This window comes from Pseudomonas gessardii (assembly GCF_001983165.1).
GTDB classification, from domain to species: Bacteria; Pseudomonadota; Gammaproteobacteria; order Pseudomonadales; family Pseudomonadaceae; genus Aquipseudomonas; species Aquipseudomonas gessardii.
The window spans coordinates 1-57671 of record NZ_MNPU01000003.1 but is presented as its reverse complement, the minus strand read 5'-3'; the positions used below and the strand labels follow the sequence as shown (position 1 = coordinate 57671).

The window sequence follows — 57671 nt, the reverse complement described above, 5'->3', positions numbered from 1 at the left end:
GGGCACGACGTGCCGGGCCAGGTGCGGTCTCGACCTGAACAAGGGTGTCTTCGGGGTGAATCAGCGTCGGGCCATTACCCAGTTGCTCAAGCGCCAGAAGCGCCAAGTCATCTGCTTTGGGCAAGGTCATGGTCAGGGCGTCGGCAATGTTCAGTTTGACCATGGCATCGCGCATGGTGGGTGTGTCGACAGTGCCGATGACCAAATTGAGCACGTCGACGCCACGGTCTTTCCACTCCGCCCATAACGATTCGCCGAGGTTCAGCGCAAACCCTTTGGTGGCGGTGTACATCGCCAGTTTGCGAATACCCCCCAATGCAGCCTGGGAACCCACCAACAGCAAGCCGCCCTGCCCGCGCTCCAGCATCGCGGCACCAAAGGCATGGCTGCATTGCATCACGGTCAAGCAATTGAGGCGCAGCAACGCGCCCCAGTCCTCGGTCGAGGTATCGAGGAAGCGCGTGATGTAGGGATCGCCACCCGCGTTGTAGATAAACAGACCAACTTGACGTTCACCGACAGCCGCGAGCAATCGCTCACAGGCATCGGGCTGAGAAAGGTCCTGGATTACCACCAGCACTTCGATGGCGTAACGTTGCTCCAATTCGCCTTTCAATTGCGCCAGGGCGTCGCCACGGCGCGCCACCAGGACGCAGTTGAGGCTACGCTCGGCGAGGGCACGGGCAAACGCCGCGCCCACACCATGGGAGGCACCGGCAATCACCGCCCACGGACCATACCGATGCAGGAAGGCATTATCAGGAACAGACATAAACACTCCGAATACGAAGGCCCGGCGACCAGCCACCGGGCGAGAAAGGTTTCACCCTGTCAGGCCACGGGTGGCAGGTCGATGTGGCGGGCGGAGGCGCCAATGGCGGTGCTGCCGTAGACCAGGACGCGCCGCTCGATGTGCGCCATGAACAGGCGCAGCAAAGGCCCGTCGTATTCAGGCCCGGCGCTTTTGACAAAGGCTTCCAGCGCTGCATCAATCTCGCTGTAGTCACTGAAGGTGCGGTCCAGCAGGACTTGCGCCTCCTGTTGTTCCAGCTCGCGCAAGTGCAATTCCATGGCATCGCCACGGCCCAGGTACTCCACCAGTTTGCTCACGGCGCGCAGCTTGGTTTTCTGGAAGTCACTGCCGACTTCCACCTGCGCCAGGGCATCGGCGAGCATGGTCAGCAACTGGGCATTCGGGCCGCTGCTGACCATGTCCAGTTTCGGCGTTTGCAGAGGCACACCCATGGCTTCGGCCAGCGCATGCACCACCACCCGGCGCAGGGCGATGTCAAACTCGGTGTAGGTGTCATGTGGGTCGCCCGGTTGTGGCGTGGCCACCGACGCCGAGAACTGCATCGTGCTGACGGTGGCAAACAGTGCCGTGTGGTAACGCACCACATCGGGCTCCGCCGGTTCGCCGGTTACTTGCTGGTAGTAGCGATACAGGGCGGCGAAGCTGTCCCCGAGCGGCTCGTAATTGTCACGCATGCGCGCCGACGCCAGGTCGGCCAAGGGATCGCCGATCATGGCAAATTCGAAATCGTAGAGACCCTGTACCTGTCCGCTCTCGAACAGATATTGCCCTGAATCGTACTGCACGAAAGCAGGCCGGATACGGTGCTGCGGCACATTGCGGCGCAACCAGCCGAGGGCGAATTCAACCAGCGGCTGAGGCCTGGTTTTATTGCGTGCATACAGCGGGTAGTAAGCTTCCAGACCTGCGAGGGTAATGTCCTCGGCACTGGTCGGCAGGTGAATGCCCTGCTCAATGAAGGGTTGCAACGGCAATTGGTGCATGCGCGCCATGGCGTCGACCCACTGGCGTGCGACAGCATGGCGCTCGGCATCACTGATCGCCGTGCTGATATCACGACTGCCCGGCACTAACTCCATCACGATGGCTTGCGGGTCTTCGCAGAAGCCGTAGATACGCGGCACCGGCACACCTTGCTGGCCGAGCAAGGTGAGAATATCCGCCTCCCGGCGCAGATCCGGGAATGGGCTGACATCACCACCTCGCTCGCCACGAATATGCAATTGAAGGGTTTCGCCATCGCGTTGCAGTTCAAGGTTCCACGCCGGACGCCAGCGCAGCAGGCGTTGCATGGCCGTGATGTTTCCGCCCAGCAGCCCTTCGACAAAGGTGCGCAGCTTTTCTTCGACCGGATCAACAGTCGTATTTATTGTTGTTGGCATACGGGGTCTTCCTCAGGCGCTGATGTCCAGCGCCGCTCTCAATGGGTGCTGGTGCTACCAGCGTTCGGCCCGCCTACCTGCTCCAGCGGCACGCCCTTTTTCTTCGCCAGGTCGGCGGTGTCCAGGTACTCGCGCCAGGCACAGATCAGTCCGTGTTCGTCCAGCTCATACACCGCCACCATCGAGTGCGGCATGGGGACGCCGTTGCTGACGCAGTAATCGTCGCGTTCGGTCATCACCACGCGCTCCGAAGAGACGATGTGGCGCGTGGTGCAACGGTTATGCGTGACATAACTCATCTGTCGCTCTATCTCCCGGCGTAACGCATCGCGCCCCCGGATCACGGGACCACCGGGCACCCACAGTTGCCAGACGGCGTCGTCGGCGAAGGTGGCCATGATGCGTTCGATATCGGGGCGGCTGCCGTCGCTGCCATCGCCCCAGGCGGCCAGCATGTCGAGGATGAAGCGTTCCTGTTCGAGTGCCATGAAACGGGCTCCAGTGCAGTGAATGGATCGGGATCAGACCGAGGTTTGAGGCAGCAGGAAGTTGCGCACCACCGGCACCATCGGTGTGCCGCAACTCATACCGCCGTCCACGCGCATCAGCGTCCCGTTGACATAGGCGGCGTCGTCGCTGGCGAGGAAAGCGGCCATGGCGGCGATGTCTTCCGGCTCGCCCAGTTGCGGTACGTTTTGCAGGTCGAGAAAGGCCGACTTCATCGCCTCGTTGGCCCAACTTTCCATGGCTGGCGTGCGAATCACTCCCGGCAGGATGCCGTTGCAACGAATGCCGCGTTTGCCAAAGGTGGCGGCAATGCTTTGCACGTACCAGTTGAGCGCGGCCTTGGAGGCGCCGTAGCTGAACTGAGAAATTTCGCCGGCAATCGAGCTGGTGGACGAGGTGAACAGAATCGAACCGCTGCCCTGGGCGAGCATGTGCGGCAAGGCGTATTTGCACGCCAACACGCCACCCAACACGTTGACCCGCATGCAGTTGTGGAACAGCTCGGTGTTGAAGTTGATGAAGTCGATATCGCGGGTGGTGGCCGGGTTTCTGTACACGGCGTTATTGAACAACACGTCGATACGACCGAAGGTCTCGACAGTCTGCTCGACCATCTCCCGCAAGGCGCCTTCCTCACCAACATCCACTTGCATGGCCATTGCCTTGGCACCTATTTCAGCTGCCACGGCCTGCGCCGATTCGGCGAAAAGGTCGGTGACCACTACCGTGGCGCCCTCCCGGGCAAAACGCAGTGCCGAGGCGCGGCCGATGCCACTGCCGGCGCCTGTGATGACGCAGACCTTGCCGTCTAAACGTTGCACAATCTCGCTCATAAAAGGGTCTCGGGACGGATAAAAAAATCGGCGCCTGTGACAAGCGCCGAAAAGGAGCATGAGGTCAGCGGGTCTGGCCACCGGCAATGGTCTGCGGATTGGCTTCACGCTCGGCGACCGGTTCCTGGCGGTAGCGCGTCGGGCCGTTGCCGAACATGCCGTACTGGTCACGGGTGAAGTCGTACAACGAGTAGGAATCCTGTTGCGGGTTATTGGGAATGCCATACGCCTCGATGTTGTATTGCGAGCCGGTACGGAACAGCGCGCCGCTGTCGTCCCAGGCGTCGTAGACCGCAGCACCAAAGGTGTCCTCGTCGATGTAGTAGCGACGTTTTTTCTGCGCGTGGCGGACGCCGTCCTTGCGGGTCGCTTCCACCACCCAGACACGGTGCAGCTCCCAGCGTTCACAGGCGGGGTTGATGTGTTTGGGCATGAGTTTCTTGTCCATGTCGCAACCCCACTTCAGCGTGTAGTTGCTGTAGGGAATGAACATTTCCTTCTTGCCCACCAGCTTCCAGTCGAAACGGTCCATCTTTCCGGAGAACAGGAAGATTTCGTCGTAGAACGCGACCCCGCCGAACGCCGAGTTGGGGGTGTCGTAGTTGAATTCCGGAGCCTTGCGCACGCGGCGCTGGCCGGTGCTGTAGCTCCAGGCATATCGAGAGTCAGCGACCGGGTCGAGGTAATCCCAATACCCGGATGCCTGCCCGGCCGTACGGGCCGGCGCAACGATGCGCGACCATATACGTTGGGCGATTTTCGGATCACGCCCGGGAACGTCCATCTGGTAGAAGGGTTTTTCGCCGGTGGACCGGTTGGTATTGGTCAACGTCGCATGACCCTCATTGACGACATAGGCACTGTGGTTCCAGTCCCAGCCATTCACACCCTGGTAGTTCAGGATGTAGTTCCACATCAGTTCCCGGCCATCTCGCGGCAGTGGGAACGGCAGACCGCCCCGGCAGCCTTCGCTGATCGACAGACCGTCGTTCTCGGTCTTGCAGTCCTTGCGGCCAGCATTGCGCTGGGTGGCAGCAAGAAAATTCGCCGGAAAGGTTGCTGTCCGGTGGGTGGGGTACACCTCAAGGTAATAGGTGTCGGGGTTCTGCTTGAGCAATTGCAGTTGTCCGGCTGCCAGTTGGTCGGCGTACTGATCGGCGTTGGCTGCGGTAATGCGCAAGCGTGGCTTTTCATCGGCAAACGGGTTGGGCCAGTTGCCGTCGCCTGGGACCAGCCCGGCCGGGACTTTTAAACCACCGTCGTAGGCCGGAATGGTGCCAGCGGCATTGCCCGCGACAATCGCCCCGAACGGCGTGAGTCTGCCGCCCAGATCGGCTGCGGTAGAGGTGTCATCAGCGACTGTCGCCCCCGTCAGAGCAATGGCCACCAGGCCTATCGCATAAGAATTGACCGTCATTACGTTCTCCATTCAGATGGGTGATCGCCGAGTCCGGTGATCACTGCAGTGCAGTTCAGGGCGGTTCAGAACGCGGTACTGACCGTCAGCGAGACCCAATTGCGGTCGGTCAGGCCAACGTCGCCGGTTCCCCCGACGACTGTTTTGCCGACACCGGCAATATCGCCATATTTGCGTTCGCTGCCGTACCCGATGTACGACAGGGTCACGTCAGTACGCTCGTCGTAGGTGCCCTTGACCCCGGCTTTCCAGGTGTATTTGCCTTCGTTGCCCCCGCCCGTTGCGGCATTGCCGCTGACGCCGTAATCCACGCTCATCGGGGTGGAAATGTTCCAGCCGGGGAACACCCCCAGCCATTGCGGTGCAAAGCTCACGGCCAGGCCGACATAATTTTTGGTGGCGCAGCCGTAGTGCTTGTCCTGCCCCTCCGGGCAGCCGCCATAGCCCTCGCCTTTGAACAGTTCCTCGTGCTTGGTCACCCGTTGCACATGACTGAACGCCATTTCGGTGATCAGGCTGCCGGTGTCGAAGTAATCAGTGCGCGGCAGCAACCACAGGCCGTTGACCACCATGTGCCAGGTGTCACCGCGAGCGCCCTGGTTGTCGGCAGTGCTGATGTTGCTGGAGACCAACGAGGTGTTCTGGCGATACGACAGGTCTACGCCAAGGGAGCCGCCACCCAGCACCGGACCTGCGGAGTAACCCAGGCCATAGAGCTTGACGTTCTCGGCGTACACGTAACGGGCGAAAGTCGGCGCCACTTGCAGGCCCCACGGGTTGTAGTCATCGAATTCGCGATAGAACGCGCTGACCTCCGAATGCAGGAAGTCGAAGCTATAGGTGCCCATCACGCCCCAGTTGCCCCTGTCCTTGGGTTTGACCGGGTCAATCAACGGCCGCGAAACACCGCTGAACAACGGCAAACGGTCCGGCCCTTCCAGGGCGACGTCGGCGGAAGCCAGATAGGTACCGCCTTCAGGTGCGCGCGTGGTGTCCCATTCGAAGAAGTATTGCGCTGCCAGCGACAACTTGTCGGTGACCTGAGCCTGGGTTGAAATCTGCGTCAACGGCAGGAAGATTTCACGGGTCTCGGTTCCTGGGTTGCTTACCGCTTTGCGCCCATCCAACGGTGCTTGCGAGTAGGACACCGCATGCCCGGCAATCAGCAGGCCGTTGCCCCAGTACACGGTATGCCGGCCGGCACGCACGCTGACCGGAATCTCGCCGAGATCGAAGCGGGTAAACGCAAAGGCGTCCAGTAACTCGCCGCTAGGGCCACGGTGATAGCGCTTGGTGAAGCTGGAGTATTTACCGTTGTTGTAGCTCGGCGTGCTCGTACCGGGAAACGCACCGGGGTAGTAGACATTGCCGGGGCTGGTTTCGACGTCGGTGTTTTCGTAAGCCTGGTCGTACCAGCCCGCGCCGCTGATGCGAAAACCGTTGTACTGCTTGTACGCGACCTCCATTTCGCTCATCACATCGACCCGATTGGTCACCACATCGCCCCGATCAAACTTGGCGTCGGACTCGTCGTAGCTGGCGTTATTGGCCAACGCGGAGTCGCGCCCCTCGGCCCGTATGCCCAGGTTGTAACGCACGGTGTTGTCCCAGCGCGCGGTCCAGTCCGGATTGCCGGTATCAAACTCGGCGGCCTGCACAGCGCCAACAGTCAAGGCACACCCGGTCACGCTGAACCAGACAGCCAGGCTTAACGGCTTTAGCTTTGCGTCGATCATCAACACTCCCATTACTTTTTTATTGTTGTTGGCAGCCGAAGCGTTGGGCCGTCTGGACCGCACCAATGAGCGCTGATCCGTGGGCTTTCGGTATGGACTGAAGTAGACGGGACGGGGAGGTTTGAGACAACGATTGGGAGTATTGCTGAAATGCATTTTGGTATTGGTCAAATACTCCCGACCTATACTCAAAGGCCCTGGATTGTGCTTTTTTGAGTACAGGAGGTGACCATGAAATCGGGAACCCAGACAGCGGCACTCCTAGCCGCTGCGATAATCGTCGGCTGTACGAATTCATCAAGCCAGACAGTGACTGTTCCCTTGAACGCTACACCACGCAACGGCGGTCAGATCGCCAATACAACGCTGGCCGTTCAGGGCAATGAGACAGCGTTTTCCTTTGTCGTCAGTGGAGTTCCAAGCGGCACTCTTCGGCCCTTGAATCTCTACACGTTTATCAACAAAGGCAGCTGCGAGCGGCCCGGGTCTGTCGCCTATGCAATGAATGACCGGATCAATACCAATCGCATTTCTGCAACGCGCGGCTGGACCTATTCACGAAGTGCGCCAGTGGCGCTGTCAGAGCTGCTTTCTGGTGGATATTACTTAGTGGTAAGGACCACACCGGCCGATGGCAACGTGGATATTTTCTGTGGGGATATCAAGCCAGAAACAAGGTGAAAATGACACCAGACCGGTAACCGGCTTTATCTACAACAGCGTGAAGAACAGTGTGCATACCGGTATTTGAATAACCGATACCGCCCCATTGTTTTTGTGATTTTACGATGGCAAAACCGCTCCCTAGACTCCAGCCAATAACTAGGCAACGCCGCTCTCCTGGCGCCGCCATGACAATAAAGCCTGGAGGATGAACATGAGTGTGCCCCCATCTCTGGATGACAAATACGTCCAGCACACTGGAAAAATCTTGCTCACCGGCATTCAGGCGCTGGTGCGTCTGCCACTGATGCAGCGCCAACGCGATCTGGCCAATGGTCTGAACACCGCCGGGTTTATTTCCGGATACCGTGGCTCGCCGCTGGGTGGTTTTGACCAGGCATTGTGGAAGGCGCGCGACTACCTCAAGGAACACCACACGGTGTTCCATCCAGGCATGAACGAAGACCTCGCTGCTACCTCAATCTGGGGTACGCAACAGGTCAATCTCTTCGAAGGCGCCACCTACGATGGCGTGTTTGGCATGTGGTACGGCAAGGGGCCGGGCGTCGACCGCTGCGGCGATGTGTTCCGCCACGCCAACGCCGCCGGCACCTCGCAATTTGGCGGTGTGCTGGCCATTGCCGGAGATGACCATGGCGCGCGCTCCTCCTCACTACCGCACCAGACCGAGCACATTTTCAAAGCGGTGATGATGCCGGTGCTGGCGCCATCGGGGGTGCAGGAATACCTCGACTACGGCATGCATGGCTGGGCCATGTCGCGCTATTCCGGCTGCTGGGTCGCCCTCAAAGCGGTGGCCGACACCGTAGAGAGCGCGGCCGTCGTCGACATCGACATTCATCGCGTACAACCGATCATTCCCGATATCCCGCTGCCCGAAGGTGGCTTGAATATCCGTTGGCCAGACCCGCCCCTGGCACAGGAACAGCGCCTGCTGGAACACAAGCTATATGCTGCCCTCGCCTATGCCCGGGCCAACCGCCTCGACCGTGTCGTGATGGACTCAGCGAAAGCGCGCATCGGCATCATCACGTCAGGCAAATCGTACCTCGACGTTTGCCAGGCACTGAAAATCCTCGGCATCGACGAAACACTCGCCCAGCAGATTGGCCTGCGGGTCTACAAGGTCGGCATGGTTTGGCCGCTGGAGGCTGAAGGCGTCCGGCAGTTTGCCGAGGGCCTGGAAGAAATCGTGGTGGTGGAAGAAAAACGCCACATGATCGAATACCAGTTGAAAGAAGAACTCTACAACTGGCGCGAGGACGTACGCCCGCGCATCGTCGGCAAGTTTGACGACAAGGGTGAGTGGAGCCTGCCGCACACGGGTTGGTTGCTACCAGCCATCAACGACCTGACCCCGGCGATGATCGCCCGTGCGCTGGCCAAGCGTATTCTGCGTCTGCACCAAAGTGGCCCGCTGCAAGTGCGCCTGGCCGTGCTGGATGCGCAACTGGCTAGCAAAGACCAATTCAGTAACCTGATGGAACGCGTGCCCCACTACTGTTCCGGTTGCCCGCATAATACATCGACCAAAGTCCCGCAGGGCAGTCGCGCACTGGCGGGCATTGGCTGCCATTACATGGCCGCCTGGATCTACCCGCAAACCCAGACTTTCAGTCAGATGGGCGGCGAAGGCGTGACGTGGATCGGCCAGGCACCGTTCACCACTACTCAACATGTGTTCGCCAACCTCGGTGACGGAACCTATTTCCACTCCGGCATTCTCGCGATTCGGGCTGCCATCGCGGCCAAGGTGCAGATCACCTACAAGATTCTCTACAACGACGCCGTGGCCATGACCGGCGGCCAACCGGTGGACGGCAGCCTCAGCGTGGCGCAAATCAGCCGGCAACTCGTTGCCGAAGGCGTGCAGCGTGTGGTGGTGGTCAGCGAAGATGTCGAGAAATATCAGCACATCCATGAACTGGCAGACGGCGTGCCGGTGCTGCGTCGCGACCAGATGGACGAAGTGCAGGAACAGCTGCGCCAGTTCCAAGGCGTATCCGCAATCATCTATGACCAGACCTGCGCTGCGGAAAAACGTCGGCGTCGCAAGCGCGGCAAGTTCCCGGACCCGGCACGCCGGGTTGTGATCAACGAAGCGGTGTGTGAAGGCTGTGGCGATTGCAGCAGCAAATCCAACTGCATGTCGGTGGTGGCGGTGGAAACCGAGTTCGGCCGCAAACGGGAAATCGACCAGTCCTCGTGCAACAAAGATTTCACCTGCCTTAACGGCTTTTGCCCGAGTTTCGTCACGGTCGAAGGGGGCTCGTTGCGCAAACCCAAAGCGCTGGCAGCCAAAGCGGATGAATTATGGGCATTGCCCACGCCATCAACCGTTACGCTGGATGAGCCCTACAGCATTCTGGTGACCGGCGTGGGTGGCACCGGCGTGGTGACCATCGGCGCCTTGCTAGGAATGGCAGCGTTTATCGAAGGCAAAGGCACGCTCAATCTGGACATGGCCGGCATGGCGCAAAAAGGCGGCGCGGTGTGGTCGCACATCCGCATTGCCGCGCACCAGGATCAATTGTTCGCACCCCGTATTGCCGAAGGTGAAGCAGCCTTGCTGTTAGGCTGCGATCTGGTGGTCAGTGCCAATACCGAAACCTTGTCCAAGCTGCGTCAAGGCGTTACCCATGCGCTGATCAACAGTGAAGAAACCATCACCAGCGCATTCGTGCGGACCTTCGCCCAACAGGCGGAAAGCGGAGATTTGCTGAAGCACCCGGACCCGAAATTCCACACCCACAACATGTCGGCACAAATCGCCGAAGCGGTTGGCCATGCCCAGGCGGACTTTGTCGACGCGAGCAAAATCGCCACGGCATTGACGGGCGATTCGATTGCCACCAACACCTTCATGCTCGGCTACGCCTACCAGAAAGGCTGGTTACCGGTGGGCGAAGCCGCGCTGCTGCAGGCTATCGAACTGAATGGCACTGCGGTGCCCTTCAACCTCGCCGCCTTTGCCTGGGGCCGGCGCAGTGCCGAAGACTTGCCACGGGTCTTGCGCAAACTGGAAGCAGGTAAAGTGCAGAACACAGATCGCTTGCTGTCGCAAAGCCTGGAAGAAACACTGGCACGACGCATGGCATTTCTCACGGCGTACCAGAATAAGGCTTATGCCCAACGTTACCGGCAACGAGTCGAGCAATTCATGAAAGCGGAAACGGCGCTGCTCGGGCAACCGGGCAAACTGTCGGCAAGCGTCGCCCGTTATTACTTCAAAGTGCTGGCCATCAAGGATGAATACGAAGTGGCACGCCTGTTTACCGATGGCCAGTTCCTGGAAAAAATCCAGGCTGGCTTCGAGGGCGACTACCGCCTGCGTTTCCACCTGGCGCCACCGCTGCTGAATGATAACGGCAGCGGCCGTGAGCCGAAAAAGCGCAGCTTCGGCCCGTGGATGCTGCAAGGCTTCAAGCTGCTGGCTAGGTTCCGGTTCCTGCGCAACACCTGGGCCGATCCGTTTGGCCACACTCACGAACGCAAGGTGGAACGTGACTGGCTGGCCAATTATGAACGTGTCCTCGACGAAGTCTTGATGGATTTGACCGCCGACAACCTGACCCTGGCCCAGGACCTGGCACAGCTGCCAGACAGCGTGCGCGGTTATGGCCCGGTCAAGGAGCGCTACCTCGTTCACGCCCAACAGCGTCAGGCGCAATTGCTTGAACGGTGGCGCGATGGCTCGAACGCGCAGTTCCACGATGCCAGTCAGGCCGGCAGCAAAATAGCCGTTACCCAACTGTAAGCCCGAGTGTGGCAGGCGTCGGTTGCCTGAAAAGGCACCACGCCGTATCCACCGAAAACTGGAGCACAGCATGCATGAAGTCGTGATAGTCGCCGCCACCCGCACCGCCATCGGTACCTTCCAAGGCGCATTGGCCACCACCAGTGCCGTGGAATTGGGCAGCGTGGTGGTCCAGGCGTTGCTGAAAAAAACCGGGATTGACGTCGACCTGGTCGATGAGTTGATTTTCGGCCAGGTGCTCACGGCCGGGTGTGGGCAAAACCCGGCACGCCAAGTGGCGCTGAAAGCAGGCCTGCCCCATAGCGTATCGGCCATGACCCTGAACAAGCTCTGCGGCTCCGGGTTGAAATCCGTGATGCTGGCGGCTCAGGCGATTCGCTGTGGCGATGCCGAGGTGGTGATTGCCGGCGGCATGGAAAACATGAGCTTGGCTCCCTACACGCTGGCCAAAGCGCGCACCGGCTTGCGCATGGGTAACGCGCAACTGGCCGACTCGCTGCTGCAGGACGGCCTGATCGACGCCTTCCACGACTACCACATGGGCATCACTGCGGAAAATCTGGTCGACGCTCACAGCCTGACCCGTAAGCAGCAGGACGCTTATGCCCTGCGTTCGCAGCAACTTGCCAGCGCAGCCATTGAGGCCGGCCGTTTTGTCGCGGAGATCACCCCGGTGCCGATTGCGCAGCGCAAAGGCGAGCCGCTGCTGTTTGCCGTGGATGAGCAACCTCGCGCGCAAACCACTGCTGTCAGCCTGGCCGGGCTCAAACCAGCCTTCAGAAAAGACGGCAGCGTCACCGCCGGCAACGCCTCGACAATCAATGACGGCGCCGCTGCAGTGCTGTTGATGAGCGAAGACAAGGCCAGGGAGTTGGGCTTGCCCGTTCTGGCAAAGATCAAGGCGGGTGCGTGTACTGGCGTAGACCCGGCGATCATGGGCATCGGGCCGGTGTCGGCAAGTCGCAAGTGTCTGGCAAAAGCCGGTTGGAGCCTGGCTGAACTCGATCTCATCGAGGCCAACGAAGCGTTCGCTGCCCAGTCGTTGGCGGTGGGTAAAGAGCTGGGTTGGGATTTTGACAAAGTGAACGTCAACGGCGGCGCCATTGCCCTCGGTCACCCGATTGGCGCTTCGGGTTGTCGTGTGCTGGTCACGCTGCTGCACGAAATGTTCAAGCGCGACGCGAAAAAAGGCCTGGCGACCTTATGCATTGGCGGCGGCCAGGGCGTCGCCCTGTTGCTGGAACGTCCATGATTGGCGCCCGCCCCGCAACGGCCGCCGGCCCTCAGCCGCGCTGGCATGGGCAGCCGGATGGCGATGTCGGAACCCACGAATTGCTGTACCACACGGCGCTCAGATTATTTGCCGAGCATGGATTCGAAAGTGTCAGCCTGCGCCAATTGGCAGCCGCAATGCATTTGCAGCCGGGATCGCTGTACAACCACATTGAAAGCAAGCAGGCGCTGCTGTTCGAACTGATCGAGACGCATGAAAGCGATCTTCTGGCGTTACTGCAAACCAAGGTCGCGCGTCATGCTGAGGGTCGGCTGCAACTGCAACGTTTTGTACGTGTGCACCTGCAGTTCAACAGCTTGCACGATCAGCGCCACACGCTGACGCGCATGGAATTTCGCAGCCTCAGCCTGGAGCAGCGCGAACGCGTCGAGCAACTGCGCGACACCCGCACCCGGGACCTGGAAAACATCCTCAGCCGTTGTGGATTGCCGGCCGGCCAGCGCGCACCGATGGCGCTGGGCATGCAAGCATTGCTCGATGGCGTGGTAGCCGGTTACCCGCAGGATGCGCGGCCTCCTCTGGAAAGTCTGACGAGTCTGTTTACCAGCATGGTGCTGACCGGTTTGAGCAGGCCGCTGGCTTAGCTGCTCCCCTTACATCACTAACAATAAGGTCGATCGATGAACGAAGAAATGACGAAAAATTATCGGGAAATTCTCCAGCACGTCGGTGAAGACCCACAGCGTGAAGGCCTGCTCAAGACTCCGGAACGTGCAGCGAAAGCCATGCGTTATCTTTGCCATGGCTACCGGCAAACGCTGGAAGAGATCGTCAACGGAGCACTGTTCGAGTCGGATAACGATGAGATGGTCATCGTTCGTGAAATCGAATTGTATTCGCTGTGTGAACATCATCTCTTGCCATTTATTGGCAAGGCTCATGTTGCCTACATACCGACAGGCAAAGTGCTCGGATTGTCGAAGGTCGCGCGAATTATCGACATGTTTGCCCGCCGCCTGCAGATCCAGGAAAACCTCACCCGGCAGATTGCCGATGCAATCGCCCAGGTCACCAATGCCGCCGGGGTGGCCGTGGTGATCGAGGCGAAACACATGTGCATGATGATGCGAGGTGTGGAGAAGCAGAACTCGGTGATGAGTACTTCAGTGATGCTTGGCGCCTTCCGCGAGTCGTACAACACCCGTCAGGAATTTTTGCAGCTGATCCGCAGCCGCTAGGCGAGGCGCCAGGCGCCCCACCTTCAACTCAACTGAGCATCAGCATCCCGCCGTCAATCATCAGCGTCTGCCCGGTGACAAATCGAGAACCTTCTCCGGCAAGAAATACCAGCACTGGCGCCAGATCCCGGGCCGGTTCACCCAGTTGTCCGCCGATGGGCACTTGCCCTGCCATGTACGCATCGTGCTGCTGCAGTTGTTCGGCGCTCATGCTCGCGCGAGTCGCCTCGTACATCGGCGTCCACATCGCCGGGGCGATAGCGTTGACGGTAATGCCCAATGGGCCCCACTCCCGCGCCACCGTGCGCGTCCACGCCAGCACGGCCCCCTTGCTGGCCGCGTAATGGGCTTTGCCGGGCTGTCCGATGACGCCTGCCCCAGAGGCGAAGTTGATGATCCGCCCACCGCTGCCCTTCAGCAGCTCATAGGCCGCGCGGTTGGTCAGGAATGTGCCACGGGTATTCACCGCAAAGACTTTTTCCCACTCGTCCAGCGTGATGCTGTCGGCACTGGCATTCGGCGCGATACCCGCAGCATGTACCAGCACATCCAGACCATTGAGCCGTTCGTTGGCCCAGGCGAAAGCGGCGTCCACGGATTGGCTGTCAGCGATATCGCAGACTCGTGTATGCGCCCACCCGCCACCGTCCCCCGTCATCGAGGCGGCTTCGCCCAGGTCGAGGCTGACGACATAGGCTCCCTCCTCCACAAATGCTTTGACCACTGCCGCGCCAATACCCCTGGCGCCCCCCGTGACGATGATGCGTTTACCGGCCAGCTGCATGGGCTGTTCCTCTGATATCAGACTGTTTGATCGATGCGCTGCAACGCCGTAGCGAACAGACGCAACGCTGAGGCGTGGTGTTTTTCACCCGAGACCATCGAGGCTTTGCCCGCACACGCACGGGCGTAACTGACTTCGAGAAAGATGCCGAGCTTGAAGCCGGCCAACACCAGGTACCAGGTGAAGTCCGCCAACGAGCGCGAGCTGCCGGCGCGGTAATGGGCGACCAGTTCGTCGCTGCTGCAAAAGCCTTCCCAGGGGCGAACTTCAATGGTGCCGGCACCACGACCATCAGCACCGGGCCAGGTGACTACCAGCCAGGCAAGGTCGAGCAACGGATCGCCGATGGTCGCCAGCTCCCAATCGACAACTGCGGCCAGTTCCGCGCTGTCGTGGCGAAACATGACGTTGGACAAGTGAAAGTCACCATGCTGGATACCGGTCTGGAACTGCGTCGGGTAATGCTCGCTCAACCAGTTGGCCAACCGGGCAAGTCCCGGCAGACCGCTCGCGCCCGGCCAACCGGGGTAGTCTTTGACGCTGTCCAGTTGCGCCAGCCAACGTGAGACCTGGCGTTGATGAAAACCTTCGGGCCGCCCAAAATCCCCCAGGCCCACCGCCTGATAGTCGATTTCTCCCAGACGCAATAACGCGTCCACCATGGCCAGCCCCATACGTCGGCGCATTGCTGGCTGCTGCGCGTGCGGCGTCGGCAAACCTGCCGCGCAGTTGGGATTGAAGCCCTGTACTGGTTCCATCAAATAGAAACTGGCGCCCAGAACGTCTTGGTCGGCGCAGTCGGCTATCAGGCCGGCATGGGGCACCGGCGATCCGGCCAACGCTTTGAGCAACCGTGCTTCACGGGCAATGGTTTTACTGCCGACTTCGCGCAACTCCCTGGAAGGCCGACGCAATACGAATTCGCGCGTGCCACGCCGAAAGCGCAGCAACAGATTCTGAGTGCCTCCGGTTAATCGCAGTGGGGCCTCGATGGAGCCACTTTCCAGACCCTTTGAGTCCATCCATAGAGCCAGGCGCTCGAGTTCGACCAGATCCTGCCAGTCGTTCATGCGTCGTACTCGCCCAGACTGGCCAATGCATCGGCGTATTTTTCCCGGGCTCGGGCCGCCGCGGTGGGCCGGTGGTAATCGGGGAACAGTTCGTCGCAGGGTTGATAATCGCGTAGCAGTTGTTTGGCGACCGTGATTTTGTGCACTTCGGTGGGCCCGTCGGCCAGCCCCATCTGGAAGGAGCGGACGATGTACCCGGTAAACGGCATTTCTTCGCTTACCCCTAACGAGCCATGTACATGCAGGGCGCGCGCGGCGATGTCATGCAGCACCTTGGGCATGGCGGCTTTCACCGCAGCGATGTCTTTGCGTACCCGTTTGTAGTCCTGATACTGGTCGATGCGCCATGCCGTGCGCATGACCAGCAAACGAAATTGTTCGAGCTCGATCCACGAGTCGGCAATTTTTTCCTGGACCATCTGCTTGTCCGCCAGGCGGCTGCCCTGGGTACTACGCGACAGGGATCGTTCACAGAGTGCATCCAGGGCTTTCTGCGCTTGGCCAATCACCCGCATCGCATGGTGCACGCGGCCGCCACCCAGTCGTACCTGGGCCACGACAAACGCCTGACCGGGCGCGCCGAGCATGTCGCCAGCAGGCACTCGCACCTTGTCGAACGACAGGTAGGCATGGGTTGCGGCCGGGTCATCGGCGATACCGACGTTGCGGATAATGCTCACCCCCGGAGCATCGGCGGCAACAATAAACATCGACATGCCTTCATACACCGACACGTTTTTATCGGTGACCGCCATCACGATATAGAACGCGGCGTAGCGGGCATTGGAGGCAAACCATTTTTCGCCGCTCAGCAGCCAGTCATCACCCTCACGCACCGCTTCGGTGGTGAACACCGCAGGGTCCGCGCCGCCTTGGGGTTCGGTCATGGCGAAGCAGGACACGATATCGCCGTCGAGCAAGGGTTGCAGGTAGCGCTGCTTCTGCGCCGGCGTGCCGTAATGGGCGAGGATTTCACCGTTACCGGAGTCCGGTGCCTGACAACCAAACACAATCGGTCCGAACAGCGAGCGGCCGAGAATTTCATTGATCAACGCAAGGCGCACCTGGCCATACCCTGCCCCGCCCAGTTCCGGGCCCAGGTGACAAGCCCACAAGTTGCGCGCCTTCACCTGCGCTTGCAACGGTTTGACCAGTTGCTTGAACAGCGGGTCGTGGATATTCCACGGGCTGCCCAACACGTGGTCGAGAGGCTCGACTTCCTCACGCACGAACTGCTCGATCCAATCCAGTTCCACTTGAATCTCGGGGTCGGTCTGAAAGTCCCAGGCCATGGTGTTTCTCCTAGCAAATAGCGATCAGGCCAGCAGCATGCCGCCGTCGACCAATAGGGTTTGGCCGAGCACATAGCTGGCCAGCGGCGAGGCGAGAAACAGAGCCACATTAGCCATGTCCTGAGGCGTGCCGAGGCGCCCTTGAGGAATGGCGCGCAGCGCACCTTCCAGGCGTTTCGGGTTGCTGGTGGTCACCCGTGTCAGCTTGGTTTCCACCAGCCCCGGGGCAATGCCATTCACCCGGATACCATCACGAGCCCAGGCTTCGGCCAAGGTGCGAGTCAGCCCGAAAGCGCCGGTTTTCGAGGCGTTGTAGGCAGGGTTGCCACGGGTAGAATGGAACGCTGCTGCCGAACTGACCGTGATCATCGAACCCTTGGCTTCCATCAGCAGCGGGTGAAATTTCTGCGCGCAGACCATCAGGCTGGTGAGGTTGATGTCGAGCACGCGCTTGAAGCCCTCAGCGAGGAATTCCTGACGGTCGTAGAGCACCGTGCCTTGCGCTTGCACCAACACATCCAGACGGGTGAATGGCACACAGACCGCTTCGATCAACGCTGCATCCGCGACGTCGACCTGCGCGTAATGCAAGCCTTCAAGGTTAGAGTCGGGTGAGTCGTGATAGGCCGCCGCCGAGGCACGCGTACCCCAGACATGCACTTCGGCACCGCGCTGGCGAAAGTTCTGCGCAATGCCATTGCCGATGCCACTGGACCCGCCGACTACCAGCACGGTTTTACCGCTGAAATCCAACTCGTACATGGGTATTCCTTGTGCTTGTCGAAAAATGCTGCCGGGCAATAGGCCCACCGTTACAGCGCCACCAGGCCAGCCGAGGCCAATCGTTCGAGCTCGCTGCCGGTAAAGCCGAGGCCTTCCAGAACTTGCCGGGTATGTTGGCCGAGGGCGGGCGGTGGGCGCTGCAGCGATAACGGCAAGTTGCCGAAATCCCAGAACGCGCCGATCTGTTGCAAGTCGCCGTAAACAGCATGTGAGTAATGCGCGTGCAGACCCGCGGCGGCGTGTTCGGGGCTGTCGAGAAAGGCATCCATCTGCGCCTCCAGGACGGCCTGCGCAGGAACTTGCACTTCAGCCAATGCTGCGAGCGCCGCTTGCCGGGTAAGACCTGCAAACCAGGTTTCGGGCTGATCACCCATGAGCGCCTTGAAACGCTGCACCTCATCCGGTTGCAGCGCTGCCACCACCAGCCAGGCATCGCTACATAGATACAAACGGTGTGCGTCACTCACACCAGTCTGTTGCGCATCCATATGTTCGATTGGGGTCAGGCTGCCGTCTTCAAGCACCACCGCTTCGCTCATCGATAGCAACGTAGCGCCCAACAATGACGAGCTGACCATTTGCCCGACGCCACTGCGGTTGCGCTCGTACAATCCCAGCAGCAAGGCATAGAGCGAGGATAAACCGGCAAAGAAATCGCCCACGCCAAAACGCAGCCACATCGGCGCCTGCCCCTCCCCGCCCTGCTCCCTCTCCCAGCCGCAGGAAGCCTGCATCAATTGGTCAAAACCCGGCCAATCCGCGCGCGGTCCGGTCGGTCCGTAGGCACTGACATGGCAATACACCAGCTGCGGGTTGAGCACTTTGAGGCTCTCGTAGTCGACCTTGAGTTTGCGTGCGGCCGGCAGCCGCATGTTGTGGTGAACAACATCGGCCCAACGGGCCAACGCTTCTACGGCGGGCTCGGTTTGCTGATCGCCCAACTGCAGCGCTACCCCCAACTTGCCACGCTGGGTGCCGCTGAAAATCCGCTCCAGGCGGCGCATGGCATCGCCTTTGGGCGCTTCGACTTTAATGACTTCGGCGCCGAGGTCCGCCAGAAGCATGCAAGCAAACGGCCCGGCCAGGTAGGCGCCCAGATCCAGTACTTTCAGACCGTGCAGCGGAGGCAAGGGCGCCGGGCTCGACCTGGGCACTTGCGAAGGGATCACAGCATCGGCGCCTGACAGTCCGGCGTTCCCCTCACCTGCCAGAGGTGCGCTACCGCCAACTCGTGCGGGTGGCTGCACCTGCCAGGCAGGGCCTGGTTGCAGGGTCTTGCCCAATTGCACATCGTCGACTTCAACCACATAACCATTCAGGCGTGCTTGCTCGTCGAAGTAGATATCGCCAAAGGGAGCGGCAATTTGCGCGGCCACGTCGTGCTGCCAGAAATGCTCGACCCAGTCCTGTGCCGGCCGTGTGGCAATGATCGCCTTGTTGGCGCCGAAGTTTGGCGCCACATGGCTCGATGGCCACAGCGCGTTCAAGCGAGCCACTTCGGTTTCGCCGAGCTCACTGAGTGCCGCGGCCATCCACGGGGATTTGTCCGGCGAATAATGCACATGCAACCAGCGGCCATCAGCGCATTGGTGCAACGGAATAGGAATGTGTTTATCCAGGCCTTTGGCAAAGGCCTGCGTCGGCGTTTGCGCGCGGTTCCAATGCATGGTCATTGGCACCAAGGCTGCCTGAGCCAAACTCGTATGAGCGATACCGCCGCAGCCGTCACGTTCGCGTGCAAGCAACCGCGCCATCACCCCAACCACGCACAACCAGCTGGCCAGCCAATTGGCAAAGGGCATGCGCACGAATACCGGGCCGGGGCGATGCGCCGGTTGCTCGTCCAACAGGCCAAGGCGCGCCAGGATCAAAGTTTCCCAGGGGATGGCATTCGCCAGTGCATGCCGTTGGGGCCAGCCGCTAATTGCCGAGATAATCAAGCGAGGAAAGTCTGCAGCGAGTTGCGCGTCGGCCAGACCATGGGCCTGCGCTACCGAAGGTGTGAAGTCGTGTAGCAGCACATCGGCGCTCGCGAGCAGAGAGTTTAGTTGCTGACGATCTTGGGGATTTTCCAGACTGAGGATGACACTGCGCTTGCCACGGTTAAGCACAGCAAACAGCGCCTGTTTCTCTCTGGCGGGGTTGGCGGGTGGCTCGATCATCACCACTTCGGCACCCGCTTCGCAAAGATGCATGCCAGCGGCAGAGCCGGCAATGCCGGAACACAGACTGATGACGCGAATTCCTTCGAGGATTGCCTGGCTCATTCAGCACCTGTCTTCTTCTGCGCTTAGCGTTTTGCAGCAGAGCTGCAGAACGAATCCATGGCGTTACCCTAAGCGATCAATGATAAATTCCATAGATAGATTAGTATTCCGAATATAGAATCATAAGCAGGAATATGAACAGCAAATAACAATTCGTCTAAATATCACTAAAAGCCGATCAGGGGCGTTGCGATGATCCTGCGCATGGACCACTTCACCATCGTCACCAACCAACTGGAGGCGACACGGGATTTCTACGTGGAGGTACTGGGTCTGGTCGACGGGCCACGCCCGCCCTTCCCGGTTCCCGGCTTCTGGCTGTACGCCCGGCAACAGCCCGTACTGCATGTGGTGGGCGTATCACAAATGCCGGAGCCGCGACGTGGCGTGCTCGACCATATGGCGTTTCATGCCCAGGGCTTGCAGAAAATGTGGACGCACCTGGATGAGCACGGCGTGCGATTCAAGGTGATCCGTGCTCCCGGCGCCGATCGCACGTGGCAGCTGTTCATGCAGGACCCCAATGGGGTTGAAGTGGAGTTGGATTTCGACGCCAGCGAAGTGCTGCCCGCCGACTGGAAGGAACGCCGGGGAAGCTAAATCAATCCAGCATAACTGCCGCCGTCGATCTGCAAATTTTGCCCGGTGATATAGCCGGCTTGCGCCGAACAGAGAAATGCGCAGGCGGCTGCCAATTCGCTCGGCTGGCCAAATCGTCGCGCCGCTATCGGCTTGAGCATTTCCACCCGTGCTTGCTCAAAACTGAGCTGGCGAAGCCCCGCCAGCTGCTCGGTCATAAAGCGCAGACGGTCCGTCTCAATGCGCTCCGGCAGCAGATTGTTGATCGTTACATTGTCCCGTGCCACTTCGACCGACAGAGCTTTGCAAAAAGCGGTCAGCCCGGCACGTGCAGCGGTGGACAAACCCAACGGCAAACGCGGTGACTTGACCATCGCCGAGGTGATATTGACGATGCGGCCGAAACCTCGCGCCCGCATACCGCCGATCACAGCCTGGATAAGCAGAATGCCTGAGAGCATGTTGGCCTCAATGGCCGCCATCCAGGCCGCGTGATCCCAATCCTCCAGACGACCCGGCTCTGGGCCGCCGTTGTTGGTCACCAGAATGTCGACTACCGGGCACGCGGCCAACAATGTCGCACGCCCGGCAGAGGTGGACAGATCCGCCACCACCGTGCGGGGCAGCCGGCCAGTGCCGAGAAAAATGTCCTGCGCGGTTTGCGCCAGGGTCTCGGCATTGCGGCCGTTGATCAGTATCTCGCAACCCTCCTGCGCCAATGCCAGCGCACAGGCTTTGCCAAGCCCTCGTGAAGACGCGCATACCACCGCCATGCGCCCGCCAATGCCCAGATCCATAGCCGTACTCCTTGCGTGATGGGGTCAGTCTTTCATGCCCAACAACGTGCTGATATCGCGTCCGGGTTCAGCATCGCTGCCGTAGGCGAACTGACCGGCGCGCTGGCGTTCGACCAGTTGTTCCATCTGGTAGCGATAACGAGTACCTGGGGTATCGAAACGCGAATGCAGGTCACGTCGCTCATCGGTCTCGAAATAGCGCTGATTTTGCGGACGCACCACCGAGTTGTCCTGGGGCTGGATGATGTAGTTGATGCGCGGCATCACGTAGCGAAACGGTGACGGTGCAGCGGTGGTATTGAACGTGACGTCACAGCGCGAGCGATGCTTGCCCACCGGCAAGAACGGTTGCAAGTTAGGAACGTCATAACCGGGACGAAATCGCGGGTAGGAGATGCACACATTACTGCGCAAATGGATGTGCAGCACCGCGCGAAAATCCTGGTACTTGGCGCGCACCCCGCCGACCCAACGCATGATCGGCGCCACTGATTTTTGTGCGACTGTACGGGTGCGGGTCACCGTTTCAGAGGTCCATTGCACCTCGACCTCGTCCGACTCGCTGATGCCGTCGCCGATGGTATTGGCATGCAGGAAATCGGCGTGGGTCAGGTCAATCAGGTTTTCTACAGAGAGCGCAGAGGTCGCATCGAATCGCACGGTGCGCTGGGTGTAGCCAGGAAGACTGCCGTCTTGCGGCAGGAACGGGATATGCGGCAGCAGCAATGTATCGGCGGCATCCGGGTTGCCGTACCAGACCCAAATGTAGCCGTAACGCTCGACCAGCGGATAAAACCCGCTGCCGCCAGTGAATGCCGTCAGCACGCACGTATTTTCACGCAGACGATAGGGATGGAATTCAGCTGCTCTCGGCTGCCCGTTTTCCCGCCACAGGTAATAGGGTTGGGCATGAATGATTCGACGAATTGGCTGGGCACTGAGGTCGCGACTATGGGAGACCGGAAACCAGGTGTCACGCAGGTCATAGTTGATCGGTGTCCAGTCACCCCGCACTTTGCGCGACGGAGTATCGGTAGAGGAAGGCACGGAATGCATGGTGAGTTCTCCTGTGCTCAGACGATCGCGCTTGCGGGAATCAGATGCGGTCGGCGAAAGGCACGCAGGTCGCGGGATGGGGCTTGCAGCAGGGCCGCGACGGCTACGCCGTCAATCAAGTGGTTCACCCGGAACGGCGACCTGCTGAATGCACGGGCAATACGCCAACGCAACGGTGCCTTGGCCGGCACGTGCTCAGTCACGAATCCTCGCCAGCACAGGCTGGTGGTGCCACGGCGGTTGGCCCCGGTTGCGATCATCAGGGTAACGAGCGGCATTTCTTCTTCGTTGAGCAAATCCACCCGAATACTGCCGCCGCTCAGGGGTACTGCGGTGCGCACAATCAAGGGGTAGTCCACCACAAACTGCGATGGCAGAAATTGTGTGGACCATACCGCACCGCGCTCCAGAACCACGCGGCCCTGCTCTCTGCGTAGATCGCCAAGGAAGAAATCGGTGAGGCGCACATGGGTAAAGCCGAGCAAGCATTCCGGGCCGTCGAGCATCGCCGCCAGATACTGGTCGTGACTCATGTTGACGACGGTGGAACCGGTAAATTCGCGACCGCTTGGCCGGTAATCGCTGCTGGGGAGCTCCCCTTGCGATGCGCCCTCACCCAACCACACATGGACGAAGCCATTGGCTTCGCTCACCTGAAAGGCCCGCACGGCATAGCGTGGCGGTACGCGCTCATCATCATTAAGGTTGGGAATTTTTGTACAACCGCCACTGGCACCATCGAAGGTCCAGCCGTGGTAACCACATTGCAAACCAGACTCGACAACTCGTCCCAGAGCCAACGGCACCCGCCGATGTGGACAACGGTCTTCCAGAGCAAAAGCCTGCCCGGCTGCGTTGCGGAACAGGACCAGTTCCTCGCCACCAAAGGCCACGGCCAATGGCTTTTGATCATTCACAGCCTCGGAAAGCGCCATGGCCCACCAGCCAGGGGTCGTCATCGGTTTGCCTCATTGTTGTTGTGTTTTTGGGCTTTTGTTTGCAATGCAATCAACGCTAACGGTAGCGGCACAATGCTGTGATGGCAACCATAAGTAAACATTTTAATGATTTATGTTCATACTCATAAAAACCTATCTAGAACCCAGAAATACTCCGAACACTGCTCAACAAAACGGATTATCAGCCAAATAAATCGCTGAATATGAACATTCTTAACTTTAATGCCCATTTTTCCTTGAAAAGGATCAGCAGAAAACCTATAAGCCTGATCACCATGAGCATGCTCATTCACTTCAGGTGCGTTGACGATGACCCAATCCATCCTCGGCTTTGTCCTCCATGACGTTGCCCGTTTGATGCGTAAACGCTTCGAACAATGGGCCCGCGCAGCCGGTCTCACGCGCTCTCAATGGCAAGTTCTGGCCAAACTGTCCACGCATGAAGGCATTCACCAGAAGGGTCTGGCCGACTTGCTTGAAATCGAGTCGGTCACGCTGGTGCGCTTGCTGGACAAAATGCAGGAGCGCGGTCTGATCGAACGTCGCAACCACGCCACCGATCGCCGTTTTTCCCTGTTATTTCTCACTCCGGATGCCCATCCGCTGCTGCAATTCATGCGCACCATTGGCGAGCAGACTCGAGTGGAAACCATGGCCGACTTTTCCGTTCAGGAGCACGATCAATTGCTGCAGTACCTCGAACGCATGCGTGAACACTTGCTGACGGCTTGCAGCCAGCCGGTGGATGAGCCCACTAACTGCGCGGCAGACGAGGTGACGCATGGCTGAGTCCACATTGCAGCGTCATGCGGTGCAGGCAGAAGCCCGTCCACTCGACCCACTGGCGAAACCTGAAGCGCAGGCGCCTGAAGCTCCCACCCTTGATCGTCATGGGCCAGAATCCTCCGGCGCTCCACGGCAACGCTGGCGCGTCGGCCTGTTTTTGCTGGCGCCGATTGTCGTCGTGGCCTGTGGCGCCTGGTATGTGTTGGGTGGCCAAGTGGTCAGTACCGACAACGCCTACGTTCAGGCCGAACGGGTGGGCGTTTCGACCGATGTGGCCGGGATCGTGGCGGCCATTGAGGTCAGTGACAACCAAGTCGTGAGCAAGGGCCAAGTGTTATTTCGCTTGAAGCCAGAACCCTTTGAAATCGCCTTGGCCAGTGCCAGCGCGCAACTGGAAGGCGCGCGCAACCAGATCCTTTACCTCAAGGCCAGCTACAACCAGTCACTGGCCGAAATCGCCCAGGCTGAAGCCAGGCTGCCCTACTACCAGACCAATTTCCAACGGCTGGAAAAACTTGTCAGCGTTGCCGCCGTCTCCAAGACAATCTACGACGACGCCCATCAGGACCTCGACAATACCCGCCAGCAGGTTTTGGTAGCCAAGTCCCAGGCTGCTGCGGCATTAGCCCAACTGGGAGGACGGCTGGACAGGCCTCTCGAGCAACATCCCTCCTACTTACAAGCACAAGCAGCGCTCAATGAAGCCGAACGCAACCTGCGTAACTCGGTGGTGACCGCCCCGTTCGACGGCGTGGTGACCAACGTGGACTCGTTGCAAGTGGGCGCCTACCTGCAACCCCCACAATCAGGCTTTAGCCTGGTGTCCAGCGAACACCTATGGGTGGCTGCCTCGCCGAAAGAAACCGAGCTGACCAACGCTCACGTCGGCCAGGACGCAACCATTGAGGTAGACACTTATCCCGGCGTGACCTGGCACGGCACCGTGGAAAGCATCAGCCCGGCTTCCAGCTCCAGCTTTTCGCTACTGCCGGCACAGAACACCACGGGCAATTGGGTGAAGGTTGTGCAGCGTATTCCGGTGAAGATCCGTATCGACGATGCCGTAGGCAAACCCGCGCTGCGCCACGGCATGAGTGCCTTGGTAGAGATCGATACCGGAACCGCCCGTGGTCTGCCGAAACCGCTGGCCAACCTGCTCGCCCGCCATCATGAGTGAAGTAACTGGGCCGCTGCCACCTTCGCCGCTACGAGTACTGATTACGCTGTGTGTGGTGCTGGCAGTGGTCATGCAAGCCTTGGACACCACCATCGCCAACGTCGCCCTACCCTATATGCAGGGCAGTGTGTCGGCCAGTGCCGACCAGATTAACTGGGTACTGACTTCCTACATCGTCGCCACCGCCATCATGACGCCGCCCTCGGCATTCCTTGCCCGACGCTTCGGTCGCAAGCGCGTATTGCTGTGGTCGATCTTCGGTTTTGTATTGGCGTCGGTGCTCTGTGGCATTGCCCGGTCCCTGGAAGAAATCATCCTGTTCCGTTTACTGCAAGGGCTGGCAGGGGCAGCATTGGTGCCGTTATCGCAAGGCATTCTGCTGGATATTTACCCGCAGAAAGACCGTGGCTCGGCAGTGGCCTTGTTCGGCGTGTCGGTGATGGTTGGTCCGGTGCTGGGTCCGATGATCGGCGGCTGGCTAACAGAACACCTCAGCTGGCGCTGGGTGTTCTTCATCAACTTGCCTATCGGATTGCTGGCCTTTGTCGGCATGATGCGCTTCATTCAGGAAACCCCGGCCGACAGAACCGCCCGTTTGGACTGGCTAGGCTTTGGCTCGCTCAGCGTGGCGATCCTGTCGATTCAATTGTTCCTCGACCGCGGTGAACAGCTGGGCTGGTTCGATTCAGGAGAAATCATCCTGGAGGCGCTGGTGGCCGCCATCGCTTCGTACATTTTCATCGTCCACACCTTCACCCACGACAAGCCCTTTATCAGTCTGAAACTGTTCAAGGACCGCAATTACTCGGTGGCGGTCGTGTTTATCTTCATCATCGGCATTACCTATTTAGCGTCATTGGCGCTGATGACACCCTACCTGCAAACCCTGATTGGTCACCCGGTGCTCACCGCCGGCATGGTCATGGGGCCACGCGGACTGGGGACCATGCTTAGCATGTTCCTTGCCGGGAAGATCATCGGCAAAGTGGATATTCGCTGGATACTGTTTTGCGGTTTGTTGCTGTCCGCCTGGTCGATGTACATGATGACCGGCTGGACGCCGGCAGTGTCCATCAACACCATCGTGTACGTCGGCTTTATTCAGGGCGCGAGCCTGGGTCTGTTGTTCGTCCCACTGACCACCATCGCCTTTACCACCCTAGCGCCGCATTTGCGTGGCGAAGCCACTGGTCTGTACAACCTGTCACGCAATGTCGGCTCAAGCGTTGGCATCTCGATCGTTACGGTGCTGCTGGCTCAAAACACTCAGATCAATCATGCCGAAATCGGCGCATACGTTACGCCGTTCAACCGCCTGTTCGATGCCTGGCCTGTAAACAACCAACTCAATCCATTAACCGCCGGCGGGCGTGCGGCGCTGGATGGCATGATCACTGTGCAGGCCAGCTGGGTGGCCTACCTGGATGACTTCAAGCTGCTGATGTGGTTATCCATTGGAGTCATACCCCTGCTGCTGATATTCAGGACACCGAAGTCTCAAGCAAATCAGGCCTCGTAGCGAAAACGTCCCACTGCTACATTCAGCTCATCGGACAGTTCGCGCAAAGACACCACAGCTCCGGACACCTGATGAGTGATCGCATCGCCCTCGCCGGCCATGCGTGCGATGTGCTCGACGTTGGCAACGATGCCCCGCCCACCCTCGTTCTGCACGCTCACCGCATCGGCAATCCGGTCCACCCCACGCGTGGAGTCGCCGACCAGTTCCGCTGCCTGTTGCAGGGTACTTTCCAACTCACTCAGCAGTCGGCCGCTGTCGTCCAATGCCACCGTGCCGGCGCGCAGGGCTTCGTCGACCACCTCGGACTGGCTCTCGAGCTTTACCGTCAACTGGTTGATCGAGTTGGCTGCCAGCGCAGAGCGTTGTGCCAGATTACGCACTTCGTCCGCCACCACGCTGAAGCCGCGTCCACTCTCGCCAGCCCGTGCCGCCTCGATCGCCGCATTGAGCGCCAGCATGCTGGTCTGCGCGGAAAGGTCCTTGACCTGACCGATGCTGGCGGTGATCGCAGTAGTGCTTTCGACAAAATCGCCCACCGAGCCACGGATGGCGGAGAATGCATGGCGCACGCTGTCGATTTTCTCGAGCAGTCGCGACAAGGCCAAGTGTCCATCCTGCGCACCGCGCAAACTGGCTTCGGCGCAGCTGCGCAGGCTTTCAGCATGACTGGAGATTGCCGCAATCCCGTCGCTCATCTGCTCGATGGTCATCGACACCGCGCCCACCGCACCGGCCTGCGCCGTAGAGCTTTGCGCCACACGCGCCGAAGCGCCCACCAGCTCCTCTGCCGAGGCGCCGACCGATGCCGCGACTCCGGCTACCTTGCGCATTGCCTGCTGGAAGCTATCAATGAGTTCGTTGAATGCCTGAGCCGTGTGGGCAATCTCGTCTCGACCCATGACCCGCACGCGTCGGGTCAGGTCGCCATCGCGCAACTCGATCGAAGCCCTCTCGATTTCCCGAATGGGCCGGATGATTTGCGCACGCAACAAAAGACTGACTAACACAGCCAGTAAGCTGCCACCCAGCAGCACCGCGACGAGCATCCGTGAGACCTGCTGTTGTGTTGCGCCCGCCTCAGCGAAGGCGCCAGAGGTCAGCTCGGCTTGTAGGCCCAACAGCCGGTTGAATTGACCTTGCAGGCCATTGTTGTCGGCACGCACCCGACCCAGCAGCGAGGCAGCCTGTATCTGGTCACTCAAAGCAGTGCGCTTGAATTCGGCAAGCCCCTCGCCGACCACTGCGGCCTGCTCCTGCACCGCTTGATAGAGCGCTCTCTCCTCTTCGCCCAGGCGAGTTTCACGAGCCACCTTGTCCAGCCCGGCACGCATGTCGTCAACACTGGCCTGCATATCTTCAAGATATGACTCAAGGTCTTCCGCGGAAGCTTGCCCACTGGATTCAAGGATGCGCGCGCCTGTGGCATATGCGCCGACCATCGCCGCCTGCGAGGCGGCCGAGGTTTCTAACACTTGCCGATATTGCTGGAAACGCAACTGGTCGATTTCCTCGATTACCGCTTGTTGCTTAGCCAGCCCGCGGTAGGCCAGACCCGAGACAACCAGTAGAGCGAGCACAAATAACCCGGGCAGCACGAGGAGCTTGGCGCCGATTGAGAAGCCTTTCAGAAATGACATGTTGGTTACCGTTTTTGTTTTTATAGGGCGTGACTAGGCAGGCAATTTATCCTGCATTATTCTTTATACAGTATTTAATTCTATTATCAGAACAATATTAAAAGTTTGATGTCCCGCCATCGTGCCTTGCCTCCGCCCTGCAACTAACGCCTGGCGTAACCAAAGCCAGCCAACCAGCACTGGAACGAACAGGCCCAGGTAAGCAGCGGCATTGCAAAGACCAAGGTCAGGTTCGATACCGCCCCCCACAGAATCGCCAGTGCCTTGATTAATTCCGCCGCCAGTACCGATGAATGCCGCAGCCCTGCGGCTTCATCGAGCCTGCGGCGACCTGCTCAGCCGTAAGCGAACGTCCATGTGAGGCTTCCAGCAAGTGCTTACCTATTCAGGCGAGGGAAAGTTTTTCAATGAAGGCCGGGAATTCCGCTAAATGCGGAGTCACCGGGCAAGCAGGGAGGAACCCGCACCCTGTAGTGGTCAACTAATTCCGGACACCTCGATAGGTGATTTTGACGCCATCGCCCGTTCGTAAACGGTCGGTGGCAGATATCCCAGTTTCGAGTGCAGCCGTTCGTTGTTGTAAACCCAACGATGTACTCAGTGATGTCGCGTATCGCCTCGGCATGGTTGGCGTAATCACGTCGCCATACCCGCTCCATTTTCAAGCTCAGAAAGAAGCGCTCCATCACTGCGTATCCCAGCAGTTACCTTTACGGCTCATGCTTTGCTGCATGTCACTTCTTGCCAGTAGCGCTCTGTAGCTCGCACTCGCGTACTGGCTGCCGCGATCCGAGTGGGCGATCAAGCCGGGTGGCGGTTGACGTTGAGCAACCGCCAGCTGCATTGCACTGCACACCAGTTCAGCGGGCATGTTCGGCGCCATTGACCTGCCCACTACCTTGCGTGAGAACAAGTCCAGCACCACAGCCAGATACAACCAGCCACTGCGGGTTCGGATGTAGGTAATGTCTGCTACCCAGGCCTTGTTCGCCGCCTCGGGTTCAAATTGGCGGTTCAATACATTTTCAGCAATCGGCAGGTCATGTTTGCTGTCGGTGGTGTGCACAAATTTACGCTTCCAGGCCGAACGCAGGCCGTTGACGCGCATCATGCGGCGAATCTTGTAAATGCCTACTTGCATACCCTTTGCGCGTAACGCTTTACGCAATGGGCGACTGCCATAACAGCCGCCACTTTCAGCAAACGACGCCTTGAGTTGCAGAGCAACGGGGCAGATCGATGCAGGAGCCCCAGCGCGCTTGTTGGCCTCGTAGAAGCCGGATCGACTAACCCCCAACAAACGGCACACATACGCCACCGAACAAGCCTTCTGTTGCAGCTGGCGAACCAAGCGGTACGTTACTTCAGCTCGCGGGCAAAGAAGGCGGTGGCTTTTTTTAATACATCGTTATCCATCTTGAGCTGACGGTTTTCTTGCTCCAACTGGCGAATACGCTGTTGCTCAGAGGTCAGCGGCTTGCCGATCCCGGCTTGCCCCAACTTCTCGGCCTCATACTGTTGTACCCAGCGTCGAACGGCCGTATCACCAATATCAAGATCACGACAAACCTGTGAAACACTCAGGCCCTGGTCCTTGATCATCTTTACAACTTCCAGCTTGAAGCTGTCGTCGAATACTTTGCGTTTGTCGGTCATGGAGAACTCCTCAATAGGTGTATTTTCCACCTATCGGGGTGTCCGGGGAAATTAGACCACTACACCCTTCACGTAACGAAAAAATCGACGCTGCCTGGTGTCCCCAATTGCACCACTACTACGCCAACGAGCGTGACATAGACTGCAGCGCATTGTTCAGAACACCCATCCCGCACTGGTCAAGTGGTTGCAAAAGATCGCAAGCGAAACGACCAGGCCGGCCATGCAGGCCTCGCTTCACTCAGGTCCGGTTGTGCGCCCGGAGCCCCCTCCAAGCTCTGCTTCACCCAGCCGCCTGCTCACACCCAAGGAGCGAGCAGTCTTGCAACTGCTCGCTCGCAACCTGTCGAACAAGCAGATTGCCCAGGCGTTGAATGTCGCTGGAGAAACCGTGAAATGGCACTTGAAAAACCTCTTTGGAAAATTCCAGGCGAGTACTCGCAAGCATGTCGTGGATCGCACCTACATGTTGGGTATTCTCGAGTTGACTGGCTAACGCCAGGCCTTTGGCCCCTTTCTTCCAATCCCCGCTCTCACAGCCCCCCTGTCTCAATCCACGCCTCCCCCTGACAACGGGGGTGGCCGGCTGTCCTTGACGCAATAGTCTTAGTTCCAGGTTGAGGTTCCGCTCCTGAATCGGGTTAGCCCGGTTGGTATAGCGATGTGTAATTGAAACAAGAGACTTGCCGGCGCGTGCCGGCTATCCACGCACCAATGGTGTCCCGCTACCACATGGACGCGAGCTGTTCCGATGGTGTTGCCGCTGACCGAAAACTGCCCCAGTAAAGGCTGATCAGTTTTCAATCAGCGCCAACGCTATGAGCGACTGAGGTAGCAATAGCCCACGATCAGCACGCAGATGAACAGATTAAGATCAATTGACGGACGACATATTTGGCCATTGGCGCGCAGGGTTGGTAAGAGCGCAAGGCTATAGCAGCTTCCAGGTATAACTGAGAACGACGCGATACTCGTCAATATCAGTTCTGTAATTAGACCGCGCTACGGCATCGCGAAGCCTGATACCCAATCCCTTGACAGGCCCGCTCTGGAAAACATAAGACATATCGATATCGCGTTCGCTATCCTTACCCTCATAGCCGCGCCCTGTCTCAACATTGTTCCCCACAACGTATCTAGTCGAAAATAGGAGGCCCGGTACACCCGCCGCAGCGAAGTCATAGTCGTAACGCACCTGATAAGACACTTCGTTTTGTGATGAGAAGTCATAAGTAGGTAGTTCATTGGCCAAGGGCGCTATATTGGCGAACACCCGGGGGAACGCGGTGTTACCGTACATTCTTTGGTACCCTACGGTCACAGCATGCCCGGACCTTGCCACCCCAAGGGTGCCATACAAAGCCCGATTATCGACCGCCCCTATTAAATGATCACCATCTTCCACAGCATCATACTGTGCCAACGTACCGGTCACCGACCAACGCCCTACTAACTGCTTATGCTTAATGCCAACATAACTCTGTCGGTAAATGTCCTCCAGTTGGGCGTACCAACCACTGACAGTGGTACGTGACTCATTAAAACTATAGTCACCGCCCATATAATTGAAGGCATCACTGGACGCTGTGCGTTGCGGAATATAGCCCAACATCGCGATCAACTTTTCGTCACCGGCTTCATTTCGTAGACTAGTCGATTTGATTCGCCCGCCTTGAAGGGTCAGCCCAGTAAGTTCGCTGCTCGAAAAGGAGGCCCCCTGATAGGAAGGTGGAAGCAAACGAATATCGCTGAAGGGCAAGACGGGAATGTCTGGTTGAAGTTCACCCAGCCTCAGTTCGGTTTTAGAAAACCTGGCTTTTAAGGTTGGCCCTACGCGACTGTAATCGTCGGCAGGAGCCCCGCTATCCTTAATAGGCAGCAAGCCCGTCCCTACCCGTCCAGGGCCACTATCAAGCTTGAGGCCCAGAGTGGCAATCGCATCAATACCAAAGCCGACCGCGCCTGGGGTATAACCTGATTTGAAATTAAGAATGAAGCCTTGAGCCCACTCTTCTGCCTTGGGTTTCTCGGCCCCGCGAATATCTAAATAGTTACGTTGAAAGTAGTAGTTTCTGGCCTGAAGTGTAGCGGTCGAATCTTTGAAAAAATCGGATTCCTCAGCCCATGCCAAGCCTGGCGTACAAAAACACAGTAACGCCGGCCACACGAGCGGGCCGCAATTTTTGTAGTACATGATTTCACCCTTTTTATTTTTATAGAATGATCATTGCGTACAGCAGAAAGCGACGATCAACCCGGCAACGTGAGCACGTTGAATAATTGACCGTCACTGGGAGTTCTAAATTATCGCGTCATATAACCAGGTGAGACCGGCATATGCTTGTTCAGGGGTGCGTGCGGCGAGCATACCGTTACGCAGTTCGGCTGCCACTCCTTCGGCATGGTAGAACTCTCCATGAACACGTGCCATCACCTGGCAACGGCCAGTGCGAAGGTATCGGCGAGCCTGATATGCCTTAAAAGCTGACTCAAAATCACCCTGACACTTTTCGATTTCCTGTGCGAGTACGACGCCATCTTCCATCGCCATACACGCCCCTTGTGCAAGGTATTGCAACATGGGGTGCGCGGCATCGCCCAGAAGCGTGGTACGTCCCTCACTCCAGTTTTTCACGGGTTCACGATCGCACAATACCCACATCCGCCAGCTTTCAATTTTGGACAGGAGCGTTTGTACGGTGTCACACGTGCCGGCAAACCGACGGCGTAATTCTTCAGGGTCTCCCTCGGTGTTCCAGCCCTCTACATAGCGGTCGCTGTGGAAGACTGCGACCAGGTTGAATAGTTTTCCACCTCGAAGCGGGTACTGGACCAGGTGGGACTTTGGCCCCCCCCAAAGAATCATCGAGTTGCGTCGAAACTCAAGCGGCACGTCCTCAATGGGCAACACCGCCCGGTACGCAATGTGCCCGGAGACCACAGGCGCACCGTCACCGACAATTTTCTCTCTGACTTTCGACCACAATCCATCTGCGCCAATCAGTGCGCAACCCCGAATGGTTTCACCTTGGTCAGTGGTCACGCACACGGACAGGCCATCATCTTCGTAGCCCACCACTTTTGTGGCGATCCTGAAGTCGACATCAGCGGACTCGCGACACGCGGCCAGAAGAACCGAATGCAGGTCCGCACGATGCACCAAGGCGTAGGGATACTTGAAACGTTCCCGAAACGCTGCGCCTGTCGGGATGGTGGTAACCACCTCAGCGCTGACACTGTCCATGAAGATCAAATCATCGGGTAACACGGTAAGTTCGCGTACCTGATCAGCAACGCCGAGCGTCTCCAACACGCGAAAACCGTTAGGACCCACCTGGATCCCCGCACCGACTTCGCGAAACTCTTCGGCCTGTTCGATTAAGAGCGTTTTGAAGCCCTTATGTGAGAGTGCCAGCGCTGCTGCCAGACCGCCAATGCCCCCCCCAATGATTACAATTGGATCTTGTAGGCTCATGACGACACGACCTCGACAACAATTTCACCAATCCCTTCAATTCGTGCTTTGATCTGATCACCGTGAACAATGGGACCCACACCTTCGGGCGTTCCGGTGTACAACAAATCACCCGGCTCAAGTGTGTAATAGGTCGAGGCGAATTCGATCAGCTCTGCCACGTTCATGATCAAATCCCGAGTATTGGCGTGCTGGCGTTTCTCACCATTAACCTCCAGCAGCAACTCCAAGCCCTGTGGGTCGCTGAGCTCATCAGCCGTGACAAGCCATGGCCCCAACACCGAGTAAGTGTCCAACGATTTGCGCAAGCTTCGCTCTTCAGGCCCGCGGATCGTGATGTCCAGGCCAATGCTGTATCCGGCAACATAGGCCAGTGCGTCTTTCGCCTTCACATCCTTGGCACGCTTGCCAATAACAGCGACTAGCTCGATTTCGTGATCGGTACGGCGCTCTGGAAGATTAATCACAATCGGTTTACTGACACCGATCAGCGAGCTGGTAGCTTTCAGGAAGAGGCCCGTCTCCTGGATTTTTCGGACATTGGCACGTGTAAACGTCTCCGTGTCTGCGATGGCTTCATCAAGGTGAGCTTGATAGTTGACAGGCGCAGCCACAATTTTGCCTGGGTTACCGACGGGGCTAAGCAGCTCGACATCGCTTAACTTGAAGACCGCTGCGCTTCCCTTGGCAAGCGAGATTTCGGGGCGTAGCTCGGCCAGGTTAGCGATCAGCAGGTCATGGCGCGGAAACGGATAACGGGCAGGTGACAAAATACGCAGTGCTTGGGAAACGTCATAGACAATGTCGCCCTCAATCAGGCCCAAACGGTTATCGTTAAACAGACAAATTTTCATGGTTTTTCTCCTGGTGTAGTAGTTGCGCTCGGATTGATTTCGCTGCGCCAAAAACCGAGGTGTTCTTGCAACGGTCGATCGGAAAAGCTGAACAGTACGCATTGCTCGTCCGCCTCAAAACAACGCCATGCCCAACCCGGAACAACAAATACGTCGTCCTTGCAGGCTGTCCACGTTTGGTCACCGACCTGAACGCGCAGGCTGCCTTCAACCACGCAGCAAACAGCTCCGTCGGTTTCACGAAAGCTCGTGCCCTTGAACCCTGCTGGGAACATCTGCATAAAGGCACCCATCGAGCGAATCGGGGACAGCCCATTCGTTGGGTTGGTAAACATCAGTTTGAAACCGTTGCACGCGTCCCACTCATCGACGAGCGACAACTGTTCAAGCGCTGCACGCGTGCGCGAATAGGGGTAGTGAAAAAGTGGGCTGACGGGGCCGCCGTGGGTGTCGCCTACAGGTCTCAGGCCAGCGGCGAATCGCGCATTGGAGTCGCCTGTCGGGCGTGTCAGGGCCTGACGTAGATTCGGGTCATCAGCAGAGAAACCGGCGTTGAGCATTTGCACAACAGGCACATCCAGGCCGTCCAGCCACATCACAGGTTCCGTGCCCTGCGCACCATGGTCATGAAAAACGTTCGTGGGCGTGATGACAAAGTCACCCGGGTTCATTAGTACCTTTTCGCCATGCACCGTAGTGAACCCACCCTGGCCACTTAAAATCAGTCTTAGCGCAGACGCCGTATGGCGATGACTGGGGGCGACCTCCCCGGGCAGGATCATTTGAATACCCGCATAGAGGGATGACGTTATCTGCGACTTGCCCCGAAACTTAGGGTTTTCTAGGACAAGCACACGGCGCTCCGCATCTTCGGCGGAGATGACCTCACAGGCCATTTTCATATTTTGGCGAATGGTTTCGGCGCGCCAGATTACGGGGTCCGCCGTCTGCTTGGGCTCGCGCGGGGTAAGCCCGCGCAATACCTCCCAGAGGGGCGTCATGTTGTCATGGGCAATGTGATCTCTAAAGGCATTGTTACTCACAAATATCTCCTTACCTATCTATCGAACTTCGTTCAGCCGTGCATCGCTACGGTCTTGGTTTGCGGTCCGTGCGATGTGGCGACGGACGAGGGTCAGCGCGACAAAAAGAATCAACATCATGGCTGCTATAAAACCGAAGAACCGAGTGCCTGTGCTGGCAAGAATCCAGGGGCCGATGAAAGCGCTCAGCACCGCGCCCAGCCGTCCGAAAGCTGCGGGCAAACCGACGCCACTTGCACGCATTGAGGTAGGGAATATCTGCGCCGCCAGCACGAATAGGATTGCTTGTGTGCCCGGTACGCAGAGGCCGAGCAGCAGCAGGCTAACGGTGATGATAGGGAGCGAATTCGCAGCAGGTTGCAACGGCGTTACCATCAGCGCAGCGCAGCAGGCCAACGCCCCCGCCGCCATGCAGAGCATGGTTTTGCGCGAACCGAAGCGACTGAACAGCCAGCCGCCGCCCACCCCTCCAATCAGGCCACCGAGGCTGAACAACGCCATACTTGCGCTGGACATACTGACGCTGTAACCGGCCTCGACGAACAGGGAGGGGGACCAGGTAAACATGAGGTAGCTAGACAGAATCACGGTAAAGAAAGCGACCGCCAGAACCCGTGTGTCGCCGGCATATTCGCTGGCCATTAACGTTCGCACCGAAGCCTTCTTGACTGCAGCCGCTTCGCCGCTGTCCTCCAACGTGGTGGTCAATGACACCGCATGCCCCAGGTGGCGAATGATGTTCAGGCACGCTGCCGGCTTGATGCCGCGCGCCACCAGAAATCTCAGCGACTCTGGGACGCCAATGATCAGCGTCAGCGCGACGATCAACGGCGCACACCCCGCAATCACGAAAAAACTGCGCCAGCCAAGGGCAGGAAGAATTTGCGCCCCTAACAGGCCAACGACAATACCGCCAAAAGGCAACGCGCTCATCCCGATGGCGAGGGCAAGGCTGCGCCGGCGCAAAGGTGTGTACTCAGCCAGCATTGCCGTGACGTTAGGCATGGCTGCTCCCATGCCCAACGATGCAATCACTCGGCAGACGCCCAGAAAGACGATGTCATCGGCGAGCGCGCCCAATAACGTCATCAGGCCAAACGTTACGCTGGACGCGATGAGGGTCCATTTTCTGCCGATGCGGTCGCCCAACAGGCCCCCGAGGGCCGTCCCCAGTGCCATGGCCACGAAACTGAATCCAAGCACCGGTGCAAAGGCTGCGCGGCTGATACCCCATTCGGCTGAAATGGAGGACAGCGACAGGCTAAGCACCTGCGCGTCCACGCCATCGAACACCATGACGAGGGCGACCAAGAAGAGAATTCGCTTTTGATAGGACGTCCACTCTCCGTGATCGAGAATAGGGGCGATGTCGAGGACGGGGGACGATGGCTGCGCTAGCTGGCTCATGATGGAACCCTCACACCTTAAGGTGTTTTGTATTATTTGTTGTAATACGATAATTATGTTTTTTCCAAAAAGTGTCAACGCTTTTATCTTATGGCGCTATTTTTGTTTTTACTCACCTCGTGGTCGAGCTTGGCGGTAACATGCGGGCTCCGTCAAGCACACCTTTCTAAGGGGGCAGGGTTGATAAAGCAGCAGGTAACCGGCGCGTCAGCCATGCAAGTCTCAGGCGCAGAAGATCCCAAAGGCAGCTCCCAGGATCGCTTGATGCGCCTGCTCGAATTGTTCAGTGGAGACAGCAAATCTGATTGGTCTGTGGACGAAGCGGCGATCGAGTTAGGACTATCGGCGAGCCATACGTACCGTTACTTTCGAACCCTGTCGGGTGCCGGATACATCAGCGCCTTTACCCCGGGGCGCTACGTGCTGGGCCCAGCAATCATCGCGTTGGATAGAAAAATGCGGTTGGGTGATCCGATGATCCAGGCTGCAAGGTTGGTCATGGGTGACATGCTGAATGCGGCCCCCGCTGACAGCATCGCGATTTTATGCCGGTACTTCCAAGAGCACGTCATGTGCGTGCATGAGGAGTTCACCACCCGTTTCAAGCAAGACATCAGCTATGAGCGCGGCCTCCCAAGGCCCCTTTACCAAGGCGCAGCCTCAAAGGTCATCCTGGCGCACCTGCCATTGCGCCAGGTCAAACCCTACTACGAAGGCGTAACGGGCGAATTCGAGCGCTTTGGCCTTGGGGCCAATTGGGCGCAAGTCAAGCAGACACTGAGATCGCTGAGAAACGAGTCCGTAGTCATCACTTCAGGCGAATTGGGCAATAGCGCTGCGGGTATTTCAGCCGCCGTTTTTGACGATAAACGGGTGATCGGCAGCATCAGCATCGTGATACCCGTCGTCGATGCCTCCCCGGAAGTCAGAACACTGCTCGCGCCTATTGTTGCGAAGGCCGGGGCCGAGATGACGCAGAAAATGACGGTGTTGGCGTCTTCTGGATCATGAAATACACAACGCCGTCAGCTCTCTGGAAACAGCCAAGGCTCGGTGGCGCGTCGCTTGCTTTCGTATAAGCGCACGTCGTCGGCTTGAGCGAGCGTCAGGCTGATTTCATCGAGCCCCAACATCACGCATTTTTTGCGGAATGCATCGATCTCGAAACGGTAGATCACGCCCTCAGGCTGGGAAACGGTTTGGTCCGCTAGATTGATCTCAAGTTGCAACGCAGCATCACGGGCCGCGAGTGAGAACAGGTGATCCATTTCATCCTTGGTCAACACGATGGGCAGCACGCCGTTCTTAAGGCAGTTGCCATAAAAAATATCTGCGAAACTGGTGCTGAGCAGCGCTTTGAACCCGAAATCACGCAAGGCCCACGGCGCGTGCTCGCGGCTCGAACCACAACCGAAATTATCTCGGCACAGCAGGATTTGCGCTGACTTGAACCGGGGCTGGTTGAGCATGAACTGCTCGTTGAGCGGTCGTACCGAGCAGTCGTCCCCAGGTTGGCCTTGGTCTAGATAACGCCAGTTATCGAACAGGTAATCGCCATAGCCATATTTGCTGATCAATTTCATGAATTGCTTCGGCAAAATGGCGTCCGTGTCCACATTGATTCGATCAAGCGGCGCCGCTACTGCACAAAACTGCTTGAATGGTTTCACGGCCTTTCAACTCCTTATCTGGGCAGCGGTTATATCAACGAAATGTCCTGCCAGGGCCGCCGCTGCTGCAGTGACCGGGCTCACGAGGTGAGTTCTGCCACCCTGCCCCTGACGCCCCTCGAAATTGCGATTGGACGTAGATGCACAACGCTCCCCAGGGAGCAGCCGGTCCTCGTTCATTCCCAAGCACATCGAACAACCGGGCTCGCGCCATTCAAACCCAGCGTCGATGAATATCCTGTCCAAGCCCTCGGCTTCAGCCATGGCTTTGACCTGTCCTGATCCCGGCACCACCAATGCTTGTTTGATACGCGTGGATACTTTTTGACCGACTACAACCTGGGCAGCTGCCCGCAGGTCCTCGATGCGTGCATTGGTGCAGGAGCCTATGAAAATCTTGTCGAGTTCGATTGAAACGATGGCTGTGCCCGCTGTAATCCCCATATAGTCGAGCGCGCTGACCAAGGCCTGACGTTTAGCGGGGTCTACTTCGTCCGCGGGGTCGGGCACCTTTTCTAGAACATCGCACACCATTTGCGGAGAAGTTCCCCATGAAACTTGAGGGGCAACTTTTGCTGCATCCAGGTTCACCACCTGTTGGAAAATTGCCCCAGGGTCGCTGTGAAGCGTGCGCCAAAACGTAGCGGCGGCCTCCCAGCCTGCGTCTCGCGGCGCATGAGGTCGGCCGTGCAGGTAGGCCAGTGTGGTCTCGTCTACACCGATCAGCCCGACGCGAGCTCCGGCTTCGATTGCCATATTGCAAAGGGTCATCCGCGCTTCCATGGACATGCTACTGACCGTGCTGCCCGTGAACTCGATTGCATGACCGGTGGCCCCCGCAGTACCGATTTTGCGAATCAAGCTCAGGGCCAAGTCTTTTGCGGTCACGAACGGCTGCAATTCGCCGTCGATCTGAACCTTCATCGCCGCCATGGGTGAAACACGCAGGCACTGGGTGGCGAGAACGTGCTCGATCTCGGAAGTGCCGATGCCAAATGCCAAGGCCGCGAAAGCACCATGGGTACTGGTATGAGAGTCGCCACAGACGATGGTCATTCCCGGAAGACTGGCGCCAGATTCAGGCGCGATGACATGCAAAATGCCCTGCCTTTGATCACCCATTTTAAAGTGGCGCAGGTTCAGGTCATCGCAGTTACGCTCAAGCGTCTGAACCTGAATTTTCGCTACCGGATCCTGAATGCCCAGAGCCAAGTCCCTAGTCGGCACATTGTGGTCCGAGGTGGCGATGATCGTGCCGCTTCGCCAAGGGTTCAGCCCCGCTGCCGATAAACCTTCAAAAGCCTGGGGGCTGGTGACTTCATTGATCAACTGCAGATCGATGTAAAGCATCGCCGAACCGTCCGGGTCATGACGTACGACGTGCGTTTCCCAGAGTTTTTGCAGCAGCGTTTTGGGCACTGGAGGCTCCTCTTGTCAGATCGATCATTACGGACCTGCCTGGCCGGATTGTAGGCAAGCTTGCTCAGACAATATAGAGCGCTTTTATCGTAATGCGCTATTTTTGATTTTTAAAGAGTGGCAAAGTACTATGTGTTGTCCAACTGTACTGTTCAGATTTGTAAAATCTGAACAGCGAAAGCGCCCGCTTAAACGATTCCTGATCTCGGCTTTTGATAGCGATGTCTGATAGGCAGTGCGCTATCCCCCCTCAATACTCATCCGTTCAAGAGCGATCCGCAGTGGGTAAATATGACAACTAAAAGCTTTGACGTGCTGATTGTAGGAAGTGGTGCAGCCGGATGCGTGGTGGCCAGTTATCTGGCCGAGAACAGTCGGGCCAGCATTGCCGTGATCGAAGCCGGCGGCAAGGATTCCGACCCGCTGATCCATATTCCAGCCGGCTTCGGCACCATCCTGGCCAAGGATAAACACGTGTGGACCCATTCCACCGTCGCCCAGCATGGTACTGAGCGACGCTTTCGCTCCGGCAAGGTGTTGGGGGGAGGCACGTCGGTAAATGCCATGGCGTATGTGCGTGGCCAAAAACGCGACTTCGATGCGTGGGACGAAGCCACCGCAGGCGACGGGGACTGGAATCACGCCAGCATGTGGCGTGCCTTCATCGAGCAAGAAAAAAACGACACGTTCCATGATGAACATCATGGCACCCAAGGCAATCTGGCCGTGCAGCTGCCCAAAGGGATCAACGAACTGAACCAGTATTGCCTGAAGGCATTTCAGGAATACGGCCTGCCCTACAATCCGGATTACAACGGCGCCAGCCAGATCGGTGTGTCACCGGTGCAATCGAACATCGAGAACAGTCGCCGTTGCAGTGCCGTAGTCGCGCACCTGCGCCGTCATCTGGAGAGTGGCCGCGTCACCTTGCTGGCGAACACAACGGTCACTCGGGTGCTGATCGATAGCCACCGCGCGGTAGGGGTCGAAATACTCCAGGGCGGGACTACGCAGCAAATCCAGGGCAAGCAGGTCATACTCAGCGCCGGGGCGGTACACAGCCCGAAGATTCTCATGCATTCCGGCATAGGCCCCAAGACCCAGTTGCAGGAATTCGGCATTGAGGTGATGGTCGATTCCCCCGGCGTGGGCGAAAACCTACATGACCACCCTATCGTACCGCTCAGCGCCTATGTGAAAGGGAACTTGGGCTATCAAAGCGTTGCCCAGGGCCTTGGGACGCTGAAGGCAGGGATCCGCTACATCCTGACCAAAGACGGCCCGGCCGCAGGCAGCGGTATCGAGACGGTCAGCTATTGGGATCCCCTGAACTTACAGGGCGACCCTACCGTTCAGTGCTATCACGTACCAATCATTTCCAAAGACGGCTTGAGCCCTACCGGTACGCGCCCCGGCGTGACCTTCGAGTTAGTGGTGCTTCAGCCTAAAAGCCGCGGCTGGGTACGTTTGGCTGACGCTGACCCTACCTCTATGCCGCTGATCAACCCAAATTTCATCGGCCACGAATACGATTTGAAAGTGGCCGTTGAGTCGGTGAAAGCCATGCGCCATGTCCTGACTCAGGAATCGCTAGCGCCGGTGATCGACGAAGAGGTCTCACCGGGTCCCAGCGTGCAATCCGATGAGCAGATTGGCGAATGGGTCAAACGCGTCGCCACCACCATGTGGCACCCGGTCGGCACCTGTCGCATGGGCAAGGACGAAGGTGCCGTCGTTGATGGTCGCCTGCGTGTGAAAGGCGTGGAGCATCTGCGTGTCATCGATGCCTCGATCATGCCCAACATTACTAGCGGCAACACCAACGCGCCCACTCAGGCGCTGGCCCTGCACGCTGCCAAAATGCTCTGTGAAGATTACTTTCGCTGATCTGCGTGACGCTCATAAACATCCACTGAATTCGATAAGGTGACAACCCATGAACTATCCAAGCTCCGAGTCCATCGATGCAGTATTCGAGTCGCAGCGTGCCTATTTCGCCTCCCGCCAAACCCACCCCATCGAGTTTCGCAAACACAGCCTGGAGCGCCTGAAACAGGCAGTGCTCAATCACAAAGAGGCGCTGTACGTCGCACTGGACGAAGATTTAGGAAAACCCAAGGCCGATGTGGACCTCGCGGAGATCGGCGCAGTCCTCCACGAAATCGATTTCGCCCTCGCCCACCTTGACGAGTGGGCGACACCAGAAACGGTACCCACCGCAGACCTGATTGCGCCGTCCCAGTGCTATGTCACGCAAGAGCCCTTTGGCGTTACTTACATCATCGGGCCGTTTAACTACCCCGTAAACCTGACGCTGACGCCGCTGATAGGCGCAATCATTGGCGGCAACACTTGCATCCTTAAGCCCTCCGAAACCACCCCCAACACTTCACTGGTCCTCGAGAAAATCATTCAGGAAGCGTTCTCTCCCAACTACATAGCTGTGGTTCAGGGTGGACGCGATGAGAATACTCACCTGCTGAGCTTGCCGTTCGATTTCATCTTTTTCACGGGCAGCCCTAACGTCGGCAAGATAGTGATGCAGGCAGCCGCCGCGCACCTCACACCAGTGATCCTGGAACTAGGCGGCAAGTGCCCTTTGATTGCCCTGGCCGATGCCGATGTCGATCTGGTGGTGTCGCAGCTGATGTTTGGCAAGTTCATCAACAGCGGCCAGACCTGCATCGCACCGGATTACTTGTACGTCCACAGCAGCATCAAGGATGAACTGCTAACTCGCCTGACGCAGCGCATTCAGCAGGACCTGCCCGACATAGGTTCCACGGGAAAAGTCGTCACGAGCCAACAAGTATCGCGTCTTCAAAACTTGTTGAGCAAGAGCGCGGGCAAGGTGCTGGTCGGCGGCGATGCAGACCCAGAACGGCGCGTATTCAGCGCCACCGTGGTCGACCAAGTGCAATGGGACGATGCGCTGATGGCCGAAGAGCTGTTTGGGCCCATTTTGCCGGTGCTGACTTTTGATTCGGTGGATAATGCAGTCGATCTCATCAATCAACATCACTCCAAACCACTGGCCGTGTATGTGTTCACAGGCCACACAGCCAATGCCAACCCCGTCATCGACCACATTCAAGCCGGCGATGCTCAGGTCAACGGCGTGCTGGTGCACGCGTTTTCGCCATACCTGCCGTTCGGTGGGGTGGGCGGTTCAGGGATGGGCGAATATCACGGCCGATACAGCTACCTGGCATTTACCCACAAAAAGTCTGTACGGATAGTTGAGTCTGGCAAGCCGGTATAAATAAAACACCAACTCCGCGAACCTGAGGCAGGTCAACGGCAGGTATTCTTTGCAATCCTGCCTTGATCGCGCGACCACATAAACCGTGACGAGCTCAACATAAACAACTGCATGCACCTCAGTACCAACACTCCATAAGAATTCGTACTCACAACCCGGAGACAGCAATAACACCAAAGGCTAGCATTCTATTAACCCTTAATAAGACACCCCTATTAGCCTTCGGGAGATACATCATGTGGAACAATAGCAGCCCCTTTTTACAAGGTATTCGCCAACCCATCTCCAACGAAATCATCGCCAATGAACTTCGCATAGAAGGTACTGTGCCGCCTGAACTTGAGGGCGTGCTTTTTCGAACCGGATCCAACCAGCGTTGGGAGCCTGCTCGCCCTGACCGATACCACTGGTTCGACGGAGATGGCATGGTTCATGGGTTTTATATCAGCAACGGCGCTGTCAACTACCGCAATAAATGGGTGCGCACCGAGGGTTTCAAGGAAGAAGAAGCAGCCGGTAGATCGCTCTACAACGGTATTTACGGGTCTTACGAAGTAGCTCAACCACAGCTTGAAAAGGGGCCGGCTGCCGTCAAGCAAGTAGCCAACGTCAATGTCGTGGAAATCGACGGACGCGTATTGGCTCTGCAAGAGGCGGGTAGACACTATTATGAACTTGACCGAAACACCCTGGAAACCATTGGTACCTTTGATTTCCACGGCGCAATTGATGCACTGGTTACCGCGCATATCCATACCGACGCCGCAAAAAATGAACTACTATTGTATACGGTCGAACCCGAAACCCGCCGATTCGTCTGTGCACTGGCTGACAAACAAGGGAACATCCTGAAACAGCACGTCGTTACACTTGACGCCCCCGCCTATATTCACGACTTCATGTTCACTGAAAATCATTTTGTCTTCTTCTTTGGGCCCATCAACTGGCGTCCAGAATCACCCGACCGAGTTCCTGCAGGCAAATCTGCGTGGACGTTTGACCCAAAGCAGAGCAATCGAACCCTGGTGGTCCATCGGCAGACCGGTGCAACTCAATGGTTCACCGATGAAGCTTACCAAACCACACACTTCGTCAACGCCTACGAGGAAGATGGCAAAATAATCGTCGACGGCTGCGTCAGTGACCTCCAGTTTGTCGATGATATAAAAGTCGAGAATTTCTTTCCGTTTCCTTTTCCTGACGCTGGACGCTCGCCGTTCACACCTCCCGCGCTGTACCGCTGGACCCTGGATCTCGATGCCGGTCAGATGACACGAGCACGGGTCGGAAATTTCTCCGTCGAATTTCCTAGGATCAATGAAAAACTCCTGGGTGCAAAACACCAATACGGCTACTTTGCCGGTGTACACCAGCCCAAAAGTGACAGCCACGATTTCAATTGCCTGATAAAGCACGATTTTATTTCAGGCAAAACCGAGTACCAAACACTGGAAGGTGACAGGGACGTGTCCCCTGCCGAGCCGATATTCGTGGCCAAACCCGATGCGGTGAGTGAAGACGATGGTTGGTTGCTGGTCGTCTGGTGGGATCCCCAGACAAACAAAAGCGAACTGGTGATCCACGACGCGAGCGACTTCACGGGCGCACCATTGGCACGGGTAAAGCTGGATCATCATATACCGCTGGGTTTTCATGGGAACTGGATCCCATAACCCACCGGTAGAGGTCTAGCCGAGCGTTCTGGCAACAGCAACGCACAACTGACTGCCCTGCAAATAACGTATCGCTGCAGGGCAGTCTTTGTATGAAGGAACGCCCCTTTCAAGGGGCATTCATGCCATACGATCAGTCCACTAAAACCCTGACCTTAAAACGGATAAGCGCGACGTTTGTGTTGCACCGAGTTCCAGTGATCGCTGGTCAGCTCCGCGATGATCCAATCGCTGTTGAATCGCCCGATACCACTGTTTTTCTCGCCGCCAAACGTGTTGTTCGGATCATCATTGACCGAGATGTCGTTGATGTGAGTCATGCCGGCTCCAGCGCATGTGCCTCGTCACGCGCAGTGATGATCGGCGCTACAGGACAAAATTGCTCAGCCTGGGCCAAGTCACTCATGTTATCGACATTGACGAACACATGAGGCGGCAGTACCTACCCGTGTGCAGCGCCACCGAGCAACAACTCGATGCTTTCGGCTTTCGCCGCCTCGATCCGGGCCACTGCGCCCTCCAACTGGCGACGGTTGATCAGCGGGCCAATGACTGTATCTGCAAGGTCAGGATCGCCGACTTTCAACTGGCGAACGCGCTCGACAAACGCTTCGACGAAATCCTTTTGCAACGAGGCGTCGACGATAATCCGGTTACTGCTCATGCAGATTTGACCTTGGTGCAGGAAGCGCCCCACAACGGCGGCGTGCACCGCCAGATCGAGGTCCGCGTCATCAAGCACCACACACGGAGCATTCCCACCCAACTCCAACCCGACTCGCTTGAGCGTCGGGCCTGTGACTGCCAACGCGCCCAATGTGCCGCCCGACCCGAGTCGATCCCGTGAAGAAGATGAATTTTGGAATCGGGTGCAGGGTAAAGGCATCACCCAAATCAGCCACGTCTCCCACGACCACGTTCAAAACTCCCGGCGGAAAACCGGCCTCTTCGTAAATTTTCGCCAACAACAAACCACCGGTCACCGGCGTATCGTCGGCAGGCTTCACGACGACGGCGTTACCGAGTGCCAGCGCCGGTGCGATAGACCGATTGGAAAGGTGCATCGGCCAGTTCCAGGGACTGATAACCCCGACCACACCCAATGGTTTACGGTAAACGCGGCTTTCTTTGTCGGGGGTGTCGATTGGCAGAATGCGGCCGACGACTCTCGAAGGCATGGCCGCGGCCGTGATCATGGTCGAACGTACCGCTGACCACTCGATTTCGGCTTTGGTACGCGTGCTGCCTGACTCACGAATCAATCAGTCGACAATTTCTTCGTGCCTGGCTTCCAGTACGCTAACGGCGCGCATGAACAAGGCTGAGCGCTCATTAGGTAACGTCTGCGCCCATGCTTTCTGCGCGGTTGCTGCCGCCTGGTAGGCGTCGTCGAGGTCGCTAACATCACCCAGCGAAAGCTCGGTCAGCAGGGCGTTGTCATAAGGGTTGCGGTTCTCCAGGACCTTGCGCGTACTTCCGGAACGCCAGGCCCCGGCGATGTATTGGCCAGTAAAGTTTTGCCACGGTGTTGGGCGGTCAGACATGGGTGTTCTCCGGTTGATTCAAAGTAGGTCAGCGCCAGTATTCTTCTTGCTTGCCAGCCTGGAAGTCGCGAGGTTTTCCAATTGCTGGTGCAGTGCAAGGGTGTGATGTTCATCAGTTCGGTGGTGAGCGAAAAGCTGAGCAATCGCTGCGCATTCGAACGCAGCAATGAGCAGTGGAGAGGCCTTTTTTTCGAGGCTGATCAGACTTGTCAGAAGACCCCTGACTTGATCATAAATTCGTGCCTGAGCAGGTGGGGCAGGTGTATCCGAGATCTTCAGTGCGAGCCGCGCAATGCGCTTGCACAGGCGCTTGCGCTGGGAGCCTGGCGATGAAGGAACCAACCATCGGTAGGTCAGCACGGCAGTGAACACCCCGCCCAGAATTGCCAACATCTGCAACAGGGTATGTTCAAGGGAGGTGTCTACCTGCAATCCAGGTTGAGCGATTAACAAAAAGGTCATGTTCAGGTCGATGGCCAGTTTTGCTGTACCGGGCCGAGCCATGAGCAACGCTCCGATCATCAAAAACGGTGCGATAACCAAGGCCAGCTCCCACACCGTTCCCACTTCAGGTAACAGCCAAAAACGGCAGGTCACGCCAAGAACGGCTCCAGCGGTCGAGCCAACAAGTACGTCTTTTAACGCCGCACTGGCGTGGCTATGGCTGGAGAACAGCGAGGCGAACAACACGGCCGTCATGACCATCATTGGACCGTCTGACCAACCCAGGCCCCACCACATTGCGGTGGCGATGGACATCGCAATCAAGGGTCTGGAGCCCGCGAGGCATGTTGCGTGCCAGTCGCGCTGTTGAGTTGATTGCAACGCTTCCCTGCCTGGCGTTTCACAAGCATTCAACGCTGCAAAGACGCGTTGTAATTTTTCAACGAACAGCGTGCCTGCGGCAAGGTTTTCAGTGTTTTTGTGGACCTCATTGATCACCGCGAGCACCATTGCAGCTGCCGATTCAGGATGAGTTGCTACCAACAGGTCAGAGGGGAATCGGAGTTTTTCGCCAACATCGAAATGGCTACTTACGAGCAAATCGACAAGCGCGCCCAGCGTGTCGCGAGTGCGAAAGACCCGTAAACGCATTGTTCGAGAACCTGTAGCAATTTCATCCAGGCACAGATCAAGCGCCGCTAGTTCCTGCAACAGCGCACTAAAACTTTTGGCATCGTGTGCAGTGCCTGCCTGCAACCTTTTGAGGCTGTAGTGAACGCTGGCCACAATCAGCGCATCGAGTCGGTTGTACACGGATTCCAGGGACGCGGACTTGCCTGTAAACGTCCATGAAAAACAAGCTGAAGCCAACACGCCGATGACGGTGCAATAGATTCTGCCAAGGGCTAGGTCCACATCGAGCACGGGGTCTTGAATACCAAACAGCGCGACGATCGCTGCGGTGTAGCCTGCCAGCACAAAACCGTAATTTCGAAAATGTCGAAACAGGTTTCCATACCCGGCGCACGCTGCGATCCAGGCTGCCAGTACGAGCATTAGCCAGTGCTGCTGATCAAAGAACACCGTCAGCAAAAGTCCGCCTGCCATGGCTCCCACCACCGTACCGATCAGCCGCGCGCCGATGCGTTCGATCAAGAGGCCTCGCGTAGGTTGCGCCACCAGCCAGACTGTCATCGCAGCCCACCAAGGATGGTGCAGGTCCAGCATTTGAGCGATGACCAGCGCCAAGAGAGCTGCCGTGGTTGTGTGCAGACTGAAAATCAGTGCTGACCGAGAAGGCCACTGAAGCTCGGGCTGCATGCCAAAACGGCCTATCAAGCGACCGAATGATTGAGTGATCCACTTATTCATTTGATGAACTGACATCCGCAGCCTGATAAGGGAAACGCAGCCGCACGCGGCTCTCATTGCCATGGTGCATGCCGACGAGAAACCAAAATATCATATTTCCTGCTATTTAGGATTTTGGTTTATTTTATCTTTACAGGATTTTTGCTTCGTAATAGATTTAGCCTCAGTCAAGGGCACCTGCCTGCCCAGACAATAAAAACAATAAGAGGCCAGTTCATGCATACGCCTACACCCAGCAATATCCTCTGCGACGTCGTTGACGCCCTCCCTGTCAGCCGGTTGCAATGGGAGGGGCTCGCCCTCTGCGTACTGGTCGCAGTGCTAGACGGATTCGACACCCAGATCGTCGGTTTTCTGGTGACTGCCATGGCATCAACCTTGAACGTAACGCCCCAAGCCTTGGCACCGGTGTTCGCGGCGGGTTTATTTGGTTTGATGCTCGGCGCACTGCTACTGGCCCCTATGGCGGATCGCTTGGGGCGCAAGAGAATTCTGGTGTTGTCGATCCTGCTGTTCGGCACATTCGCGTTACTGACCGCTTTTGTTAACAACGTCTCGCAGTTGCTCGTCGTGCGCTTTCTGACCGGCATAGGCCTCGGCGGGGCAATTCCCAACCTGGTGGCGCTGATCTCTGAATACAGCCCGCGACGTTACTCGCGCAGTGCCGTGACGCTGCTGTTCTGTGGCATGCCACTGGGCGCCATGCTGGCTGGCTTGACGGTCGACCAACTGCTCGCTACCTGGGGGTGGGAAAACCTTTTCCTGATCGGTGGCGCGCTGCCGTTGCTGGTCGCCGGCGTTGTGGTGTGGCGGCTTCCAGAGTCGGTTGAGTTCCTCAGTCGCCAACCCGGCAGTCGTGCTGCCCTCAGCGCTATCATTAAACGGCTCGCACCCAACCTCGCAGAACTGCCCGCCAGTCTTGGCCAACTACGCCAACAGGCAACCTCCTCTACCTCCCTGAGTCGTCTTTTCACAGCCGGCATGTGGCGCCGCACCCTGCTGCTTTGGCTGCCGTATGCCATGAACTTGCTGATTTTGTACTTCATTATGAGCTGGATCCCGACGCTGTTAGTGGCAGCCCATGCACCGCTGAGCATGGGCATTCGCGCCATCATTCTCTTCAGCCTGGGAGGTGTGATCGGCTCGGTCGTACAAGGCTGGCTGATGAACCGCTGGGGGTCGGTCAACGTATTGACCATCGAATTCATGGGCTACCTGACAATCGTGCTGGCGCTCAGCCAATTGCCTGTTTCTATTTATTCGCTTTTCCCCGCAATGTTGTTGCTGGGCATTTTGGTGCAAGGCGCGCAGGCAGGTCTTAACGCTTTGGCCGCCGAGTTGTACCCACAGGAAATACGCTCCACAGGCATCGGCTGGGCACTTGGCGTCGGGCGAGTGGGTTCCATTACAGGGCCCGTTTGCGGCGGCTTGATGTTGGCAGCCGGCTGGGTTTTGACAGAGATCCTCAGCGCAGCGTTGGTTCCGGGAATCATCGCGCTGACGGCGATTACCTTGCTACGACTTGACCCCGCGAGCAAACAACAACCCACACCCTCACAGTCTGTTACACATCATTGATGCAACCAGAGGCATACCCATGAAAATCGCAAGCTTCGTTTACCAAAACCGTTCCACGTACGGCATTGTTAAAGGTGACCACGTCATTGACCTGGAATCACTCAAGTCTCACCTGGGTGCGGACCTCAAAGAAGCCATCGCGCGCAATCGACTGAGCGAACTGGGGGCTGATGCGCTGAAAGACCTGCCTCGCCTGGCATTGAGTGAAATCACCTTTTTGCCGGTCATTGCCAACCCAGGCAAAGTGCTCTGCATCGGGATCAACTACGCCACGCATGTGCGCGAGACTGGTCGGGACATGCCGACCTACCCGATGATTTTCACCCGCTTTGCCGACAGCCAGACCGCACACCTGCAGCCCATCGTTCGCCCAACCGTGTCCCACAAGCTTGACTTCGAAGGTGAACTGGCCGTGGTGATCGGCAAGACCGCTCGCCACGTCAAACCGGAGGACGCCTTGGACTACGTCGCCGGCTATGCCTGCTACAACGACGGCAGCGTACGTGACTGGCAGAAGCACACGATCCAGTTTGTTCCAGGGAAGAACTTCCCGGCCACCGGTGGATTCGGCCCATGGATGGTCACCAGCGATGAAATCGTCGACCCGCAGGACCTGGAACTGACGACTCGTTTGAACGGCGAAGTGATGCAACACACGCGCACCAGCGACATGATTTTCGATGTGCGCAAGTTGATCGAGTACTGCACCGCGTTCACTGAACTGGCCCCTGGAGACGTAATCGTCAGCGGCACCACCGGCGGCGTTGGTGCATTCCGCGAGCCACCAGTCTGGATGAAGCCGGGCGATATCGTCGAAATCGAAATCGAGCGCATTGGTATCCTGCGCAACAGTATTGTAGACGAGAGCTGACATGCAAAAACCGTTTGATTCCGAAGACACCACCGAGCACCTGGCAGACAGCAAAGGCTCCAGCCTGGAGCGGATGCTGCGAATTCTCGACCTGTTCACCGAGCACCATCCCATCTGGACGGTCGACGGGATGGGAAATGCGCTGGGGTTCACACGCTCCACTGCCTACCGTTATGTACGCGAACTGGCCGAGGCCAATTTGCTGTTTCAGGTGGAGGCCGGTCGCTATGCGCTGGGCGCGAGAATCATCACCTGGGATCGCCAACTGCGCGTCAGTGATCCGTTGGTACGCGCGGCGCACTCCCTGGAGTCGACCTTTCCGCAATGGGGTGCCGAGCAAGCCTGGTTGGTGTGTCGGCTGTTCAAGGATCAAGTGGTCTGTATCCATCAAACCGGCAACCTTTCCAACCAAGTGAGCTACTCGCGAGGATCGCCAAGACCTTTGTTCATGGGAGCGACCTCTAAAGCGATCCTCGCCAACATGGGCTCACGGCATCAAAGCCAACTGTTTCTGGAAAACCCGAGTGACATCGAGTCCAGCAACCTTGGCAAGACTTGGGAGGTGTTCCGGCGCTCGCTCCAACGCTTGCGCCGCCAGGGATATGTGCTGAGCACCAGCGAAGTCGATGCTGACGTCTTTGGCCTCGCGGCCCCCATATTCGATGGCGACGGCAAAGTGGTGGGCAGCATCAGCTGCGTGCGCCCGACCTCGCAACGCGATAGCGAACAGGATGAAGTGCAAGGCCAGCAAATCCTCGCCCTTGCCGACAATCTTTCACAACTCATGACCGCGCTGGCGCACAGACCAGAAGTACTGGACTGACCAGCCCGGCGGTCACCGAGGGAATAAAAATGACAACCCTTACACCCGTGAATACTGACGTACTGATTATCGGTGCCGGCCCGACAGGACTCACGTTGGCCAACCTCCTCGGACAGGCCGGCGTGCGTACGACCATTCTTGATCGTAAAGCCGGCACCGTGACTGAACCGCGTGCCGTTTCGATCGACGATGAGTCGCTGCGAACCATGCAGGCAGCCGGGCTGGATGAAGCCGTGTTGGCTGACGTCGTCAAAGGCTACGGCGTTCACTACTTCGACAAGCCAGGGGGACGTTGCTTTGGCAAGGTCGAACCTGTCGGCAAGCAATACGGCTACCCCAAACGCAATGCGTTCAGGCAACCCCTGTTCGAACGCACGCTGATGCAAGGTATGGAGCGTTTCCCTAGCCTGACTCCGCTTTTCTGCCATGAACTGATCGACTTCACACAGAACGCCTCAGGCGTTCTCGCTCGAATACAAAATGCGGCCGGTGACACGGTTGAGGTGCACGCCCAGTACATGGTTGCCTGTGATGGCGGCAGAAGCCCGGTTCGAAAACAACTGGGTATCGATATGGTGGGTTCCAGCTTCAAGTCCCGATGGTTGGTCGTGGATCTGGATCAGGACGATGACCCGTTCTGGCAGACTCGTGTGTATTGCGACGCGCAGCGACCTGTCGTAGAAGTGCCCGGCCCTCATCAGACACGTCGCTTCGAGTTCATGCTCAAAGACGACGAGACTGATGAGCAAATGCTCAGCGACGCTAGCCTTGGCAACTTGCTGCGGCCGTTCCGGGGTGAAAAAGCTTATTCGCTGGTGCGCAAAGTGGTCTACACCTTCCACGCCAGGGTTGCCTCTCGCTGGCAGGAAGGTCGTGTTTTTCTCGCCGGTGACGCTGCGCACCTGACCCCACCCTATGCGGGCCAAGGCATGAACAGTGGTGTGCGTGATGCGCATAACATCGCCTGGAAACTTGTGGCGGTACTCCGGGGACAAATGGCGAAAAGCGCCCTCGAGACCTATGAAAGCGAACGCCGCGATCATGCCTGGGCGCTGATCAAGCTGGCGCTGAATCTCGGGGTGGTCATGGCGCCGGCTTCAGCCTTGCGCGCCAAACTCATTACCAGCACCTTCCGCGTGATCGGGCTGATCCCGCCTCTGCGCGATTACTTTCTGCAAATGAAGTTTAAACCAAAGCCTCGTTTTACCCAGGGCCTGGTGTTATCCCAAGGTAAGGCCGGCAACCTGCGCGCCGGGACCATGCTGCCGCAGCCGACTCTTTTCGACTCTCACGGCTGCGCGCAACTGTTGGATGAGCACATCGGCCCGGGCTTTGCCTTGATTCAATATGGCGATCTGCGCAGCCAACGCATGGATCAACTGCAGCACCTGCTCTGGACCCACCTGGATGCCAAGCGCATCGTGATCATTCCACAAGACGCTCCGCTTCCGCCCCCTTTGGCGGGACTCACGATCGTACATGATCGCAACGGTGAGTTAAGCGCACTGTTTGCCGAGGCCAGCACCTTCCTGCTGCTACGTCCCGACCGCTATGTCGCCGCCATATTTGACCAGGCTCAGGAGTCAGAAACAGCTCTGGCTCTTCAGTCCTTGTTGGGCATTGCACAGGCTACGACAGTCGCCGTCGCGGCTGCCAATACCGCCCATTCCCCAGTTACTCTTTGATCGCGGAGTTTTCCATGACGACCCTCCAGACTTCGACCCCTGCTCAACTGTGCTACCTGCACCTGGCAAGCAAAGAACCTCAACGCCAGGTAGATTTTTATACGCGAATGATGGACATGCGCGCATCGCCACAAGCAGATGGCAGCCAGGTGATGCGGGGGCCGAAACGAGCGGCAATCATTTCGCCAGCCGACCATAGCGGCCTGCTGGCCGCTGCCTTCAACCTCCACTCCAACGCCAAACTGGAAGCGCTGCGTCAGAACCTGATTGAGCGTGAATGCCAGATGGATCCGGTGACCTCGCCTTTACTTGAGCCAGGCGCGTTTGCCATTCGGGATCCACAGGGTCGCCAGACAATATTCGGCGTAGTACTTCCCGATACAAGTGCTGAACTGCAAGGCATGCCGTCGAGGTTGCAGCACGTTGTGTTCCAAACCACCGAGCTTGAGACGATTATCGACTTTTACGTCAACACCGTTGGCTTCACCATTTCCGACAACGTGGTCGACCAGGAAACCGGCCAGCTCATGGTGTGTTTCCTGCGCTCCGACGACGAGCATCACTCCCTCGCCTTTTTCCGTGGGTCGAAGAATGAATGGGACCACCATTGTTACGAAACCAATGAGTGGAATGACATTCGTGATTGGGGCGACCGGTTTGCCAAGGAGCGCATCAGCATTTTCTTCGGCCCTGGCCGTCATGGTCCGGGCAACAATCTGTTTTTCATGGTGGTCGATGCCGATCGGAACCGACTGGAATTCTCGGCCGAACTTGAACTGGCGCCAGCAGACCGTGAAGCCGGCGTATGGCCGCAGAGTGAGCACACTCTTAACTCCTGGGGCCGCGCCTGGATGCGCACCTGATTTTGCAGGGAAGTCAATCCATTAAATTGATCGAGTCGCCTAAATGAACAACCAGAACGCACCCGCTCCATTTGCCATTCAAGGTCATCAATACATTAACGGCCGCTGGCAGCCAGGTCGCTCAACCAAACGCCTGGACAACCGCAACCCCTTCAACAACGAGTTGCTGTTGGACATGCCGCTCGCCTCGGTCGCCGATCTGGATGAAGCCTATCTGGCCGCCGAAAAGGCACAGCTGGAGTGGGCTGCGCTACACGCCGGCCAACGGGTTATGTTGCTTGAAAAGCTTGCCGTTATCGTTGCGCAGCGCAGTGAAGAAATTATCGACTGGCTCATCAAAGAGTCGGGCAGCACTCGAATCAAGGCTGGCATCGAGTGGCAAAGCACGCTGAACCTGGTCCGAGAATGCGCGAGCATGCCGATGCAAGTAGAGGGTCGGATCTTGACCAGCTACAAGCCCGGCGAACAGAGCTTTGTGTTCCGTGATCCACTTGGCGTTGTGGGGGTGATCAGCCCATGGAATTTTCCGCTTTATCTAAGCATGCGCTCCGTTATTCCGGCCTTGGCATTAGGTAATACCGTAGTGCTGAAACCTGCGAGTGATACCGCTGTCAGCGGCGGATTGTTGATCGCCTACCTACTGGAGGCGGCGGGCTTCCCTGCGGGCACCATCAACGTTGTTGTGGGCGCCGGATCGGAAATCGGTGACGCCTTCGTGGAACATCGAGTACCCAGGCTGATCTCGTTCACCGGTTCTACGGACGTGGGGCGCAATGTCGGGCGCATCGCCACGGGTGGCAAGCACATCAAACGCGTTGCTCTTGAACTCGGTGGTAACGCGCCACTGGTGGTGCTGAATGATGCCGACGTTGAAGTGGCAGCTCACGCAGCCGTGGTCGGCCGTTTCCTGCATCAAGGGCAGATATGCATGAGCGTCAACCGAGTGATTGTTGATCGCACCTTATACCCGGCGTTTGCAGAACTTGTGGTGGAGAGGGTCAGCAAGCTGAAAGTGGGTAACCCTAATGATGCGGACACCGTGATTGGGCCTGTCGTCAATCAATCGCAATTGAATGGCCTGTTACGCAAGATTGATCAGGCACACAGCGCTGGCCTGACTAAACTGTTCGGCGCTTCAGCCAACGGTCTGTTGCTCCCACCGCATGTTTTCGGCAACGTAAAAGCCGATGACGCCCTGGCGGTAGATGAAACATTTGGCCCACTGTTACCAATGCTCATAGCCGACGATGAAGCGCACGCCCTGCGACTTGCGAATGCCAGCGAGTATGGGTTGTCCAGTGCGGTATTCACCCAAGACATGGCGCGCGGGTTGCAGTTCGCTCGTGGCATCGTCGCCGGCATGACGCACATCAACGACATCACCGTCGATGACCAGCCAAACGCGCCCTTCGGAGGTGAAAAGAACTCCGGGCTCGGGCGTTTCAACGGTCATTATGCCGTCGATGAATTCACTCGCGCACACTGGGTGACCTGGCAGCCAGGTGGTCACCACTACCCTTTTTAATGCACCACGCAGTCAGCCCCTGTCGGGGCTGATTGTCATGCAGGGCAACAAGGTGAGTTGGCGTTACTCGTCGCCGCCCAAAGCCGCTACCTGAGCCTCTATGGACTTGATGCTTTGTTTGTCGGCTGCATTTTGCGGTGTAACGCCATCGCCCAAAGCGGCATGAAAAGGGCAACCGACAAATTTAGGATCATTCTTGTACGTTTCGACGTAATGCTCGGGGAATTGCTTGTCCAGCGCCTGGATGCCCTTTCGCACTTCGGCTTTATCTTCACTGGACATGTTCATCCGCTCTTCGATATAGGCTTCAGTCGGATCGTCGGCATTCATTTCCATCATGCCCATCATGTAGCCGGCCAGTTGCGGCAAAAGCTGGGCCGCGGCGGGGTCAGGGCGGTCGACCTGCATGGTGTCGAGCGTGGTGGTCAATGACATGGCGCGCAGTAACTGATGGCCAAACCAATGCAACTCCTTGGGGAAGAAGCGGAAGACAAACTGCTCATGAATCGCCGTGATAATGAGATTGCCACGTTCAAGCTTGGGTTTTGGAGCATTTTCGAAGGCTTCGCAAAATTCCACGAGCGCGTCGAAACTATCCGGGTAACCAGTGATCGGCTGATCGTTTTCAGCACGGAAGAGTTTGCACATGTCACGCCAGAACAAGTGCGCGGCAATCTTCTCGTTCTCGGAGAGGCCCGGGGCGCCCATCTTCAACTTCAGACGGTGCATTGTGATGGCGGTGAATGCACAGACGTACACGTAATCGTCATTATAAGAAAAGGCACCGGGATACTGCTTGGCCCAATGCGCATGAAGATTATTAATACCTTCAACCGACTTGATGGTGCGGCTGTCTTCAGGACCGTAGAACCACCACAGCGCATTGGCGCTGCCGGTCTGCTCTACACGCGAGGTGGACCGTGAAACGACTTTGCCACCGTCTTCACGCCAGACCGCTCTGGAGCCCCAATCGGTGACGACAAAATTAGGGAAGGTCAACGCGTAGATGAAGTTCTGCATGAAGTCGTTCAGCCCGTAGCTGTTCGATAAACGCCAGATTTCAATGTAATCCTTGCTTGGGTCGAGGCTTTGGATTTTGGCTTGAATCCACTTTTTAGGGGCAGACATGTAGATCCTCTCTTCGCTTGAGTGCACATAGTGAATACGAAAATAGAGGCCTCTGATCAGCGGCCTTCAGTCGTCAGACAGAAGCGCTCATGGCGCAACGTCTGGGTGCTCTCGATTTAAAAACACCACCACTTACGATAGGGCCTCGCCCCGGGCCAGTCTCCGGTCTGTCCATCCAAGCTCGACGGCGTTTTTGGTATTGCAGTATCACCGCGACGCTATACTGCAATCACAGTGCGCTGGATCCCCACGGGCGGCTGCGTGATGCGTACATAAATAATCATTACGACTCACAGGGAGTACCGTTTGACTACTGATCTCTATTCTCACCTGCAGCCAAAAGGCTCGGTCGAGGACGCTTTTTCCAAGGCGGTGATTGGTCAGCATCATCTGACCAATGCTGTGTTGAAGATGGGTGAAGGTGCGGTGGCCTGGGCGCTTGAGGAGGCCGCCAGTTCCCTCAAGCGCTTGCAGGACGAATTTCAAACGGTGCCTGACTTGCCGACGCCAGAGATACGCCTCAACCTTGAAACGCTCATCCTCGATATATTCATGATGCGGATTCCACGGCCATCCGGCCACCTATTCCATGAACATCCGGCCACTGATTCCACGGTGATCCGGCCACCCGTTCCACGCTCATCCGGCCACCCTTAAAGCAGGCAGCAACGCAGGATTAATTCACTACCATCGACCTCTTTTATCGAAGCAGAGAGGTCGTCGTGGAGCGGTTATCCATGCGTAAAATTAGGGAAGTGCTACGTCTCAAATTCGAGGTCGGCCTATCTGCCCGCCAGGTCGCTGTCAGCTTGCAAGTGGGTCGAGCCAGCGTCGGTGAGTACCTCAATCGCTTTGCTGCCAGCGGCCTGACTTGGCCCACGCAGTTGTCGGACGCCGAACTGGAGCGATGTCTATTCCCGCCAGCGCCGACGGTTCCCAGCGATCAACGTCCGATGCCGGACTGGGCTCATGTCCATGCCGAGTTACGTCGCCCCGGCGTCACCTTGGCCCTGCTCTGGCAAGAGTATCGGCTCACCCATCTGCAAGGCTTCCAGTACAGCTGGTTCTG

Annotated in this window: 47 protein-coding genes and 3 pseudogenes (1 of these 50 running past the window's edge); 22 read left to right on the top strand and 28 right to left on the bottom strand. The window is 57.7% G+C overall.

Features of this window, described 5'->3' with window-relative positions; all coding sequences use genetic code 11:
- The 6 genes from BLL38_RS03650 to BLL38_RS03625 form a co-directional block, all read right to left on the bottom strand.
- Nucleotides 1-772, bottom strand: the 5' portion of a protein-coding gene (locus BLL38_RS03650) for an SDR family NAD(P)-dependent oxidoreductase (protein WP_020300829.1). 50 nt of this gene lie to the left of the window's left edge; 772 of the gene's 822 nt are visible here — the first part of the coding sequence; it begins with the start codon at nucleotides 770-772; its stop codon lies beyond the left edge, outside the window.
- A 59-nt stretch (nucleotides 773-831) separates the two neighbouring features.
- A complete protein-coding gene (locus BLL38_RS03645; protein ID WP_020300830.1) occupies nucleotides 832-2196 on the bottom strand; it encodes a phosphotransferase family protein in 1365 nt (454 codons plus the stop codon).
- A gap of 38 nt (nucleotides 2197-2234) precedes the next feature.
- Nucleotides 2235-2684: a nuclear transport factor 2 family protein gene (locus tag BLL38_RS03640; RefSeq protein WP_020300831.1), complete on the bottom strand. Its 450-nt coding sequence runs from the start codon at nucleotides 2682-2684 to the stop codon at nucleotides 2235-2237.
- Between the two features lie 33 nt (nucleotides 2685-2717).
- A complete protein-coding gene (locus BLL38_RS03635) occupies nucleotides 2718-3536 on the bottom strand; it encodes an SDR family NAD(P)-dependent oxidoreductase (protein ID WP_020300832.1) in 819 nt (272 codons plus the stop codon).
- A gap of 64 nt (nucleotides 3537-3600) precedes the next feature.
- The gene (locus BLL38_RS03630; RefSeq protein ID WP_020300833.1) at nucleotides 3601-4953 is read right to left on the bottom strand and encodes a DUF1329 domain-containing protein; all 1353 of its coding nucleotides are present in this window, start codon (nucleotides 4951-4953) and stop codon (nucleotides 3601-3603) included.
- Between the two features lie 65 nt (nucleotides 4954-5018).
- Nucleotides 5019-6689, bottom strand: a complete 1671-nt coding sequence (locus tag BLL38_RS03625; RefSeq protein ID WP_032904486.1) for a DUF1302 domain-containing protein — start codon at nucleotides 6687-6689, stop codon at nucleotides 5019-5021.
- A 231-nt stretch (nucleotides 6690-6920) separates the two neighbouring features.
- On the opposite strand from BLL38_RS03625, the gene BLL38_RS03620 reads away from it, so the two are divergent.
- The 5 genes from BLL38_RS03620 (at nucleotide 6921) to folE (ending at nucleotide 13602) form a co-directional block, all read left to right on the top strand.
- Nucleotides 6921-7370: a hypothetical protein gene (locus tag BLL38_RS03620; RefSeq protein WP_076961360.1), complete on the top strand. Its 450-nt coding sequence runs from the start codon at nucleotides 6921-6923 to the stop codon at nucleotides 7368-7370.
- A 196-nt stretch (nucleotides 7371-7566) separates the two neighbouring features.
- Nucleotides 7567-11130, top strand: a complete 3564-nt coding sequence (locus BLL38_RS03615) for an indolepyruvate ferredoxin oxidoreductase family protein (protein WP_020300835.1) — start codon at nucleotides 7567-7569, stop codon at nucleotides 11128-11130.
- Nucleotides 11131-11200: 70 nt separating this feature from the next.
- Entirely contained in the window at nucleotides 11201-12382 is a 1182-nt protein-coding gene (locus BLL38_RS03610; protein WP_020300836.1) for an acetyl-CoA C-acetyltransferase, read from the top strand.
- Nucleotides 12379-13008: a TetR/AcrR family transcriptional regulator gene (locus BLL38_RS03605; protein WP_020300837.1), complete on the top strand. Its 630-nt coding sequence runs from the start codon at nucleotides 12379-12381 to the stop codon at nucleotides 13006-13008. Before BLL38_RS03610 ends, BLL38_RS03605 begins: the two co-directional genes overlap by 4 nt.
- A gap of 36 nt (nucleotides 13009-13044) precedes the next feature.
- Complete coding sequence (gene folE, locus BLL38_RS03600; RefSeq protein WP_020300838.1) at nucleotides 13045-13602, top strand: GTP cyclohydrolase I FolE; 558 nt, start codon at nucleotides 13045-13047, stop codon at nucleotides 13600-13602.
- Nucleotides 13603-13630: 28 nt separating this feature from the next.
- On the opposite strand, the gene BLL38_RS03595 is transcribed toward folE, so the two are convergent.
- From BLL38_RS03595 to BLL38_RS03575, 5 genes are read right to left on the bottom strand one after another with little or no spacing between them, the layout of a single operon-like run.
- Nucleotides 13631-14386 (bottom strand): SDR family NAD(P)-dependent oxidoreductase, encoded by a 756-nt coding sequence (locus BLL38_RS03595; protein ID WP_020300839.1) that lies wholly within the window; start codon nucleotides 14384-14386, stop codon nucleotides 13631-13633.
- 17 nt (nucleotides 14387-14403) lie between these two features.
- Nucleotides 14404-15456 (bottom strand): phosphotransferase family protein, encoded by a 1053-nt coding sequence (locus BLL38_RS03590; protein WP_020300840.1) that lies wholly within the window; start codon nucleotides 15454-15456, stop codon nucleotides 14404-14406.
- On the bottom strand, nucleotides 15453-16748 hold the full coding sequence (locus BLL38_RS03585) for an acyl-CoA dehydrogenase family protein (RefSeq protein ID WP_020300841.1): 1296 nt from the start codon (nucleotides 16746-16748) through the stop codon (nucleotides 15453-15455). Before BLL38_RS03585 ends, BLL38_RS03590 begins: the two co-directional genes overlap by 4 nt.
- Before the next feature lie 24 nt (nucleotides 16749-16772).
- Entirely contained in the window at nucleotides 16773-17510 is a 738-nt protein-coding gene (locus tag BLL38_RS03580; RefSeq protein ID WP_020300842.1) for an SDR family NAD(P)-dependent oxidoreductase, read from the bottom strand.
- A gap of 50 nt (nucleotides 17511-17560) precedes the next feature.
- Nucleotides 17561-19798 carry a CoA transferase gene (locus tag BLL38_RS03575; RefSeq protein WP_020300843.1) on the bottom strand — a complete coding sequence of 746 codons (2238 nt, stop codon included), beginning with the start codon at nucleotides 19796-19798 and terminating at the stop codon, nucleotides 17561-17563.
- A gap of 192 nt (nucleotides 19799-19990) precedes the next feature.
- Between BLL38_RS03575 and BLL38_RS03570 the strand changes: the two genes are divergently transcribed.
- The gene (locus BLL38_RS03570; protein ID WP_020300844.1) at nucleotides 19991-20398 is read left to right on the top strand and encodes a VOC family protein; all 408 of its coding nucleotides are present in this window, start codon (nucleotides 19991-19993) and stop codon (nucleotides 20396-20398) included.
- Here BLL38_RS03570 and BLL38_RS03565 read toward each other — a convergent pair.
- The 4 genes from BLL38_RS03565 to BLL38_RS30290 all read right to left on the bottom strand — a co-directional run bounded on the left by BLL38_RS03565 (nucleotide 20395) and on the right by BLL38_RS30290 (nucleotide 23512).
- A complete protein-coding gene (locus BLL38_RS03565; protein WP_020300845.1) occupies nucleotides 20395-21174 on the bottom strand; it encodes an SDR family oxidoreductase in 780 nt (259 codons plus the stop codon). The genes BLL38_RS03570 and BLL38_RS03565 overlap by 4 nt on opposite strands.
- A 24-nt stretch (nucleotides 21175-21198) precedes the next feature.
- Nucleotides 21199-22230, bottom strand: coding sequence for an aromatic ring-hydroxylating oxygenase subunit alpha (locus BLL38_RS03560; protein ID WP_020300846.1), 1032 nt, complete (start codon nucleotides 22228-22230; stop codon nucleotides 21199-21201).
- Between the two features lie 17 nt (nucleotides 22231-22247).
- A complete protein-coding gene (locus BLL38_RS03555) occupies nucleotides 22248-23189 on the bottom strand; it encodes a Rieske 2Fe-2S domain-containing protein (RefSeq protein ID WP_020300847.1) in 942 nt (313 codons plus the stop codon).
- A gap of 122 nt (nucleotides 23190-23311) precedes the next feature.
- Nucleotides 23312-23512: a hypothetical protein gene (locus tag BLL38_RS30290; protein WP_128706716.1), complete on the bottom strand. Its 201-nt coding sequence runs from the start codon at nucleotides 23510-23512 to the stop codon at nucleotides 23312-23314.
- On the opposite strand from BLL38_RS30290, the gene BLL38_RS03550 reads away from it, so the two are divergent.
- The 3 genes from BLL38_RS03550 to BLL38_RS03540 are packed head-to-tail and all read left to right on the top strand — an operon-like array spanning nucleotide 23499 to nucleotide 26671.
- Complete coding sequence (locus tag BLL38_RS03550) at nucleotides 23499-23978, top strand: MarR family winged helix-turn-helix transcriptional regulator (RefSeq protein ID WP_020300849.1); 480 nt, start codon at nucleotides 23499-23501, stop codon at nucleotides 23976-23978. The two genes, BLL38_RS30290 and BLL38_RS03550, sit on opposite strands and share 14 nt — an antisense overlap.
- Entirely contained in the window at nucleotides 23971-25152 is a 1182-nt protein-coding gene (locus BLL38_RS03545; RefSeq protein WP_020300850.1) for an HlyD family secretion protein, read from the top strand. The genes BLL38_RS03550 and BLL38_RS03545 overlap by 8 nt, the downstream gene beginning before the upstream one ends.
- A complete protein-coding gene (locus BLL38_RS03540; protein WP_050585608.1) occupies nucleotides 25145-26671 on the top strand; it encodes a DHA2 family efflux MFS transporter permease subunit in 1527 nt (508 codons plus the stop codon). The genes BLL38_RS03545 and BLL38_RS03540 overlap by 8 nt, the downstream gene beginning before the upstream one ends.
- Here BLL38_RS03540 and BLL38_RS03535 read toward each other — a convergent pair.
- From BLL38_RS03535 to BLL38_RS03525, 3 genes and pseudogenes are all read right to left on the bottom strand, one after another.
- Nucleotides 26659-28311 carry a methyl-accepting chemotaxis protein gene (locus BLL38_RS03535; protein WP_020300852.1) on the bottom strand — a complete coding sequence of 551 codons (1653 nt, stop codon included), beginning with the start codon at nucleotides 28309-28311 and terminating at the stop codon, nucleotides 26659-26661. The two genes, BLL38_RS03540 and BLL38_RS03535, sit on opposite strands and share 13 nt — an antisense overlap.
- Nucleotides 28312-28374: 63 nt before the next feature.
- Nucleotides 28375-28560: an acyl-CoA dehydrogenase C-terminal domain-containing protein gene (locus BLL38_RS31635; RefSeq protein ID WP_076961359.1), complete on the bottom strand. Its 186-nt coding sequence runs from the start codon at nucleotides 28558-28560 to the stop codon at nucleotides 28375-28377.
- Between the two features lie 228 nt (nucleotides 28561-28788).
- Nucleotides 28789-29967 (bottom strand): annotated as a pseudogene (locus BLL38_RS03525) (IS3 family transposase).
- Nucleotides 29968-30190: 223 nt separating this feature from the next.
- On the opposite strand from BLL38_RS03525, the gene BLL38_RS31630 reads away from it, so the two are divergent.
- On the top strand, nucleotides 30191-30463 hold the full coding sequence (locus BLL38_RS31630) for a response regulator transcription factor (RefSeq protein WP_081997921.1): 273 nt from the start codon (nucleotides 30191-30193) through the stop codon (nucleotides 30461-30463).
- Between the two features lie 435 nt (nucleotides 30464-30898).
- Here BLL38_RS31630 and BLL38_RS03510 read toward each other — a convergent pair whose 3' ends face one another.
- The 5 genes from BLL38_RS03510 to BLL38_RS03490 form a co-directional block, all read right to left on the bottom strand.
- A complete protein-coding gene (locus tag BLL38_RS03510; RefSeq protein WP_020300856.1) occupies nucleotides 30899-32161 on the bottom strand; it encodes an OprD family porin in 1263 nt (420 codons plus the stop codon).
- A gap of 105 nt (nucleotides 32162-32266) precedes the next feature.
- Nucleotides 32267-33442 (bottom strand): 3-hydroxybenzoate 6-monooxygenase, encoded by a 1176-nt coding sequence (locus BLL38_RS03505; protein ID WP_020300857.1) that lies wholly within the window; start codon nucleotides 33440-33442, stop codon nucleotides 32267-32269.
- On the bottom strand, nucleotides 33439-34296 hold the full coding sequence (locus tag BLL38_RS03500; RefSeq protein WP_020300858.1) for a fumarylacetoacetate hydrolase family protein: 858 nt from the start codon (nucleotides 34294-34296) through the stop codon (nucleotides 33439-33441). The genes BLL38_RS03505 and BLL38_RS03500 overlap by 4 nt, the downstream gene beginning before the upstream one ends.
- The gene (locus tag BLL38_RS03495; protein ID WP_020300859.1) at nucleotides 34293-35339 is read right to left on the bottom strand and encodes a cupin domain-containing protein; all 1047 of its coding nucleotides are present in this window, start codon (nucleotides 35337-35339) and stop codon (nucleotides 34293-34295) included. The genes BLL38_RS03500 and BLL38_RS03495 overlap by 4 nt, the downstream gene beginning before the upstream one ends.
- 18 nt (nucleotides 35340-35357) lie before the next feature.
- Nucleotides 35358-36746, bottom strand: a complete 1389-nt coding sequence (locus tag BLL38_RS03490) for an MFS transporter (RefSeq protein ID WP_020300860.1) — start codon at nucleotides 36744-36746, stop codon at nucleotides 35358-35360.
- 264 nt (nucleotides 36747-37010) lie between these two features.
- Between BLL38_RS03490 and BLL38_RS03485 the strand changes: the two genes are divergently transcribed.
- On the top strand, nucleotides 37011-37757 hold the full coding sequence (locus BLL38_RS03485; RefSeq protein ID WP_032904489.1) for an IclR family transcriptional regulator: 747 nt from the start codon (nucleotides 37011-37013) through the stop codon (nucleotides 37755-37757).
- A 14-nt stretch (nucleotides 37758-37771) separates the two neighbouring features.
- Here BLL38_RS03485 and leuD read toward each other — a convergent pair whose 3' ends face one another.
- The gene (leuD, locus tag BLL38_RS03480; protein ID WP_020300862.1) at nucleotides 37772-38416 is read right to left on the bottom strand and encodes a 3-isopropylmalate dehydratase small subunit; all 645 of its coding nucleotides are present in this window, start codon (nucleotides 38414-38416) and stop codon (nucleotides 37772-37774) included.
- A 6-nt stretch (nucleotides 38417-38422) separates the two neighbouring features.
- Complete coding sequence (gene leuC, locus BLL38_RS03475; protein ID WP_020300863.1) at nucleotides 38423-39835, bottom strand: 3-isopropylmalate dehydratase large subunit; 1413 nt, start codon at nucleotides 39833-39835, stop codon at nucleotides 38423-38425.
- 291 nt (nucleotides 39836-40126) lie between these two features.
- Here leuC and BLL38_RS03470 point away from each other — a divergent pair, with 291 nt between their 5' ends.
- From BLL38_RS03470 to BLL38_RS03460, 3 genes are all read left to right on the top strand, one after another.
- On the top strand, nucleotides 40127-41722 hold the full coding sequence (locus tag BLL38_RS03470) for a GMC family oxidoreductase (RefSeq protein ID WP_032904492.1): 1596 nt from the start codon (nucleotides 40127-40129) through the stop codon (nucleotides 41720-41722).
- 49 nt (nucleotides 41723-41771) lie between these two features.
- Complete coding sequence (gene mdlD, locus BLL38_RS03465; RefSeq protein ID WP_020300865.1) at nucleotides 41772-43097, top strand: NAD(P)-dependent benzaldehyde dehydrogenase MdlD; 1326 nt, start codon at nucleotides 41772-41774, stop codon at nucleotides 43095-43097.
- Between the two features lie 236 nt (nucleotides 43098-43333).
- Nucleotides 43334-44770: a carotenoid oxygenase family protein gene (locus tag BLL38_RS03460; protein WP_020300866.1), complete on the top strand. Its 1437-nt coding sequence runs from the start codon at nucleotides 43334-43336 to the stop codon at nucleotides 44768-44770.
- Between the two features lie 155 nt (nucleotides 44771-44925).
- Here BLL38_RS03460 and BLL38_RS03455 read toward each other — a convergent pair.
- Nucleotides 44926-46314: pseudogene (locus BLL38_RS03455) on the bottom strand (aldehyde dehydrogenase family protein).
- An 18-nt stretch (nucleotides 46315-46332) separates the two neighbouring features.
- Nucleotides 46333-48129, bottom strand: a complete 1797-nt coding sequence (locus BLL38_RS03450) for an FUSC family protein (RefSeq protein WP_020300869.1) — start codon at nucleotides 48127-48129, stop codon at nucleotides 46333-46335.
- Between the two features lie 216 nt (nucleotides 48130-48345).
- Here BLL38_RS03450 and BLL38_RS03445 point away from each other — a divergent pair, with 216 nt between their 5' ends.
- Genes BLL38_RS03445 through BLL38_RS03420 form a run of 6 tightly spaced genes read left to right on the top strand, consistent with a single transcriptional unit; the run spans nucleotide 48346 to nucleotide 55474 of the window.
- Nucleotides 48346-49707 (top strand): MFS transporter, encoded by a 1362-nt coding sequence (locus BLL38_RS03445; protein ID WP_020300870.1) that lies wholly within the window; start codon nucleotides 48346-48348, stop codon nucleotides 49705-49707.
- A 19-nt stretch (nucleotides 49708-49726) separates the two neighbouring features.
- Nucleotides 49727-50578: a fumarylacetoacetate hydrolase family protein gene (locus tag BLL38_RS03440; protein WP_020300871.1), complete on the top strand. Its 852-nt coding sequence runs from the start codon at nucleotides 49727-49729 to the stop codon at nucleotides 50576-50578.
- 1 nt (nucleotide 50579) lies between these two features.
- Nucleotides 50580-51401 carry an IclR family transcriptional regulator gene (locus BLL38_RS03435; RefSeq protein ID WP_020300872.1) on the top strand — a complete coding sequence of 274 codons (822 nt, stop codon included), beginning with the start codon at nucleotides 50580-50582 and terminating at the stop codon, nucleotides 51399-51401.
- A gap of 29 nt (nucleotides 51402-51430) precedes the next feature.
- Nucleotides 51431-53086, top strand: a complete 1656-nt coding sequence (locus BLL38_RS03430) for a bifunctional 3-(3-hydroxy-phenyl)propionate/3-hydroxycinnamic acid hydroxylase (protein ID WP_032904494.1) — start codon at nucleotides 51431-51433, stop codon at nucleotides 53084-53086.
- A 14-nt stretch (nucleotides 53087-53100) separates the two neighbouring features.
- Complete coding sequence (locus BLL38_RS03425) at nucleotides 53101-53949, top strand: VOC family protein (RefSeq protein WP_020300874.1); 849 nt, start codon at nucleotides 53101-53103, stop codon at nucleotides 53947-53949.
- A gap of 43 nt (nucleotides 53950-53992) precedes the next feature.
- Nucleotides 53993-55474, top strand: a complete 1482-nt coding sequence (locus BLL38_RS03420) for an aldehyde dehydrogenase family protein (RefSeq protein ID WP_047531102.1) — start codon at nucleotides 53993-53995, stop codon at nucleotides 55472-55474.
- 63 nt (nucleotides 55475-55537) lie between these two features.
- Here the strand turns inward: BLL38_RS03420 and BLL38_RS03415 are convergent, their stop codons facing one another.
- Entirely contained in the window at nucleotides 55538-56602 is a 1065-nt protein-coding gene (locus BLL38_RS03415; RefSeq protein ID WP_020300876.1) for a hypothetical protein, read from the bottom strand.
- Nucleotides 56603-56908: 306 nt separating this feature from the next.
- On the opposite strand from BLL38_RS03415, the gene BLL38_RS03410 reads away from it, so the two are divergent.
- Both BLL38_RS03410 and BLL38_RS03405 read left to right on the top strand, forming a co-directional pair.
- Nucleotides 56909-57259 carry a hypothetical protein gene (locus tag BLL38_RS03410; protein ID WP_076961358.1) on the top strand — a complete coding sequence of 117 codons (351 nt, stop codon included), beginning with the start codon at nucleotides 56909-56911 and terminating at the stop codon, nucleotides 57257-57259.
- 80 nt (nucleotides 57260-57339) lie between these two features.
- Nucleotides 57340-57671, top strand: a pseudogene (locus BLL38_RS03405) (IS21 family transposase); the annotation flags it as partial.

Excerpts from the sequence above, each read along its gene's own strand:
- BLL38_RS03645 (WP_020300830.1), bottom strand. The coding sequence starts at position 2,196 with ATGCCAACAACAATAAATACGACTGTTGATCCGGTCGAAGAAAAGCTG.
- BLL38_RS03440 (WP_020300871.1), top strand. The coding sequence starts at position 49,727 with ATGAAAATCGCAAGCTTCGTTTACCAAAACCGTTCCACGTACGGCATT.
- BLL38_RS03485 (WP_032904489.1), top strand. The coding sequence starts at position 37,011 with ATGCGCCTGCTCGAATTGTTCAGTGGAGACAGCAAATCTGATTGGTCT.
- BLL38_RS03630 (WP_020300833.1), bottom strand. The coding sequence starts at position 4,953 with ATGACGGTCAATTCTTATGCGATAGGCCTGGTGGCCATTGCTCTGACG.
- mdlD (WP_020300865.1), top strand. The coding sequence starts at position 41,772 with ATGAACTATCCAAGCTCCGAGTCCATCGATGCAGTATTCGAGTCGCAG.
- BLL38_RS03430 (WP_032904494.1), top strand. The coding sequence starts at position 51,431 with ATGACAACCCTTACACCCGTGAATACTGACGTACTGATTATCGGTGCC.
- BLL38_RS03415 (WP_020300876.1), bottom strand. The coding sequence starts at position 56,602 with ATGTCTGCCCCTAAAAAGTGGATTCAAGCCAAAATCCAAAGCCTCGAC.
- BLL38_RS03435 (WP_020300872.1), top strand. The coding sequence starts at position 50,580 with ATGCAAAAACCGTTTGATTCCGAAGACACCACCGAGCACCTGGCAGAC.
- BLL38_RS03585 (WP_020300841.1), bottom strand. The coding sequence starts at position 16,748 with ATGGCCTGGGACTTTCAGACCGACCCCGAGATTCAAGTGGAACTGGAT.
- BLL38_RS03540 (WP_050585608.1), top strand. The coding sequence starts at position 25,145 with ATGAGTGAAGTAACTGGGCCGCTGCCACCTTCGCCGCTACGAGTACTG.
- BLL38_RS03640 (WP_020300831.1), bottom strand. The coding sequence starts at position 2,684 with ATGGCACTCGAACAGGAACGCTTCATCCTCGACATGCTGGCCGCCTGG.
- BLL38_RS03535 (WP_020300852.1), bottom strand. The coding sequence starts at position 28,311 with ATGTCATTTCTGAAAGGCTTCTCAATCGGCGCCAAGCTCCTCGTGCTG.
- BLL38_RS03570 (WP_020300844.1), top strand. The coding sequence starts at position 19,991 with ATGATCCTGCGCATGGACCACTTCACCATCGTCACCAACCAACTGGAG.
- BLL38_RS03545 (WP_020300850.1), top strand. The coding sequence starts at position 23,971 with ATGGCTGAGTCCACATTGCAGCGTCATGCGGTGCAGGCAGAAGCCCGT.
- BLL38_RS03635 (WP_020300832.1), bottom strand. The coding sequence starts at position 3,536 with ATGAGCGAGATTGTGCAACGTTTAGACGGCAAGGTCTGCGTCATCACA.
- BLL38_RS31630 (WP_081997921.1), top strand. The coding sequence starts at position 30,191 with ATGCAGGCCTCGCTTCACTCAGGTCCGGTTGTGCGCCCGGAGCCCCCT.
- BLL38_RS03565 (WP_020300845.1), bottom strand. The coding sequence starts at position 21,174 with ATGGATCTGGGCATTGGCGGGCGCATGGCGGTGGTATGCGCGTCTTCA.
- BLL38_RS03450 (WP_020300869.1), bottom strand. The coding sequence starts at position 48,129 with ATGAATAAGTGGATCACTCAATCATTCGGTCGCTTGATAGGCCGTTTT.
- BLL38_RS03550 (WP_020300849.1), top strand. The coding sequence starts at position 23,499 with ATGACCCAATCCATCCTCGGCTTTGTCCTCCATGACGTTGCCCGTTTG.
- BLL38_RS03555 (WP_020300847.1), bottom strand. The coding sequence starts at position 23,189 with ATGACGACCCCTGGCTGGTGGGCCATGGCGCTTTCCGAGGCTGTGAAT.
- BLL38_RS03425 (WP_020300874.1), top strand. The coding sequence starts at position 53,101 with ATGACGACCCTCCAGACTTCGACCCCTGCTCAACTGTGCTACCTGCAC.
- BLL38_RS03505 (WP_020300857.1), bottom strand. The coding sequence starts at position 33,442 with ATGAGCCTACAAGATCCAATTGTAATCATTGGGGGGGGCATTGGCGGT.
- BLL38_RS03445 (WP_020300870.1), top strand. The coding sequence starts at position 48,346 with ATGCATACGCCTACACCCAGCAATATCCTCTGCGACGTCGTTGACGCC.
- BLL38_RS03470 (WP_032904492.1), top strand. The coding sequence starts at position 40,127 with ATGACAACTAAAAGCTTTGACGTGCTGATTGTAGGAAGTGGTGCAGCC.
- BLL38_RS03590 (WP_020300840.1), bottom strand. The coding sequence starts at position 15,456 with ATGAACGACTGGCAGGATCTGGTCGAACTCGAGCGCCTGGCTCTATGG.
- BLL38_RS03620 (WP_076961360.1), top strand. The coding sequence starts at position 6,921 with ATGAAATCGGGAACCCAGACAGCGGCACTCCTAGCCGCTGCGATAATC.
- BLL38_RS03490 (WP_020300860.1), bottom strand. The coding sequence starts at position 36,746 with ATGAGCCAGCTAGCGCAGCCATCGTCCCCCGTCCTCGACATCGCCCCT.
- BLL38_RS30290 (WP_128706716.1), bottom strand. The coding sequence starts at position 23,512 with ATGGATTGGGTCATCGTCAACGCACCTGAAGTGAATGAGCATGCTCAT.
- BLL38_RS03420 (WP_047531102.1), top strand. The coding sequence starts at position 53,993 with ATGAACAACCAGAACGCACCCGCTCCATTTGCCATTCAAGGTCATCAA.
- BLL38_RS03460 (WP_020300866.1), top strand. The coding sequence starts at position 43,334 with ATGTGGAACAATAGCAGCCCCTTTTTACAAGGTATTCGCCAACCCATC.
- BLL38_RS03615 (WP_020300835.1), top strand. The coding sequence starts at position 7,567 with ATGAGTGTGCCCCCATCTCTGGATGACAAATACGTCCAGCACACTGGA.
- BLL38_RS03605 (WP_020300837.1), top strand. The coding sequence starts at position 12,379 with ATGATTGGCGCCCGCCCCGCAACGGCCGCCGGCCCTCAGCCGCGCTGG.
- BLL38_RS03610 (WP_020300836.1), top strand. The coding sequence starts at position 11,201 with ATGCATGAAGTCGTGATAGTCGCCGCCACCCGCACCGCCATCGGTACC.
- BLL38_RS03560 (WP_020300846.1), bottom strand. The coding sequence starts at position 22,230 with ATGCATTCCGTGCCTTCCTCTACCGATACTCCGTCGCGCAAAGTGCGG.
- BLL38_RS03595 (WP_020300839.1), bottom strand. The coding sequence starts at position 14,386 with ATGCAGCTGGCCGGTAAACGCATCATCGTCACGGGGGGCGCCAGGGGT.
- folE (WP_020300838.1), top strand. The coding sequence starts at position 13,045 with ATGAACGAAGAAATGACGAAAAATTATCGGGAAATTCTCCAGCACGTC.
- BLL38_RS03500 (WP_020300858.1), bottom strand. The coding sequence starts at position 34,296 with ATGAAAATTTGTCTGTTTAACGATAACCGTTTGGGCCTGATTGAGGGC.
- BLL38_RS03625 (WP_032904486.1), bottom strand. The coding sequence starts at position 6,689 with ATGATCGACGCAAAGCTAAAGCCGTTAAGCCTGGCTGTCTGGTTCAGC.
- BLL38_RS03580 (WP_020300842.1), bottom strand. The coding sequence starts at position 17,510 with ATGTACGAGTTGGATTTCAGCGGTAAAACCGTGCTGGTAGTCGGCGGG.
- BLL38_RS03575 (WP_020300843.1), bottom strand. The coding sequence starts at position 19,798 with ATGAGCCAGGCAATCCTCGAAGGAATTCGCGTCATCAGTCTGTGTTCC.
- BLL38_RS03510 (WP_020300856.1), bottom strand. The coding sequence starts at position 32,161 with ATGTACTACAAAAATTGCGGCCCGCTCGTGTGGCCGGCGTTACTGTGT.